This is a genomic window from Flavobacterium geliluteum, assembly GCF_017948595.1.
Taxonomy (GTDB): domain Bacteria; phylum Bacteroidota; class Bacteroidia; order Flavobacteriales; family Flavobacteriaceae; genus Flavobacterium; species Flavobacterium flavipigmentatum.
In genome coordinates, this window is the sequence record NZ_JAGFBV010000006.1 from 1 (window position 1) to 57,671 (window position 57,671).

The 57,671-nt window shown below is 34.3% G+C and carries 42 protein-coding genes and 1 pseudogene; 22 read left to right on the forward strand and 21 right to left on the reverse strand.

What is annotated here, in order from left to right; translation table 11 throughout:
- The 21 genes and pseudogenes from J3495_RS19425 to J3495_RS19430 all read left to right on the forward strand — a co-directional run.
- A pseudogene (locus J3495_RS19425) lies at window positions 1-115 on the forward strand (IS982 family transposase); the annotation flags it as partial.
- A 110-nt stretch (window positions 116-225) separates the two neighbouring features.
- Window positions 226-660: a hypothetical protein gene (locus J3495_RS05030; protein ID WP_236025394.1), complete on the forward strand. Its 435-nt coding sequence runs from the start codon at window positions 226-228 to the stop codon at window positions 658-660.
- Window positions 661-757: 97 nt separating this feature from the next.
- A complete protein-coding gene (locus tag J3495_RS05035) occupies window positions 758-2,824 on the forward strand; it encodes a fibronectin type III domain-containing protein (RefSeq protein WP_210665482.1) in 2,067 nt (688 codons plus the stop codon).
- A gap of 4 nt (window positions 2,825-2,828) precedes the next feature.
- Window positions 2,829-7,988, forward strand: a complete 5,160-nt coding sequence (locus J3495_RS05040; RefSeq protein ID WP_210665483.1) for a T9SS type A sorting domain-containing protein — start codon at window positions 2,829-2,831, stop codon at window positions 7,986-7,988.
- 3 nt (window positions 7,989-7,991) lie between these two features.
- Window positions 7,992-13,172: a fibronectin type III domain-containing protein gene (locus tag J3495_RS05045; protein ID WP_210665484.1), complete on the forward strand. Its 5,181-nt coding sequence runs from the start codon at window positions 7,992-7,994 to the stop codon at window positions 13,170-13,172.
- Window positions 13,169-13,690 carry a hypothetical protein gene (locus J3495_RS05050; RefSeq protein WP_210665485.1) on the forward strand — a complete coding sequence of 174 codons (522 nt, stop codon included), beginning with the start codon at window positions 13,169-13,171 and terminating at the stop codon, window positions 13,688-13,690. Before J3495_RS05045 ends, J3495_RS05050 begins: the two co-directional genes overlap by 4 nt.
- 4 nt (window positions 13,691-13,694) lie before the next feature.
- Window positions 13,695-14,393, forward strand: a complete 699-nt coding sequence (locus tag J3495_RS05055) for a hypothetical protein (protein ID WP_210665486.1) — start codon at window positions 13,695-13,697, stop codon at window positions 14,391-14,393.
- Window positions 14,393-14,980, forward strand: a complete 588-nt coding sequence (locus J3495_RS05060; protein ID WP_210665487.1) for a hypothetical protein — start codon at window positions 14,393-14,395, stop codon at window positions 14,978-14,980. The genes J3495_RS05055 and J3495_RS05060 overlap by 1 nt, the downstream gene beginning before the upstream one ends.
- 168 nt (window positions 14,981-15,148) lie before the next feature.
- Window positions 15,149-15,343 carry a transposase gene (locus J3495_RS19175; protein WP_236025395.1) on the forward strand — a complete coding sequence of 65 codons (195 nt, stop codon included), beginning with the start codon at window positions 15,149-15,151 and terminating at the stop codon, window positions 15,341-15,343.
- Between the two features lie 39 nt (window positions 15,344-15,382).
- Window positions 15,383-15,640: a hypothetical protein gene (locus tag J3495_RS19180; RefSeq protein WP_236025396.1), complete on the forward strand. Its 258-nt coding sequence runs from the start codon at window positions 15,383-15,385 to the stop codon at window positions 15,638-15,640.
- Between the two features lie 6 nt (window positions 15,641-15,646).
- A complete protein-coding gene (locus J3495_RS05070; protein ID WP_210665488.1) occupies window positions 15,647-15,958 on the forward strand; it encodes a hypothetical protein in 312 nt (103 codons plus the stop codon).
- The gene (locus J3495_RS05075; RefSeq protein ID WP_210665489.1) at window positions 15,955-16,416 is read left to right on the forward strand and encodes a hypothetical protein; all 462 of its coding nucleotides are present in this window, start codon (window positions 15,955-15,957) and stop codon (window positions 16,414-16,416) included. Before J3495_RS05070 ends, J3495_RS05075 begins: the two co-directional genes overlap by 4 nt.
- A gap of 214 nt (window positions 16,417-16,630) precedes the next feature.
- The gene (locus J3495_RS05080; protein WP_210665490.1) at window positions 16,631-16,987 is read left to right on the forward strand and encodes a hypothetical protein; all 357 of its coding nucleotides are present in this window, start codon (window positions 16,631-16,633) and stop codon (window positions 16,985-16,987) included.
- Window positions 16,988-16,991: 4 nt separating this feature from the next.
- Window positions 16,992-17,546: an HD domain-containing protein gene (locus J3495_RS05085; protein WP_210665491.1), complete on the forward strand. Its 555-nt coding sequence runs from the start codon at window positions 16,992-16,994 to the stop codon at window positions 17,544-17,546.
- 858 nt (window positions 17,547-18,404) lie between these two features.
- On the forward strand, window positions 18,405-19,253 hold the full coding sequence (locus tag J3495_RS05090) for a hypothetical protein (protein WP_210665492.1): 849 nt from the start codon (window positions 18,405-18,407) through the stop codon (window positions 19,251-19,253).
- 31 nt (window positions 19,254-19,284) lie between these two features.
- The gene (locus J3495_RS05095; RefSeq protein ID WP_210665493.1) at window positions 19,285-20,622 is read left to right on the forward strand and encodes an IPT/TIG domain-containing protein; all 1,338 of its coding nucleotides are present in this window, start codon (window positions 19,285-19,287) and stop codon (window positions 20,620-20,622) included.
- A 79-nt stretch (window positions 20,623-20,701) separates the two neighbouring features.
- Window positions 20,702-22,045: a PKD domain-containing protein gene (locus J3495_RS05100; RefSeq protein ID WP_210665494.1), complete on the forward strand. Its 1,344-nt coding sequence runs from the start codon at window positions 20,702-20,704 to the stop codon at window positions 22,043-22,045.
- A 7-nt stretch (window positions 22,046-22,052) separates the two neighbouring features.
- Window positions 22,053-24,290: a porin family protein gene (locus tag J3495_RS05105; RefSeq protein ID WP_210665495.1), complete on the forward strand. Its 2,238-nt coding sequence runs from the start codon at window positions 22,053-22,055 to the stop codon at window positions 24,288-24,290.
- Window positions 24,291-24,299: 9 nt separating this feature from the next.
- Complete coding sequence (locus tag J3495_RS05110; RefSeq protein ID WP_210665496.1) at window positions 24,300-24,518, forward strand: hypothetical protein; 219 nt, start codon at window positions 24,300-24,302, stop codon at window positions 24,516-24,518.
- A gap of 122 nt (window positions 24,519-24,640) precedes the next feature.
- Window positions 24,641-29,311: a hypothetical protein gene (locus J3495_RS05115; RefSeq protein ID WP_210665497.1), complete on the forward strand. Its 4,671-nt coding sequence runs from the start codon at window positions 24,641-24,643 to the stop codon at window positions 29,309-29,311.
- A 309-nt stretch (window positions 29,312-29,620) separates the two neighbouring features.
- Entirely contained in the window at window positions 29,621-29,713 is a 93-nt protein-coding gene (locus tag J3495_RS19430) for a DDE-type integrase/transposase/recombinase (RefSeq protein ID WP_210665498.1), read from the forward strand.
- A 447-nt stretch (window positions 29,714-30,160) separates the two neighbouring features.
- Here the strand turns inward: J3495_RS19430 and J3495_RS05125 are convergent, their stop codons facing one another.
- The 20 genes from J3495_RS05125 to J3495_RS05220 form a co-directional block, all read right to left on the reverse strand.
- Entirely contained in the window at window positions 30,161-30,556 is a 396-nt protein-coding gene (locus J3495_RS05125; RefSeq protein WP_210665499.1) for an acyl-CoA thioesterase, read from the reverse strand.
- Between the two features lie 3 nt (window positions 30,557-30,559).
- Entirely contained in the window at window positions 30,560-31,693 is a 1,134-nt protein-coding gene (gene ribB, locus J3495_RS05130; RefSeq protein ID WP_210665500.1) for a 3,4-dihydroxy-2-butanone-4-phosphate synthase, read from the reverse strand.
- A 6-nt stretch (window positions 31,694-31,699) separates the two neighbouring features.
- Window positions 31,700-33,151: an LptF/LptG family permease gene (locus tag J3495_RS05135; RefSeq protein ID WP_210665501.1), complete on the reverse strand. Its 1,452-nt coding sequence runs from the start codon at window positions 33,149-33,151 to the stop codon at window positions 31,700-31,702.
- An 8-nt stretch (window positions 33,152-33,159) separates the two neighbouring features.
- Window positions 33,160-33,852 (reverse strand): LolA family protein, encoded by a 693-nt coding sequence (locus J3495_RS05140; protein ID WP_236025397.1) that lies wholly within the window; start codon window positions 33,850-33,852, stop codon window positions 33,160-33,162.
- A gap of 7 nt (window positions 33,853-33,859) precedes the next feature.
- The gene (locus J3495_RS05145; protein ID WP_210665502.1) at window positions 33,860-36,304 is read right to left on the reverse strand and encodes a DNA translocase FtsK; all 2,445 of its coding nucleotides are present in this window, start codon (window positions 36,302-36,304) and stop codon (window positions 33,860-33,862) included.
- Between the two features lie 18 nt (window positions 36,305-36,322).
- On the reverse strand, window positions 36,323-36,697 hold the full coding sequence (locus tag J3495_RS05150) for a diacylglycerol kinase family protein (protein WP_210665503.1): 375 nt from the start codon (window positions 36,695-36,697) through the stop codon (window positions 36,323-36,325).
- Window positions 36,698-36,707: 10 nt separating this feature from the next.
- On the reverse strand, window positions 36,708-37,205 hold the full coding sequence (gene tpx / locus J3495_RS05155) for a thiol peroxidase (protein WP_210665504.1): 498 nt from the start codon (window positions 37,203-37,205) through the stop codon (window positions 36,708-36,710).
- Between the two features lie 495 nt (window positions 37,206-37,700).
- Complete coding sequence (locus tag J3495_RS05160; protein ID WP_210665505.1) at window positions 37,701-37,958, reverse strand: DUF6952 family protein; 258 nt, start codon at window positions 37,956-37,958, stop codon at window positions 37,701-37,703.
- Window positions 37,959-37,970: 12 nt separating this feature from the next.
- Entirely contained in the window at window positions 37,971-38,279 is a 309-nt protein-coding gene (locus J3495_RS05165) for a thioredoxin family protein (protein ID WP_072964537.1), read from the reverse strand.
- Between the two features lie 161 nt (window positions 38,280-38,440).
- On the reverse strand, window positions 38,441-39,079 hold the full coding sequence (locus tag J3495_RS05170; RefSeq protein WP_210665506.1) for a peroxiredoxin: 639 nt from the start codon (window positions 39,077-39,079) through the stop codon (window positions 38,441-38,443).
- Between the two features lie 134 nt (window positions 39,080-39,213).
- Entirely contained in the window at window positions 39,214-40,821 is a 1,608-nt protein-coding gene (locus J3495_RS05175) for a glycoside hydrolase family 3 protein (RefSeq protein WP_210665507.1), read from the reverse strand.
- 22 nt (window positions 40,822-40,843) lie between these two features.
- Window positions 40,844-41,185: a hypothetical protein gene (locus tag J3495_RS05180; protein ID WP_210665508.1), complete on the reverse strand. Its 342-nt coding sequence runs from the start codon at window positions 41,183-41,185 to the stop codon at window positions 40,844-40,846.
- A gap of 23 nt (window positions 41,186-41,208) precedes the next feature.
- Window positions 41,209-42,531, reverse strand: coding sequence for an MFS transporter (locus J3495_RS05185; RefSeq protein ID WP_210665509.1), 1,323 nt, complete (start codon window positions 42,529-42,531; stop codon window positions 41,209-41,211).
- The gene (locus J3495_RS05190; protein WP_210665510.1) at window positions 42,518-44,092 is read right to left on the reverse strand and encodes a glycoside hydrolase family 10 protein; all 1,575 of its coding nucleotides are present in this window, start codon (window positions 44,090-44,092) and stop codon (window positions 42,518-42,520) included. The genes J3495_RS05185 and J3495_RS05190 overlap by 14 nt, the downstream gene beginning before the upstream one ends.
- 97 nt (window positions 44,093-44,189) lie before the next feature.
- On the reverse strand, window positions 44,190-45,458 hold the full coding sequence (locus J3495_RS05195; RefSeq protein WP_210665511.1) for an acyltransferase family protein: 1,269 nt from the start codon (window positions 45,456-45,458) through the stop codon (window positions 44,190-44,192).
- A 45-nt stretch (window positions 45,459-45,503) separates the two neighbouring features.
- A complete protein-coding gene (locus J3495_RS05200; protein WP_210665512.1) occupies window positions 45,504-46,712 on the reverse strand; it encodes an anhydro-N-acetylmuramic acid kinase in 1,209 nt (402 codons plus the stop codon).
- An 80-nt stretch (window positions 46,713-46,792) separates the two neighbouring features.
- The gene (locus J3495_RS05205) at window positions 46,793-48,298 is read right to left on the reverse strand and encodes a sodium:solute symporter (protein WP_210665513.1); all 1,506 of its coding nucleotides are present in this window, start codon (window positions 48,296-48,298) and stop codon (window positions 46,793-46,795) included.
- Window positions 48,299-48,323: 25 nt separating this feature from the next.
- Window positions 48,324-49,145: an N-acetylmuramic acid 6-phosphate etherase gene (murQ, locus tag J3495_RS05210; protein ID WP_210665514.1), complete on the reverse strand. Its 822-nt coding sequence runs from the start codon at window positions 49,143-49,145 to the stop codon at window positions 48,324-48,326.
- A 69-nt stretch (window positions 49,146-49,214) separates the two neighbouring features.
- The gene (locus tag J3495_RS05215; protein WP_210665515.1) at window positions 49,215-50,492 is read right to left on the reverse strand and encodes a RagB/SusD family nutrient uptake outer membrane protein; all 1,278 of its coding nucleotides are present in this window, start codon (window positions 50,490-50,492) and stop codon (window positions 49,215-49,217) included.
- Between the two features lie 18 nt (window positions 50,493-50,510).
- Entirely contained in the window at window positions 50,511-53,576 is a 3,066-nt protein-coding gene (locus tag J3495_RS05220; protein ID WP_210665516.1) for a SusC/RagA family TonB-linked outer membrane protein, read from the reverse strand.
- 224 nt (window positions 53,577-53,800) lie between these two features.
- Between J3495_RS05220 and J3495_RS05225 the strand changes: the two genes are divergently transcribed.
- Complete coding sequence (locus tag J3495_RS05225; protein ID WP_210665517.1) at window positions 53,801-54,550, forward strand: DeoR/GlpR family DNA-binding transcription regulator; 750 nt, start codon at window positions 53,801-53,803, stop codon at window positions 54,548-54,550.
- Window positions 54,551-54,614: 64 nt separating this feature from the next.
- Here the strand turns inward: J3495_RS05225 and J3495_RS05230 are convergent, their stop codons facing one another.
- Window positions 54,615-57,614, reverse strand: a complete 3,000-nt coding sequence (locus J3495_RS05230) for a glycoside hydrolase family 3 N-terminal domain-containing protein (protein WP_210665518.1) — start codon at window positions 57,612-57,614, stop codon at window positions 54,615-54,617.
- Between the last annotated feature and the right edge of the window lie 57 nt (window positions 57,615-57,671).

Below are 57,671 nucleotides of genomic sequence, written 5' to 3' on the forward strand. Positions count from 1 at the left end.
CAGCGATATTAAAAAATTATTCCCCAGAACAATACATGCTGTTACATTGGAAGGATTTCTAATAAAGCTTACATTGTTTGTATTCGGATTACAATTAAATAAAACAATTAACTAGCAACTTGAATTAATTATGCTAAATCTTACAAAAAACCGCTAACTTCTCTTGGTGGTATTGTAAGTAACGGCACTGACTACTGGATTTTAAGATTAGACCCAGAAGGCGGCGTGATTTGGAGTAAAACTTATGATTTTGGAAAAGTAGATATCTTGACTTCACTGGTAGAAAATAACGATCACACCTATTTGATTGGAGGTTACGCTCGAGGCGAAATGACTTCAAACGCCAAAAGCGTGATGGGTAAAGCGCAAGGCTTGATTGCAAAGGAAAAAGACGGTATTAACGATTATATTGCTCTAAAGATAGATGATAAAGGCGAAGAACTTTGGATTAAAACAGTAGGCAGTGGAGGCGAAGATATCCTGAGAAAGTTAATCGAAACCCGTGATGGTGGTTATTTAATGGCGGGTACTTCAAATGCTACTTCCTCCAAAGACAAAAATTCGAATATAGGAGGCAATGATTTTTGGGTGGTAAAACTAAAAGACAAAGAAAAAGTAGAGAAAAAGAAATCCAATATAGAGGCCATACATAGCACTTAATAATCAAAAGATGTTTATTTATTATTAAATAAATATTTGCTTGTCAGTTAATTATTAAATATTATTTTTGTATTTTTTAACATGGAAAAAATTACTAATGTCCAAAAATAAACTTCTTTTTCTACTCTTATTTTTTATATCACTTTCCTATTCTCAAGTAAAACAACCTACAGTAATGGTCAATGCCAGAGCTCAAAAAGACAAAATTTTGATTCGCTGGGCTGTTAATTCTCCAAGTGAATGGCAAAAAGCAAACAAAAAAGGATTTATAGTTACAAGAACCACAGTTTTAAGAGATGGGAATCTTTTATCTAAACCTGAAAAAATAGTACTTACTCCGAAACCACTTGTTGCAGAACCGTTGGATTCCTGGATGGAACTGGTGCAAAAAGATAATAATGCAGCAATTATTGCGCAATCTATTTATGGCGAAAGTTTTGAGATTACTGCTGCTAAAGAAGGAGATTTATCTAAAATTGTAAGCATGGCAGATGAACTGGATCAGCGGTATACATTTGCTTTGTACGCAGCAGATATGAGTTTTACGGGAGCAGTAAAAGCAGGCTGGGGATTATTAGATACCAATGTAAAAAAAAATGAAGTATATGCCTATCAGGTAAGTGTCTTTGAAAGTCCAAAAGTTAAAGAGTCTTCTTACATGATTGGTTTAAAGGATTATACGGTACTACCGGCACCAACTGATTTTATTGCAATTCCTGATGATAAAAAAGTACTGCTTTCCTGGGATTATGAAACCTTCAAAAGAATTTATACTTCTTTCATGGTCGAGAAATCTTCTGATGGAATCAATTATGCTCCAATAGCAACTACACCTTTAGTAAATTTAAATGATAAAGATGATCATCCATCTAAATCCATGTATTACGTTGATACCCTTAGTGTAAACGATAAAATTTATCAATATAGATTGTATGGTATTACCTCATTTGGAGAAAAAGGACAAATAACCAAACCAATTACAGCAACAGGTGTGGCAGCGATAGTTACAGCAGCTAGACTAGTCGATTATAATATTGTCAACTCAAACGAAGTTAATCTTGAATGGGAATACCCTGCAGCATCAGAAGGTTTCATTCAGGGCTATGAAATTAATTTGGCAGATAATGATAAAGGACCTTATAAAGTTGTTTCTAAAATTCTTCCTCCATCGGAGAGAAAACTCAATTACAAAGAAAATTTATTTCCGTCTAATTATTTTACCATATCAGTCGTGGGTAAAAACAATCAGCGTTTAACCTCTCAGAGTATGCTGGTTCAGCCTGTAGATTCGATACCGCCGGCAAAACCAATCGGACTTGAAGGTGTAATTGATAGTCTTGGAGTAGTTCGATTAAAATGGAAACCTAATCTGGAAAAAGATTTACGAGGCTATCGAATTTTAAAAGCCAATACTGAAGGTGAAGAATTTGTAGATATTTACCATCAATCTTATCTGGGTAACGATTATAAGGATAGCGTGAGTTTAAAAATGACCAATAGTAAGGTGTTTTATAGAATTGCTGCAGAAGACATGCGTTTTAATATTTCAGATCCATCTGAAATATTAGTTTTAGATAAACCGGATAAAATTCCGCCAGCAGCACCTATTTTTAAAGATTATGATAATAAAGATGGTAAAGTACATCTAAAATGGATACGAAGTTATAGCGAAGATATAGTAGGATATAGCCTTAGAAGGAGAGAAAAAGGACAGGAAAAGTGGCTGGAGATTAAGCAAATAAATGATACAATTCAGGAATTTACAGATGATAGGGTAGAGAATAGAAAAACCTATCAGTACGCTATTCTGGCTAAGGATAAAAGTAATAATTGGTCTTCATTAGACCATTCTACGATAACCGTGAATGTCTTGAATTTTACACCAATCAAGGTAATTACATTTTTGCAGGGAGTGGCAGACAGAGAAAATAAAAAAATAGTACTCACCTGGGATTATGCAAAAAACAAAGGTAAAATCTTGGGAGTAAGTATTTATAAAAATGCAAAAGGAACTCCCCCCACTTTATGGAAGGAATTAAACAGCAATGTTTTCACTTTAGAAGATAAAAATTTAAAAATCAATCAGGAACTCGAATATCATTTCGTTCCTAATTTAGAAAGCGATAGTCCTGCAAAAGCAGAAACGGTAACAGTTATATATTAAGCCTATGAAGAAGTTTTACTTATTGATAATTTTATTGGTTACAGGATTTGGTTTTGGGCAGGTTAATTTAACAGGGACTTCGAATTATGTTTTAAGGTGTAGTTATTCTTTAGGAGATGCAAGGGATGGTTGTGGATTTGGAGGTTTGCAATGGCTGCAATTAATTCATAAAGAAGGTCAAACACCTTATTTAAAACCAGATGATGGTAACACATGGCATAATACATCAGGAACTTTTAGTGATTTCACTTTTACCGAATCAAATCCAGTTATTAATTTTAAAATACGTTCTACTAAAAGAAAACAAAATAGAGTTGGGGCATGCAGTACAGAGCATGAACGTTTGGCTGAGCTATCTATTCAAAGGCAGGAAACAAAAAGTTACGTAGACATGGTAGAATATGGTGGAGCTTTAGCTTTTTCTGGAACTATAACAATGACTACATATCCGGTAATTAATTTAATTAATCCAGATACTAATAACAATATAATAGGTACAGAAAGTAAAATTGTTATCAATCCTATTGATGGTGTTTCAGAAGAATATTTTAATTGGATGTATCATATCGAAGGAGAACGAGAACGAGTAAGAGTTGGCTTTACATGGGTTTATAGAGATACATGGAGAAGTTTACCAGCAGTATATCAAAATAAGAATTCGCTAAATATAGACTGTAAAAACTTTTTACCTGTTGAGGCGGTTGGAAAAAAAATTACTTTAAGAGCAAATGTTAATGGTAGTAGAGTCGAATTACTTTATGCTAAATCGGCACCACACATAGATGCAATAGATCCTATTCAAACAAAATGTTTTGACTCTAATGATGGAAGAGTGATAGTAAAATTTAGCTCCAAATTAATACCTGGCGAATTAGTGACATATACTATTATGGAAATTGATGAAGCAACTGGCCAGGATATGAGTGAAGAGCATTCTACACAAGATGGTGAAACGGTTATAATAGGAGATGATTTAACTTATGAAATTCCACATGATTTTCGAAAAGGGAAATATCGTATACAATTAGCGGGTTGGTATAAAGAACCAGGTAAACTTGGAGCAAATACTTATGTAATGGACCCTCAACATAAAATGGAGTTTAAAATAACATCTCCAAACCCTGTTGATTTTTCTATTACAAAGAAGAATGATATAAATTGTTATGGAGGTGCTGATGGTGCAATTGATGTAGTAGCGTCAGGAGGTAGTGATAATGGTATATATCAATATTCAACAAATGGAGGAACTAATTGGATCACTTTTTCAAATGTTGATAAAACGACTATAACGCAACTCCCTTTAGGTACTTATTATTTAAAGGTAAGAAAATTAAAAAATTTAAGTGATACCGTTGGTTGTGTGGCAAAAAAAGCAGATGGTACTGAAAAAGTATTATCTGAAAACATAGGCCAACCAATTGGCCCTCTTGTGCTTTCTAGTAATATTATTGCTACCCATCCTACTTTTTATAAAGCTGAAAATGGTAGTATAATAGCTTCAATTAAAGGAGGTACTCTAATCGATGGGAATCATTATTTATATGAATGGAGGAATGATAAAAATTTACCAATTGATGAAACCAAATCCAGTACCGTATTCTTTAATGGCATTTTTACAATTACATTACATGATGTTCCTGAAGGTACTTATACTTTATCAGTTAAAGATCAAAGAAATTGTGTTTTAGATTCTTCGGTAGCACCTTCTTTAGTAGTTATTTTAGATGGTCCAGAAGCAATTTTAATTACATTAGAAACTGTTCAGGGTATTTCTTGTAATACAACAAATTTAGATCCTGTTAAAAATCAAGATAAAGCATCAGACGGGATTTTAAAAGCGACAGTTACGGGTGGTGTTCCTTTTCTAGCACCTGAAAATAATGGATTGCCTTATATCTTTACATGGTCAAAATACAATACTGAAACCAATTTGTGGGAGAAATTGACAGATTATAAAACAGATACTGCTGCTAATCTTTCAGAAGGAAACTATTCGCTAAACATTATCGATGCTAACGGAATAGTTCAGGGGACTTATAATACTTTCACTTTAGAAACAGCAATTCCAACAACAAAAGAAATAGTAGAACCGGCAGAACTTGTATTGTCATTTACTTCCGGAAATGTTTCCTGCCATGGAGGTAATAATGGTTGGGCGACAGCCGCAGTAACAGGAGGAACAGGCCCTTATACATATACATGGTACAATATAGGTAACGGAACTATTGACCAGAATAAAATAGCTCAGCTAACAGCTGGAGAATATTTTGTTGAAGTAAGAGATGATCTTAAAGGTTGCTTTATAAAAGGCAGTGTCGTCATTCATGAGCCAAGTGAAGAAGTAAAAATTGAGTATGAAGAAATTTTTATACCTACTTTTTCAGGAGCCACAAATGGAAGGATGATTGCAAAAATAACAGGAGGAACACCAAATGATGATCAATCCTATAATTATGAGTGGAAAAATGGAGCAGGAGTTCTACAATCTACAACAGCTGAAATAAAAAACGGAATTTATACCATTACCCTAAATGGTGTTCCTGCTGATGATTATTTTTTAACGATTAAGGATAAAAATTATAACGAAGTAACAAACCAGATCACGAATTGTTCAGTATTAGAATCAAAAGTCACATTGAATGAACCTGATCCTTTAAAAGTTGTTTTTGAAATCGTTCGTACTATTTCCTGTAATACAAGCAACGAATTTGGTAATGATAAAGACACAACGCCACAAGACGGTCAAAGAGATGAGTCGCAAGATGGTATTTTAGTTGCTCATGTTTCGGGTGGAACTCCGCTAGCATCTTCTGTAAATAATGGATTACCGTATTATTTTTATTGGAAAAAGCAACAAACTGATAACACTTGGGCACCTTTAGTAGCTATTAAAGGCGAAACAGCTTCAAATCTATCACACGGTAATTATGCATTAAATATAAAAGATAGAAACGGAATCATGTTAGGTACTTATGTAAATAATGTGCTTACACAGGAAATTGACGTAACGCAATTGATGCAGGAACCTCCAACATTATCGGTTATCATAACCAAAGGTGACGTTTTTTGTAACGAAGGAAATGACGGTTGGGCTACAGCAAATGTTGTGGGCGGAACCCCTCCGTATGACTACAAATGGTCTAATGAGGTAGAAATGGATCAAAACACTATTTTAAAAGCAGGGGAGTACTGGGTATTTGTTACGGATGCCAAAGGATGTACCACACAAGAAAGTGTTACTATTTTGCAACCTCCAACGCCACTTGCCATTAAATACACAGAAGTTCTAAATCCAAGTTTTTATAAAGCCACTAACGGAAAAATTGTTGTCGAAGTTACCGGTGGTACTATCTTTTCAGACAACTCGTATTGGTTTGAATGGAAAAATAGTAAAGGAATAATACAAACAACAACGGCAACTAATTTTAGCAATGGTATTTATACTATATCCTTAAGCGGGCTTCCGGAGGAAATGTATAGCTTAACAGTTCGTGATGCTAATTATAATCCTGCCACAAATAAAACAAGTTGTACCGTAGCAAATTCTGTTACAACTCTAGATGATCCAGATCCTCTAGAAGTTACTTTTGAAGTAGTTCGTACTATTTCTTGTAATGTGAGTAATGAATTTGGAAATGAGACCGATGCCAATCCTTTAGACAACCAAAGAGATGAGTCGCAGGACGGAATTTTAAAAGCGCATGTTAAAGGAGGAATTCAGTTAGGGGTTGGTAAGAATAACGGCTTGCCTTATTTCTACACTTGGAAAAAACAACAAAAAGATGGCTCATGGGTACTTTGGAATGATCATGATGAAACGGCCGAAAATATCTCAGACGGGAATTATGCATTAAATATAGAAGATGCCAACGGTATAAAACTAGGAACCTATCTAAACAATCAATTGACAAAAGAAATTGATGTGACAAAGTCGATGCCTCAGCCTGCAAAACTTGGTTTAACCTTTACTAAGTTTGATGTTGGCTGTACAACGGGAGATGACGGTTGGGCAGAAGCACATGTAACTGGCGGAACTCCTCCGTTCACCTATGAGTGGACAAATGGGGAAACAACATCAAAAATAGAAAACATTACCACCAACAATTATTTTGTTATCGCAACAGATGCCAAAGGTTGTAGGGTACAGGGAAGCATTTTTGTGGGTGATCCAAACGGAATATTTACGACCGAAACCGTCAAAAACCCTACTTGTTTTAAAGGAAATGATGCCTCTATACAACTTAGTGTTACAGGAGGTAATTTGCCTTACAGCTATTTATGGAACACAGGAGCTACAACCAAAGATTTAAATAATCTTCCAGCAGGAATTTATGAAGTTGCTATTAGTTGTCCGGATTGTTGTGTGTATAAAAAGAAGTTTGTTTTAAAAGATCCACAACCTGTTATGGTTAATATTGGTCCAGACAGAACATTATGTAGCGATCAGAATCTTGATTTAGATGCTACACTAGCTGATCCAAAAGCACAATACAGCTGGACATCTACAAACGGATTTACCTCAGATGAAGCAAAGGTAAGGTTATCAAAAGCTGGAACTTATCATGTAAAAGTAACTTCAGGTTTGGGTTGTGTTGGTGAAGATGAAATCGTAATAAAAACAAGTCAGGCCGCCATTAGTTCTGAGTTTCTATTGAGCTCGCAAGCTTATTTAGACGAAGAAGTAATTCTGATCAATACGAGTAATCCTTTTGGTGAGGGCACAAACTGGATCATCCCAAAAGGAGTAAAAGTAGTAGAGCAAAAAGAAAAATACATAACATTAAAGTTTGAGGCTACAGGAGTTTATTCAATTGGTTTACAGCAAACACAAGGAGAATGTTATGCAACATACAGTAAAAACATTACGGTAGAACAACGAGGTACACTACCTAACACAGATACAGCATCGCAATTTATTGTAGACTTTATCGTAACTCCAAATCCGAGTAATGGTAATTTTAAAGCACTTATAACTTTAGAAAATAATAATGCGGTAAACTTAAGACTATTCTCAACGACAGGTCAAAACACGATGATTCAGAAAAATGAATCAGGAAAGAAGCACTATGAAATAGATTTTGAGACCACATTAGGATCCGGAATGTATGTTTTAGTATTAGAAACAGGGCAGCAAACATTGGTTAAAAAAATTATCATCTATTAAAAAATGAAGAACTTTTTCAGAACGATACTATTATTTACTCTTTTTTGCTTCCCTTTTGGGGGTTGGGGAGCTTACGCTCAGTTATATCCAGTTCAGATTACTACTGTTTTTAATAGTCCGTATAGTGTCAAAATATCCGATTATGCCACCAGCATGGATACCAAAATGCAATTGCTAATCAATCCTACCGATATTGCAATCTCGCAAAGACAAGTACGTTTAAAACTCTACATACAAGGCAACGGACTAAACGTACAAAGTAGCGATTATATCCAAGGACAGCGACCAATTTTTATAAATGGTGGAGAATTACAAACGCTTACCAATACAGATATTTCCGCCCTTTTTAGGCTTGAAAATCTGCAAGGAATCTCTGCAGCACAATATGCCAATGGCTTGCCAGATGGAATGTACAGTTTTTGTTTTGAAATGTATGATTTTGCGACCAACCAGAAAATCTCACAAAAAAGCTGTGCCAGTTTATATTTAATATTAAATGATCCACCCTTATTAAACACACCACAAAAAAACGAACAAATTGCCTCGACAGAGTTTCCTAATATTTTATTTACCTGGACACCACGTCAGATCAATGCCACCAATATATCGTATAAGTTCGAGCTAAAACAGCTTATCGATCCTACATTAGACCCACAAATTGGTTTTCAAATGTCTCCTATTTTATATGAGGAAACACTTTTTTCGACCGCTTTGTTGTATAATTTAAGCATGCCTATTCTTACTCCGGGAATGCGATATGCGTGGAGAGTGAGAGCGATTTCTACAACAGGACTTTCAGAAAACGCGGTCTTTAAAAATGATGGTTATAGCGAAATATACTCCTTCAAATATACCAGTTCTTGTACTGCACCCACCTTTTTATTAAGCGAATCCCAGAGTTCAAAAAGTGTCAAAATCACTTGGGAAGGAGTGCCAGAACATACGCGTTATCAGGTGCAATACAAAAAACAAGATGTTCCTAATGCACAATGGTTTTCGACCAATAGTTTAAACACACAAAGTTTAATCACCAACTTAGAGCCAGGTGTTACGTATCAATTTAGGGTAGGTTCAAGTTGCGATCCTGCAGCAGATGGAGTTCAGTCGTTTACCTATTCCGGAATCAGCAACTTTACAATACCTACAGAAACTAGTGGCGTCGCTGCATATAATTGTGGTATCATTCCTCAAATTAATATTGAGAATCAAAAACCACTTACCAATTTAATACAAAGCGAAACCTTTAAAGCTGGAGATTTTCCAGTAACAATTTTAGAACTTCAAGGAGAAAACAGTCCCTATTCTGGTAAAGGATATATTATTGTGCCTTATTTAGCAGATACCAAAATCGCTGTTGAATTTAATAACATTGTAATCAACACAGATTATCAATTGATTAGTGGTATTGTAGAGACTAGCTACAATCCCGAGTGGAAAAATGTTGGTGATGTAGAAGATTTTACCGGCGAAGGTCAAGGCGGACAGATTGAAGAAACGGTTCCGTTTATCATAAAAGATATTGTTATTAATGCCAATGGTGATATTGTTGTCAATGGTATTGATGGACAACAAGTAACCATTCCCGGAGGAAAAGATACTGTAATTACAGATAGTGGTGTTATAGATGCTGACGGAAAAGTTATTGTCCCTCCAAAAGTTTATACAGTTGACAGTGCAGGAAACGGAAGTAATCAAGGTGTTGTAGTTGCCGAAGGAGGAAAACCAACTCCTGAAAATACAGATGGTGTCGATAAAAGTGGTCAGGCCACAGCATTTACTGCTAAGGGAATTTCGATTGCTTTTAGTGGTAACGGTAGTAAATATGCTTTTGATGTAATGCCAGAAAAAGCAACTGCTGCTTTACAGAAGTTATATAAAAAAGTAGGTGATGTTGCGCTGCCTTACAAAGCAGTTATAAATGGTGATACAGATACTGTATTGGCTACAGTAAATATCACGGATGCCAGTGTCAAAGCGGATAGTATCGTTTTTAAAACCCAAAACGGAGCCAAAATCAACTTTACAAGAAATGATAAAGTCTTTGTATTAAATGTAAAAGGAAGTTTTAGTTATGCCGAAGAGCAAATATTAGCCACTATAAAACAAGGTAAGAAATGGAAAGTTATTGGTGCTTTTATGTTGGTGCATATTTCTCGAAAAGAGGTAAATGTTGCCTTAGTACCTACAGATGATACCTCAAGAAATAAACTCGATAAGATCATTGCCAACACTCAGGCAATTTATGATAAAGTAGGGGTCAAAATTAATTTTAAGAAAGAAGAAGTACTCAATATAGACAGTGCATCGGGAGATACAATTAAGACAGAGAAAAATACTCTAACTTCTACTTACAGTGCAGAGCAACAAAACATAAATGCATTATATCATGGTACAGATAATAGTTATGTACTTTTTATAACTAATAAACCTTCAAGCACAGGACAGGATGGTTATATGCGTTTAAACGGGCAGTTTGGGTATGTATTTCCTTCTAACAATGAAACTTTTGGGCTTAAAACTCCTGCACACGAATTAGGTCACGGAATTTTTAAATTAGAACATCCTTTTGAAACGTATAAAACTTCAGAATCAAGCACGAATTTATTGATGGATTATAGCGAAGGAACTGTTTTAAATCATCAGGATTGGAAACAGATTAATGATCCTGCATTTAAATTGTATGCGTTTCAGAGTCAGGCTAGTGGGGAACAGAATAAATATGCGCATTTAGCATTGACACCAAGTGGAATTGTAATTGACGAGTTTTACTTGAACAGTGAAAGAATTGCAATTGTGTTTGTGGTTACTAAAAATTACACTATTAATACCATTAAATATAATGACAAAAATTATGAATGGAGCAGCACTGCTAAAGCCTTCATTAATGGTTCAGAAAAAATTATACCTAAAAAAGTATCGAAAACGATTAATAATAAAGTTAATTTATTCAGATCTAGAGGTGATGGATGTACGTATGATTATGTATTAATTGAATGGAATACAGAAGATGAAAAGGTTAAAGATATTAATGCCAGAGTACAGGAAAAATTAAAAAGCTTTGCAGATTATGACTGGAAGCTCTCTCCTCTTGACATCAAAGATGCTTCTTGCTCTAATAATTTTGCGCAAGAGCTATTGGAAAGAGATCAAAAAGCTTGCTCATCTTCTGAAATACAAGATGGAGTTGCTGAATTAAAAGAAGCGATGAAATTAACAGATGGAGAGAAAGTTGCAACATCTGTAAACAATGCCTGTATGTCAGCTATTAGAAATTTGACATATACTGAAATAGAAAGCCTTATTAAAATAATTGCAACACAGACCGATATAAAAGAGCGTTCTGAACTGGCGATTTTACGTTTAATGAGTGCCATTAAAACAGACAATTATGCCAACTACTATACCTTTTTAGAGAAAGACACTAATAAAGTATTAAAAAAACTTATAGATGAAATTGATGATGTTTCAGTCTATTTCCTGACGGATAAGAAAAACTACACCAATTTTATAGGTGCATTAGTAACGATGTTTAATCAGGCTCCAAAATCTATAGAAAGTAGATGGCCGAAAGAAACAGATAATTTTGCAAAAATAGTAATTAATCTTGAAGGAATAGATTATAGTAGCGATACATCATCAATTTTTAGTCCAGTATTTACCTCTAAGTGTAATGATGGTGAATATAATAAAAGTACTGGAAATATAACGGTGAATGACATTTATACTACTTATATCTATAATACATTTGATTTTAAAGGTAGTGGAGTTAAAAAAATCGAACATATTGAAGTTATAGAAGAAGTATCCCCTTTAACTCCAATAATAATTGTTCCAAAACAAGGAAAACTACCTTTAGTTGCGACGGCTTTAGGAGATAATAATTTAGGAGATAATAGTTATATTGTTCCTGCAATTTTCCTAAAGTACCAAAAAGATAAGATTAGAAATGATTATATAGAAAAAGGTATTATTACTGCATTGGATATAGCTACTATTTATCTTAGTGGAGGTACAGCTCTAGCTGCTAAAGTAACTTGGATACGTCGTGCCTGGGCTATGGCAGAAGTAGCAGGTGCTGTGGGGAATATTGCAGTAAACACTGAAACAATAGATCCAAAAAGCAATTTAGGTAAAGCTATTAATGCCTATAATATTGGTATGGGTGTCATTGGATTGAAAAATGTAGCTGTAGGTGGATATAAATTTGTATCTAGTTTACCTGCAACAACTAAAGCTCTACTTAGAGAAAATAAAGGTATTAGGAGCTTATTAATTGCACACTACACAGAATGGAGAAGCCTTACGACGAATATAGACAAGTTGTCATCTGCCGAGAGAAAATTAATAACAGAACAAGAAGAGGTATGGAAAGTTCTTGGATTTGTTGACAAGCTAGGTGACATGGTTTATAAAAATGTGAAATTTGAGGATTTCACAAGTACTGTTAGTGATTTTGCTAAAGGAGCTAAATCAGAAATAGCTCAAGAAGCTTACAAATTATGGGGAGAAAATAAATGGGACGAACTATACGATTTATTCAAGAATAATAAGCTAAATGACTGGGGAGGCATTAACTGGCCTCCATTTAGTGGATTTGCTAAAATAAACGAAATTATTTCGGCAAAAAATTACAAATTTAGGATTGATAGATTTCAAAAAGAATCCAGTTTAGGGGGAGGATTTGGCAGTCCTATCTTGAAAAATTCTGAAGGAGTTGACGATTTAGTGTATACTTATGACTCCAGAATGTTGAGTGATAAAATCAGCGAAGGAATGTACTATTTCGTTTTTCAAATGTCTGATAAAGCTGTAGATGTAGAGCTAAAAATAGGCGATGTAGCACCTTGGTTTAAAAAGCAAATGAATCTGGCAGGAGAACAAATAGAGTTTTCAAAAAAACTACATGTAATGGATGCCACTTATTTTAAAAATTTAGAAGCCAAAGTTTTTGTTAATGGTAAATGGAGAAACTGCGTTATAGAAGGGAAAGGAGTAATAACCGAATTGCAAGTAGCGTTTAATAAGTTACCAATTGATGTTTCTGATGATTTGGTTGATTATATAAATTCTTCATCCAAAGTTCTTTCAGACTTCAAAGAAGCTCAAAAAGCTGGAAAATTAGATGAGATGGTAACATCATTTGAGATTTTTAGAAAAAATAATATTAAGAAACCGTGTTTATGAAATTAGATAGTCAACACTCTTATAAAGCTCTAAAAAGTAATACCGAAATTCTTGCTACAGAATTAGAGGAACTTAATTATGGCAGAATGTTTTGGAAATTCGATTTTCTTATTGATAACAAAAAAATTAATAATTCATTATTACAATCTGAATTCGAAGGACTTTTTGTAAATCTGGACCATTTTAAAATGGAATCGGAAAACGGAAAATATATTTACATCCCAAAATATAATCCTGTAATATACAATACAGACTCTAAAGAATTTAAGGAATATAAATCGCCTATTGAGCCACAAAACAATGATTTTGTGAGAAATTATTTCTTTGATGATAATTTGATTATTCTTCATGAAAGAAGTGTCTATAAAATCAATTTAAAAATAGGAGCTATAACAAATGCTTCTTTTGAGTTTGGAAGTCTTGTACTGAATGATATTCATTTATCAGATAAAAAATTCCTACTGGCATTTAAAAATCTAAAAAATTATGAAGATGAAGAACAAGAAATTAAACTGTAGCATCATGAAAAAAATAACAACTCTATTTCTTGTATTTTATTCGTTCCTTTCTTTTGCACAATGCCCGCTAAATTTATTGGCTGATGACTTGTCAAAAACCAATAAAGAATTTAAAGAGTTCGTTAATGAGAGTTCTGGCTTTAGGGCTTGGCAAATATTAGAAAAAGAAGGTCCAACACTTCGCACAGACATTACTGAGCTAAGCTTGGTTTCTAAAAATCTGGACGCTATTGAAAAAGTAGGAGGATATACAAAATGGAAAGGTTTACAAAAGGTAAGGGATTGGAAATCAATTCAGAAAATCCCAACTAAATATCCTAATGAGCCATTACCAAGCGATGGAGAACTTTGGGGGATTGCAGAAATAGAAAATGGTTTAATTAAGACTATAACTAATAAAGGAAATACCTTTATTGATGTTGATTTTGTGGTAACAACAAAAGGAGAATTAAAAATTGGTAAAAGACATCAGTTTTTAGGAAATGCAGGAGATGTTGAAGCTGCGGGTACAATAAAGGTTACTAACGGAAAGCTCAAAAAAATATCTAATGCATCTGGTCATTATTTTCCTTCTATTGATGAATCTTCGAAATTTCCTGAAATATTTAAAGAGTTGGGAATAGATACTAAAGGAGCATCTTTAGAAATAATTTATTTAGATGATTTAGGAACTAAGAAAACTATCACAAAATTTATTGATTAATGGAAAAGATTATTTTAGTAGCTAATAATCTCTACGAATCTCAACCATTATTGAGAAATCGTAAGATCAATTTTTGCATTGAACTTTATACAATTTCAAAACAAGAAAAAATAGATCTTCTGGTGTATTGTTTTAAAAGATATGACATAGGGTTTAATAAATCGCTAGTTTTATATTGTACACATTTATGGAAAGATTTTATTAAAGATGACTGGATTAATTTAATAACGAAAATGTTTCCTCGAGAAAATTTTGATGAACACTCATTCAAAGAAATCAATTCGGGCTGGTATTGCGATGTTCTTTTGCTAAATGGAATTATAGGTGTTAACCCCTTTGATCTTATTTTTTATGATATAGAATTATCCACTGAAGAAAAAAAACAGTTTTTTGGATATTTAAAATATAGAGGAGAATACAGCCTTTACATAAACGAGAGAGAGCTTATTGAAGATATAGTTAATTTTTATGCCCCAGATGTATTTGAGAAAATTGTTACGATGAAAGAAAAATTAATTCAAGAAGGTTTTTTCCCTAGTATAAAATATCAGGAGGTAATTAATAAATATTCATTTATGGAATTATGATATACTGTTTTACTAAAAATTCCCCGCTCCCGCACGAATCCTTTCGTGTGGTTTGTGATTAAAGAACCTCATTTGATAACTTAAATGAATATTTATGAGTAGAAATTACAAATTCCATAATCCTGAAGGATTGTGTTTTATAAGTTTGCAGTGGTAGGTTGGTTAGATATGTTTACTAGGAATGATTATAAAGATTTGTTTTTAGAAAGTTTAGTTTTTTGTCAAAAAAACAAAGGACTAGAAATTCATGCTTGGTGCATAATGAGTAATCATGTGCATTTAGTTTTTAGAAGTATCAAAGGACAAAATCCCGAGTTACTGATAGGAGATTTAAAGCGATTTACTAGTCAATCTATTGTTTAAAGTATTCAAGGAAATTCTAGGGAAAGTAGAAGAGAGTTCTTGTTAGATTTTTTTAAAAAAGAAGCAGAAAAGAGTTCAAATGTAAGGCATTATCAATTTTGGAGACATGACAATAAACCTATTGAACTGTGGAGCAATAAAGTTATTCAACAAAAAATTGATTATGTACATAATAATCCTGTAGAAGAAGGTTTAGTTTATAAAGCAGAAGATTATGTATATAGTAGTGCAATCGATTATTCAGGACAAAAAGGATTAGTTGATGATGTAGTAGTTTTTAGAATGTTTGGTGTTTAATTAGGAATGTACCACACGAAAGGATTCGTGCGGCAGCGGGGGTCTTTAGTTTTTGAAGATGCAATTAAATATTATGATATAAAGAACCCAAATTATAATGGTATTAGAGGGAATTGGCAAGGAAATAATTCCAATTATATTGATGGGGCATCTGATAACTTTAAAGCATTTAAGAATACAAAATTAACAACTAAAACGATAGAAGAGGCTGCTTTTGAAACATGGACAGGTAAACAAGCATACAAACAAGGATTTACCAAAGCAACTGTAATAACTGATAATGATAATTTAGTACTTATAGAATTTACAAAACAATGAAAACTGTAGAAATAATAAATCAACTTCTTATTCCAAATAAAGAATCGGAAGAAAAAATAGAAAACCTTTTAAAAGATGCATATATAGGTATCCAAGAGCTTCGAAGAATGTCATTGAATAGAAATCTTACATTAGAATATATAGAAAAGGTAGAGAGGTTGTTTGAAGAGAATCAATTCAATACTGAAGAGCTGTATCTTCCGAGATATCTACAAAAATATGCACAATGTTTAAGTTCATTTTGGGATAGTTATTCTTACAACAATGGATGGCAACAAAGTAAAGGGAAATTCCATTTGTTTAAATCGTTAAAAGAAAATGATTTAGTTTTGAATATTCATCATTCAGAAAGTGATTGTGCAAATATCCTTCGTAAGATGGAAGACCATTGGATGGCAGCAAATCAAGTTTATACTAAATATCAAATAGATTTAATAAATAAAAATTATATAAGATAAGAAAATAATTTAACTCCAGCTGTAGTATTAGAGTTGATCAAAGAAGGATATGGTATTTAGATACAAGAATTTCAAGAGCCGTTTCAAATGAATTACTAGAAACGTTACCTTTTTCAAGTTTAGAAAAATCATTCGAATTTTATCAAAAGGGTTGAAATAAATCTGAGAAATGATAGGTTGAATATTTTGATAAATTCATTAAATTAATTGAAATATGACAGAAAGAGAATGTATTTTATATTTATTGAATGAAATTAAATATAAATTGACAGAATTAGAAACGCACGATTTTATTGAAATCGATTCAGAAATTTTAGACTCTTTTCATAAGTATGAAAAAATGAAAATGAAAATAATTATCATTGATAAAGAAGATTTAAGATTTTTAAAAATTGAGATAACACAAAAACGCTTTATAGAAAATTACAATAATAATAATAAAAATGGTGCTTCATGGATACTATGGGGTGGTAATAAAAAAGATATTGAAAAAGGAATTAACGAAGCTGAATCCAGCATTGATTATATAATGGAAGTGTACAAAGATGTATATAAATTTGATTTAAGATAGCTTTATGAAGAATTGGTCAATAGATAACTTGCAAAAAACATGGTATTTAGTTTCTAAATTACATCAAGGACAAAAATATGGAGGAGACGAAGAAGGACTAGAAATTGAATATATTAATCATATAGGAAGTGTGGTGTTTGAAATAATACAATCGTTGAATTATGATCAAACAATGAATCCCGATTTTTCTATAACCTGTGCAATGTTACATGATACTTTAGAAGATACTAATTTTTCATTTGAAAAAATTAACGATCTATTTGGTGAACAAGTTGCAAATGCAGTTGCGGCTTTATCTAAAGATATTGCTATAAAAGACAAACTTGTTCAAATGAAACAGAGTCTGTTAGAAATAAAGCAGCAGCCTAAAGAAGTTTGGTCAGTTAAAATGGCAGATAGAATATGTAATTTATATGCTCCTCCGTATTACTGGACACTAGAAAGAAAAATAGAATATTATAAAGAATCTTTACTTATTTATGATGCCTTAAAAGAAGGAAATATTTATCTAGCAAATAGGTTAAAAGAAAAAATAGATAATTATAAACTATTTCTATAAATAATAATTCTAACCCTAAGAGATCCACGAAAGAACTATAAAATTATAGAAGAGATAGAGATATTAAATAGAGAATTGATAAATATTGATAAAGATATTTTAGTGAAAGATATATCAGAGGAAGTTTATGATTTAGTTCCCCCTGCTGGCGCGAGCATCTTGCTCGTGAACGCAAAGAGAGTTATTTCATGGCAAATGAAAAGATAAGATACGTTCATTGAAATTTCGTTTTTTGAAAGTGGGGAGCAAATGCTAAACTAAATTCATAGTAATCAATCGAAAAAAAGTTGTTACCAATCTGGTAAACTAGAAACACAGTTTAGCAATACATTGAGGAAACGATGAACAGGTTATGTAAAGGTATCAGATATAAATTGATTTAGATTGTGTGCACGAGCAAGATGCTCGCGCTAGCAAGGAAAAAGTAGGCAAAATAAAAAAATAAAAAAACATATTGTATCAGGCACGAAGTCGGAAGACTTCGCACAGCGGTAAATTGTTTCTAACACAAAGCGCTGTATTATAAAGAATAGTCAATGAAATTAAGCTACTGAAACAACTGACAATGTGACAGAAAAAGAGCAAAAACACTAAAACATCGAAACAAACTTCAGACGGAGGAGTGACGGAAGAGTGAAGGAGAAATGACCTAAAAAAGCAGAATGTCAAACTGGCAGGGTAAACAAAAAAGTAAATGAATAATGAGTTTAAATGTAGTAAAAAAATAGCGAATTGGGAGGACTTTGTAGCACACAAACAATTTCTAATGCTATGATATTTTTTTTAAACGTTAATGCCCCAGAAGTAAGCTAATAAAAGTAATAGAAATAAAATCAAAATAATAAATTAATAAAAAAAATGAAAAAATCTTTTTGTACAGTAGTAGCATTTTTGCTTACAGTTGGTGTGTATGCACAAAAAATTAAGATCGATAAAGGAGAAATAAAACTAGATGAAAAAACAATTGGTTATATCGAAGGTAAAAAACCGGTTTTTAAGATTTATAATTTAGATAAAAGTTCTTCTGTTATAGCAGAATTAAAGAGTGCTCCTAATTCTGATTCGATGACGCTTCCATGGATAGAAATTAAAAATGAAGCAACAGGAAAAACAAACGAATTAGAGTTTAAGAATAAAAGCAGAAAATTCAGTGCCTTTAATTATGACAGAAGTATTATCTATGAATTAATGGATCGAGGTTATATGACCGCTGATGGCTTAAATGCCGAGTCAATAGAAAACTTTCTAAATGGAGAATCAGCAGGTATAGCAGCAAAACATTTGGGAATTCAAGGTGATATAGATAATGCTAATCGTCTTGCAGACGCCTATCAGTTAACAATTGACGATACAGGTGTTATTTATAGTGTAAAGGCAAAAAATCAGGATCCCAATGATAAAAAAATAGGTTACATTAAGATGACATCTCCAGCAAGTAATGGAGAGTTGATGTATGAAATCATGGATTTAGACAATTATAAAATTGCCACTTGGTATGCAAAAGGAGCTATGGTTTCAGGCTATAATAAATTTTTAAACCAAGAATTGATTACCTATGACAATAAAGTTTTTAAAGCCGCTTTTGACAATAGAGGTAATCCAATAGGGTATAAAATGAGTAAAGATATAACCCCTATGAATATTGTAAGAGTATTAGTTGGCAATGGGTATACTTTAGGAAATCAATATTCAGAGAATAGAAAATAAATAAGTTAATTAGGATTTATAAAATAAAAAAATGAAAAAAAGAATTTTATTAGTGGCAGTATTGCAGCTTGTTTTAATAATCAGTGGTTGTAGTTCAGATTCAGGAGATAATTCAACGCCAACACCTGAACCACCGGTTGTCATCATAAAGACAGCAAAAGTAACATCATATTCTAAAAACGCAGGAGAAACCGGAGAAACAATTAGCATTTACGGGGAGAATTTTTCAGATAAAATGAGCGATATCAAAATAACTTTTGATGGCGTTGCAGCAACAATTGTTTCGACTACAGCTGCCGAAATTAAATTTACCTTGCCTCAAAGCGAAACAACATTGCCTAAAGTTATTTTGACAATCGCTGGTAAGCAGATTTTAAATGAGGTAAAAAATGATTACAACGGAAATATCGGAATTTTACCAAAATCGGTTGTAAATACTTGGTTTACTATTCCAAATACAAACAAAACCGCGGGTGACATTGGACGTATTCAATTTTTAAATAATAAAATTATATATTATGCTGTTACTAGTAATGGTGGAGATGTAGTTTACAGGACTCTTGATGGAGGAATAAGCTGGAGCCAATGGTCAACTATTTCTAGTTCTAACTCTGGTTTTCATGCTCTGTCTAATGGTTCTGGCTGGATACAAGGTTATATAGGAAGTACGGGATCTGGAGTTTATAAGTTACCTGATACAGGAGGAATCGCTTATGGAACTCGTTTATGGACTGAAATTAACTCAGCAAACCCTGGGATTTATAGCGCGTATGTTGATGATAATTTGCAAAAAGGAACTATCGTTTCTCAACGAGGGGATGTTTACACAACCTCTAATGGAACTGACTTTATACAAGTCTATGATGCTCATTTAAACGACGAAGGCTATAAGGGAGGATTTGTTATCAGATCTGTTGAAATTGATAATGATCATATCTGGACGGCTGGTCAAAAAACAGTAGATGCAATCAAATATCCTTTTATTTTATTTAAAAATAATGAAACAGATGGGTGGAAAGAGCATTATTTAGTAAATGAACCGGATTCTTATATTCATGAAATATTTTTTGCAGATGCTGTAAATGGTTTTGTTTTAATCAGGGGAGTAAATGATAGCAAATTTTATAAAACAACAAATAGCGGTGATACTTGGGCAAAAGTTTATACTGGAGAGAAGTTTACAAAATTCGCCTTTAAAGATGCAAATACAGGTTGGGCAGTTTTAGAAAATAAAATATACAAAACGGTTGACGGAGCTACAACATGGACGCTTGATTATACGCACGATCAGCCTATCAAGACCATTGCGTATAAAAACAATCTTGTTTGGGCTATTGCTACAGATAAAATTATTAAACGCATTTTGTAATTTTTGACAGCAGAATTTCTATAGAATATAAAAAAAACATTACAGCCCTTAAAAGCTGTAATGTTTTAAAATAAACTGAATGAAAAAAACTTTACTCTTACTCTTATTTATTGTTATTACTTCTTGTTATCAGGAAACCGCTATAGTCGTAGAGGGCGATTTTACGACTTCGTATGCCAACGAAGACGAATCGATACCTGTTATTATTAAAATAGATAATAAAATTGCTGGCGCAGATACGTACGAATGGACATTTGAGGGTGGTAGTCCTAGTACATCATCAAAAAAAGATCCAGGTGAAATATTGTATAACAAACAAGGTATTTATACCATTAAATTAGTGGCTAAAAATGTAGATGGAGAGCGTAAAGAAATTAGTAAAACAGTCACAATAAAGGAAGGGCTTAATATTGAGTTTACGCACGAAATCGTAAAAAGTAATTATTCTCCAGTTGAGGTAATTTTAAAAAATACTACTATAGGAGAAGGATTAACTTTTACATGGGATTTTCAAGACGGAATGCCATCAACCTTTACAGGAAAAACACCTCCAAATGTTGTGTTTACAACTCCGGGTAATCATACAATAACCGTAACAGTATCTAATGGTTTTGAATCAGAAAAACAAACTAAAACCGTAACTGTTGCTCCTTATTTAGTGAGCTTGTTTTCGTATGAACCTAAGTTTGAAGATGATGATTACGAGGCTCCTGTCACGATTAATTTTACCAATAAATCTGCGAGTGCTACAAACTATAAATGGACTTTTGAAGGTGGAAATCCAGCTATTTCAACAGAAGAAAATCCTACTGTTGTTTTTACAAGTGCAGGTAGTCATGAAGTTACATTAGAAGCTTTTAATGATAAAACAACTCAGGTTTATAAATCGATAATTACAGTGCTGCCAGACACGAATTTACGTATTTTAACCAACATTAAATTGGGAATAAATTCGGCTCATAACAATAATAATGTTGGGGCAATGTTCTCGACAGTTACAAGACAGTCTTACAAAGCAAATGAGATTAACGATCAGAATAGCAGTTTAATAGATATTGTTTTTCAGGGATTAAACAGCAATCTTACCAATAATAGATTTATCTCGCCTGATCAGGCTAATAATTATGGTTTTTTGGCACTAAAAAATGCTCAAAGTACCATTTTTATAAATTCTCAAAATCTGTGTAATTGTGGTTTAAATTTTACCGAAGGACAGTTTGATACTATGATAAATGATACTCCTTTACAATCTTTAACTATCAATTATAGTGCAGCAGGAGCACAAGAGTTTGGTCTTACTTTTCCAAGAATAATTTTGTTTAAAACACAAGACGGAAGAAAGGGAGCTATCAAAATTAAAGATATGGTAAAGAACGGAACAAGTTCTTATATTTTGTGCGATATCAAAGTACAAAAACAATAACCAGTAAATGAAGAGAGAGAATAACACCATCTTATTTTGGTTATGCATTGTTTTTGCCTGCAGTTTTTGCAGGAAAGGATATGCTCAAGATGTAGACTTAGAAAATTTTTATAAACCAAATTTTAAAGTTACAGGTAATGTGAATGCAAACATGATGTATTACACTTCTAATATGCCCAATTCTCGTGAGCCTTTTACCTATTTGCTTTCAGGAAATTTGAATATTAGTGCTTTTAATTTTAGTGTTCCGTTATTTTACAGCATTACCAATCAGGGAAATAATTTAGGCTATACCGCTCCATTTGATTTTAACAGATTAAGCATTATGCCTAAATATAAGTGGGTAAAAGCCTATATTGGCAATGTGAGTATGACATTTTCGCCTTATACATTAAGCGGTTTTCCGTTTAAGGGAGTTGGTTTAGAACTTACTCCAAAAAGTCCGTTTAAAATAACTTTAATGGGAGGGCAATTGCTCAAGGCAGTATCAGAGGAAAATGCATCGGGAGGAACTCCGGTATATCAACGTTTTGGGTATGGAGCAAAAATAGGTTTTGATCAACCACAATATAAAATAGGCTGGATTGGTTTTTATGCCAAAGACGATGTTAATTCATTAACTTTAATAGATGATAAGGGAGTAACGCCAAAACAAAACTTTGTAAACAGTTTGATTTTTAGTACCTCTTTAATCAAAAATTTAAATTTAAATGTAGAATATGCTTTGTCTGTCCTAACCGATGATACTAGGGTTAAGAAACTTCCAGGAGGAAATTTCAGAGATAAATTATTTTCGAGTAAAGAAAGTACCAGTTTCATGAATGCCTTAAATGTTAATTTTGATTATAACATTCAAAAGAGTATTGTGGGAGTAACCTACGAGCGTATTGACCCTAATTATAATACACTAGGAGCATTATATTTTAATAACGATTTAGAGAATATTGCATTGCGTTTTGCGCGTCCTTTTTATCAGGATAAAATCATGATATCTACAAGTTTAGGCTATCAGAGAGATGATTTGGCAAAAGCTAAAAAGCAAGATACAAAACGGGTTGTAGGGTCAATAAATTTAAATTACAGAGTGACGGATCAACTTAATATTACCGGTAGCTACTCTAATTTCTCTACTTATACCAATAAAAAATTAGATCAGTTTGAGCTTATTAATAATCCAAATGTAGTCCAGTCTGATACATTAGATTACAGACAATTGTCTCAAAATGCCAATGTGAATATGTCGTATTCTTTCGGAAAAAAAAGGAATCAAAATCTAAATTTCAATTACAGTATTGCTGGTCAGGCCAATGAGCAAGGTGGTGTGATACGCAGAGGTCAGGCAAGCACAGTTCAGAATTATAATTTGGCACATTCGGTAAATTTTATTGCAACGAAAATAGCTTTAAATAGTTCACTTAATTATACCAGTAATGAGGTAGCACAAAACAATAATTCGTCGGTCGGAGCTTCAGTTGGAGCCTCAAAAAAGTTATTCAAAGACAAGCTGAATACTAATTTTGGTGTTCTTTACAACAATTCGCAGGGAAACAATAATTCGAGTTCTGTGTTTGGACTTAAATTTAACAATAGTTATATGCTGCTGGAAAAGCATAATTTTAATATGAGTATTATTTCAATGTTTAGAAGCAGTTCTAATGCTCAGAAATTTAATGATTTAACAGCAACATTAAATTATTCTTATTCAATTGATAAAATAAAATTACCAGCGAAAAAAGAACCTAAAAAAGAAACGAAAATTGTTTCAGATCCTGTTCTTAAAATAAAACATAAAGACAAGATTTATGAAGGAACGCGAAATGAAATCATAAAGCAATTGGAAGACCTTCAGCTTGCATTACGACCAATACCAAAGGAAGATTTTGATGAAATGCAACATCTATTAACGCTCACTACTCTAACTCCTGATGATAAAAGTTTTGAGGAAAAAGCTCTCAATTATTTAAAGGCTTACGATCAAAACTATGATATTTTAGACAGGTACAACAAATACATTTTGGAGACAGTAAAAAGTCTAAAAGAAGAAATGATCAATAAAGATGAAGGATTTGAAAGAGATTATGTTATGGCTCTTGGAAGAGTAAATAAACATAAGTTGCATGAAGCGAGTCAAGAAGATAAAATAGATATAACCAACAAAGCAAGTTATAACTCTTATTTGAAATTGGTGGAACGAAAAAATAAAAAGCTACAACCATTATTAATTCATCGATGGATGCTTAATTAGATTTCGATATTGGCAAATACACCAGCAGATGAAATTCATAAAAATGAAAATCTTTCGAATTTTAATAATCAAGAGTTGAATCACTTTTTTAAGATGATGAAAGATAAAAAATCAGATATTGAAATAATTGAAGAATTGAAAATAAAATTAATTCCGTTTTATCACGAATTAGCCATTAAAAATGTTAAAGATGATGAAGTTGAATTCAAATATTTAAAGAATAATTAGGGATTAAAAAGGATATGATTCTTTAAAATAAGATCAGAAAAATTCCTTCAAAAAAGAAATTTGGCTAAAATATTAAAAAAGTTACGATGCTTTATTTTACAAAAAAACAGGATTATTTGCTTATGAAAAACTTTTACAAAATACATTTATCGGTATTATTTATCATCTTTTCGGTTGTTTTTTCTTATGGGCAGGATATCGCTCCTCCAAAAGAATTAGGTGCAGCTTCCAGCGCTATCAAAAAGATCGAAGCCTCTGAGCGTTGGGTAGATAAATTTTCAAATCAGGATTTGGTAGAATTACCTATCGGAATTCGTAACACGGTAAATAATGTTCAATACTCGATCGGAATTACAAAAGCCGTTTTTTCACCAGAGTACACCACTTTAACAGTTTTTTGTAGAGTCGATATACCGCAAAAGGATAAAAATGGGCAACCCATGCAATTGTTTTTTGGTGCAGATAACGTAAAATTATCACATCAGGGAGGTATCATGGGAGAAGCAAAACTGGTGTTGTTGGGCAATGTAGACATTCCTTTTAGTGATAATAAGTGGCAGGTTTCGTTGTATGGTGGTTTTGAAATGGCTACCGGAAATGTCAATGATTTAACCTACGTAACAATTGATTGCGATGGTTTTAAAGAGATGAAAATTTCTGGTGCAATTGAGTTTTCAAGAAATTTGATATTGCCAATTGATCCAATAACAAAAACTGTCGACGAGAAAAAATTAACAGTTCCTAAAACCTACTATAACGGAAAAACCGTGCAAATTCCTAATAGAGTTAGAGGCGAGTTTAGCTTTATGGCAAGTAGTTGGAATGATATTTTGGTCAATGTAAGTTTGCAGCCATTTACTTTAAAAGACAAACGAAATGGGAAAGATTTTGATGGTAATTTTCAGTTTTTAGTCAGTAATGCAGTATTGGATTTAAGTGATTTAAAAAATGATCCCACGGTAGTCTTTCCAGAATATTATGCAAAAAACGCTCTTTTGGTACCGACTCCTCAGGCTTGGAAAGGAGTATTCATTCAAACTTTTGATGTAGGTCTTCCGAAAGAATTTCAAACCACAGATACTGCATCAAGTAAAGAACGACTTCACGTAGGCGCCCAAAATCTGATTATAGATAAATACGGTGTTTCAGGAACTTTTTATGCAGATAATGTTTTTCCATTGGATCGGGGAATTACCAGTCAGGAAAAATCATGGGCTTATTCCTTAGATCATATCGATGTAACCATTGCCGCCAATACCTTTGTAAAAGCAAATTTAAACGGTCAGATTCTTTTACCGATAAGTAAAGCTTCATCAGAAAAAAAGGAAACTACAACTACAGCAAGTCCAGCAAGTGCAGCAACAACTCAACCCAAACCAGCTCAGACCAATAGAGCAGGTTTGGCTTATAATGGATTTATATCCATGGAAGAGCAGCAATTGGTTGTTATAACAAAAGATTCTATAGCTTTTGATATCTGGAAGGCAAGAGCTTTATTGCTACCCAATAGCTCTGTTGAATTAAAATTAGTAAATGGAAGATTTTTACCTAAGGCGAATTTAAACGGAACTGTTTCTTTTGGTACCAACAAAGGAGCGTCTGATGATAAAGAGGTCGAGGGAAAAAAGACAGTTGATTTTAAAGGAATCTCTTTTGAAAATTTACAATTACAAACCGTTTCGCCTATTATCTCTGTTCGAAATATGGGTTATAAAGGTACAGTTGCTTTTGGTAACTTTCCTGTTTCGATTGGTAATATTAATGTTGCTATTAATGGAGATGATTCCCGAATTGACTTTGATTTAGGGATTAATTTGATGGAAAGCATTGGTGCGGGAGCCACGGCACGAATAGGGATAAAAGGGAAAATGTATGATGATGGCTATAGGCAACGAAGCCGATATGATGGTTTAGACTTATCCGCTATTAGTATTGATTGTAAATTCAGCGGATTAACCATTAAGGGAAGTCTTATCTTAATGGAAAAAGATCCTGTATATGGAAATGGATTTAATGCTGATCTGGAAGTTGATGTAGCTGAAATTGTAAATGTAAAGGCAAAAGCTATTTTTGGGCGTTCTACTTTTAGATATTGGTATTTTGATGCTGCAGTAAAATTTCCCCCAACACCCGGTGTTCCGTTTATGATTACTGGTTTTGGTGGCGGAGCCTATTATAAAATGCATCGAAATCAGGATGTCGCCATTGGTGATTTCTCTCCATCTGGACTCAGTTACACACCAGATGAAAAAATAAGCCTAGGAGTAAAAGCTTTGATTTATTTTCATATTGGTTCTGAATCAATTTGTGATGGTGAGGCAGGTTTCGAAATCGCTTTTAATTCAAAAGGCGGAGTAAATAGATTGGCCATTTTTGGGAAAGCAAATGTTATGGCCTCAATACCTGGTCTTAAAAATGTTACCGATTTAATGGGAAAAGTAGCTTCGAATGTTACTTCAAAGAAGAGTTTTCTGGGAGTAACAGATAATGATCTTAAAGGCTCTTTTGCAAGTAAATACATTCCTGAGGCAAAAGCAGCGATTCCGGGAGATTTATCCGCTCAAGTTGGTATAAGAATGGCTGCGGCTATTGAATTTGATTTTCAGAATAATTCGATGCATGCCACAACAGATGTCTATATTAATACACCAGGGAATTTCCTTTCTGGGATAGGAGAGGGAGGAAGAGCCGTTTGGGGTGTATTCCATAAAGATCCAAATGATTGGTACATGTACATGGGTACTCCAGATGACAGATGTGGTGTAAAGATTGGAGTTGCCGGAATGTTCTTAAAAACAACAAGTTATTTTATGGCAGGAACGGTGCTTCCCGGAAGTCCGCCACCGCCGCCTGTTGTTGCGCAAATTTTGGGTGTCGATGCCAAAGAACTTGATTACATGCGTGATGAAAATGCATTGGCCAATGGAGGAGGTTTGGCCTTTGGTGCCAGCTTGGAATTTGATACTGGAGATTTAAGTTTCTTACTTTTTTATGCTCGTTTTCAGGCCGGAATGGGGTTTGATATCATGCTAAAAGATTACCAAGAGGCCAGATGTTCTAATACTGGAGATCGAGTAGGTATAAATGGCTGGTATGCAAATGGGCAATCGTATGCTTACCTGCAGGGAGAACTAGGAATTAGAATCAAATTATCTTTCTTAAGATTAAAGGTTCCAATTATTTCAGGAGGAGCCGCTGTTTTATTGCAGGCAAAATTGCCAAATCCAGTCTGGATGAGAGGTTATGTAGGAGGTAATATGAATATTTTGGGAGGATTGATAAAAGGTAAATTTCGATTTAAATTTGAAATCGGAGAAGAATGTCAATTTGAAAATGGATCACCATTGGGAGGATTAAAATTAATAACAGATGTAACGCCAAAACAAAGTGCAACTGATGTGGATGTTTTTGCAGTTCCGCAAGCTGCATTTTCGATGAAAGTAAATGAAGCTTTTGTAATTCCGGAAGATGCTGGCGATGTCACTTATAAGGTAATATTAGAAAAGTTCAAAGTTTTTGATGGAATAAAAGAAATCCCTGGAATTTTAGAATGGAGTTCCATGAAAGATAAAGCTAATTTTGTCTCAACAGATATTTTACCTCCAAACAAAGAGCTTAAAGTTCAGGTTGAAGTTAGTTTTCAAAAGATGATAAATGGTGTTTTTCAGCCTATAAAAGTAGATGGAAAAGTGGCGACAGAGTATGAAGAAAGACTCTTTACAACGGGAGGAGCCCCAAATCACATTCCGCTTACCAACATACAATATTCGTATCCTGTGGTCGATCAAAAGTATTTCCTTGAAGAAGAATATCCAAAAGGGTATATTCAGCTAAAACGTGGTCAGGATTATTTGTTTGAAGATACAAGTTGGGAAACAAGTATTAGAGTAGATCAGGAGGGCACTTCTAATTCAAAGGCTACTGCTTTTAATTATAGTACCAGTTCAAACGAAGTTTATTATGATTTGCCTAATATCGATCAGGACAAGAAATATAATTTTTCGATAGTGAGCAATTTGAAACAAACTCCTTCGAGAAATGCAACAGCCTCTACAAGAACAAACACAATTAATAATGATGGTAATGACATACAAGTAAGAGAAAACCAAGCTGATGCATTATCTAAAGCAGAAGGAAGTATCGAGAGATTGTCTTACTCATTTAACACCAGTAAATACAAGACATTTATTTCTAAAATGAGTGCAATAAACACTCAAAGTTATAATTTTGGTGTCTTATATTCAGATGTTATTTATCTGACCAATACTATTTCAAGTCAGGAAGCATTTGATAAAGTTGAACTAAGTGGAGTAACGTATAGCGACAATAAGGCCATGATTACAGCAGAATCTAAATTAAATGATGAATATTATAAAACTGATGTGTTTCCGTATTTGTATAAAGACTATCCTTTAAATGGTAATTACTCTATCAGCAATAGAGATACAAATGAGTTAGGCATTATTCCTGCTAAAGCAATACCGCTTAATGCGTATTATATGACAAGTATAGAAAATGACGTAAATCAGTCATGGACAAAGGGTAATTTTCCGTTTAAGTATAATATGCCATTACTTTACAAACAAGATTGGGTAGATTTAAATAATCAAATTATAAATGCTTATGTGAATGGTGACACAAGTACTGATTTACTTGCAAAACGTTTTATAAACTCTAATTTTCAATTTATGAGATACGGGAATTATGAGATCGTAATGAAATACAATTTACCTGGAGGTAAGCAAGTAAAAGAGTTTATTTATAAATACAAAAACAATAATAATTTTAGGTAAACTATTTATTAAAAAAATGTGTATTGAAGCGCTTGAAGTTTATGTCGCATCTAGAGTTAAGTTTTATATTTTCCTTTTTAACTCTCAAATTAATGATTGCAAAAGGTTATAGTTATCCAAAATCCTTTATTCTTCGGGGCGTATATTTCAAGCTTAAGTTGACTTTAAGTTATCGTGATGAAGGGATAATGAAAATGCGTTGAGTTCAGATTGGCCATGCAACGATTCAACGCTGGATATATAAATTTTTAGCCCATTTATTGAAGCACAAATGAACAAACGTTAACTAAGAGTTGAAGTAGTTGGAGGATGTATGAAACTTATGTTAAGATTAAAGAACAGTGGTGTTATTTGTATCGAGCAGTTGATAAATTTGGTAATACACGGTTGATTTTCTATTGAATAAAATGAGAAATAGGATGTGTGCTCAGTCATTTTTAATCAAAGCGTTTAACAACAACTTTAACCCCGGTTAATAAATATTGACAAGAGTGGCTCAAATATTAACGCTCTTAAAGTTTATAATGATTGTTAATTTTCTAGAATAGTGATCAGGTAATGTAAATACCTTAATGGAATAGCTGAACAAGACCATCATTTTATTAAATGGAGAATTTTAAATGGATTAAGATTTGAAACTTTGAATCTGTAAAGAGAACTCCTGGTAGAGTTGAGGTTGTACACATGCTGAGAAAACAACAAATAAATAATCCTACTATAACTATGTTTAAATCATTCTGTTCGTTAACAACATAAATATACAATGTTACTAACTCATGATGTTTTAATAAAAACAAAAGCGATAGAAACCTTAAATTCTAATATTTAGTTTTTATAGATGCTACGTAACTATAATTCGTCTAAGATAGGTACTGGTTTTTTATTTTCATCGACTGCAACAAAAGAAAAAGTTCCCGAAACTACTGTTTCGCGCAACTCTGAGTACATTTGTTCCATAAAAATATCAACGTGAATTTTACAGCTTGTTCTACCTACACTCACTACTTTTGCCACTAATTCGATTAATGTTCCAGCCGGAATTGCTTTTTTAAAATCAATTTGACCGGTTGATATCGTTACTACTTTTTTTCGGCTGAATCGTGTTGCACAAATAAAAGCAACTTCATCCATAAGATGGAGTGCAGTGCCTCCAAATAAAGTATCATAATGATTGGTAGTACTCGGGAAAACAGCTTTAAAAATATGTGTCTCCGATTTTATAATTCTTTCTTCTAAAGTCCCCATATCTTAATAGTTAACGTATTCTGTAATTTCTAAACCATAGCCAATCATTCCGACACGTTTGGTTTGTTCTGTATTGGATACTAATCTGATTTTCGAAATATCGATATCGTGCAAAATTTGTGCTCCAATACCGTAATCTTTAGTGTCGATAACTACTTTTGGAGCTTGCATAGTGCCACTAGCCTGAAGTGTTTTTAGTTCTGCAATTCTATTCAGTAAATTAACGGCCTGCATGTCCTGATTGATGAATATTACTGCACCTTTACCATTTTCATTAATCACCTTAAACATATCGTCAAGTTGTTGCTCAGCATTATTGGTCAAAGTACCCAATAAATCATTATTTACCTGAGAAGAGTGAATTCTCGTTAAGATAGCCTCTCCGTTATTCCAAGTGCCTTTTGTCAGGGCAATATGTATTTGTTTATTAGTCGTTTGTTCGTAAGCTCTTAGTCTAAAAATTCCAAATCGCGTTTCGATATCAAAATCTTCTTTTTTGACAATCAAACTGTCGTGTTGCATGCGATAAGCCACTAAATCTTCAATAGAAACTAATTTTAAATCAAATTTCTTAGCTACTTTTATAAGTTGTGGCAAACGAGCCATTGTTCCGTCTTCATTTAGAATTTCACAAATAACACCAGCAGATTTAAAACCGGCAAGTCTTGCGAAGTCAATTGCAGCTTCTGTATGACCTGTTCTTCTTAACACACCGCCTTGTTTAGCTACCAAAGGAAAAATATGTCCAGGGCGCGCTAAATCATGTGGTTTCGTATTTTCATCCGTCAAAGCCAAAACTGTTTTGTATCTGTCTGATGCAGAGATTCCGGTAGTAACGCCATTTCCTTTCAAATCTACAGAAACAGTAAAGGCAGTCTCCATGTGATCGGTATTATTGGTTACCATTGGTCGCAAATCAAGTTCTTTACAACGGCTTTCTGTTAGTGGTGTACAAATTAAACCTCTTCCGTGTGTTGCCATAAAATTGATCATCTCTGGGGTTACTTTTTCGGCTGCAGCCAAAAAATCACCTTCGTTTTCGCGGTCTTCATCATCGACTACGATGATTACTTTCCCTTGACGAATATCTTCTATAGCTTCTTCAATGGTGTTAAGTTGTATTTTATTTGTTGACATAATTATTTATGGATTTTGAGAAGGGAAAAACCTTTTGGAAATTTTTTGAAATAAATTGTGAATAGGAGTCGTCAACGCATCAAAATTAATCAATCCGTTATCGTTGGTGGCACGATACGTTAGTAAAATGGCCAATGGAGACAAAATAATTGAAGACATCCAGGCTCCCATAAAAGGGCTCATACCGCCTTCTTGCGAAAGTCTTTTTCCAAATGTATTGATAAAGTGAAATGTAATAAAAATCAGTACAGCAAATACAATCGGTAAACCAAGTCCGCCTTTTCTAATGATAGCACCCAACGGAGCACCAATAAAAAACATTAAAAAACAAGCAAATGCAATTACAAATTTCTCGTACAAGGCCGTGAGGTGTTTATTTATATCGCGTTGTTTATCTTTTAAATCTTTCTGAGTCGATTCTATAGAGTAGACGGTACTGGTAATATTACTGGAAGCCATTTTTATGATTTCCAATTTTTCTCTATTACTGTAAAGTGACAAAAGATTGTTTGGTAGTGATTTTTTCTTCTTCTCTTTTGCAAAATAGCGTGTGGTTTTTGAAATTCCAACACGTTGATTGATGTTTTCTGAAAAGGAAAGCACTTCATTCTTGAAACTTTTATTTAATGAATCTAAAGTATACCCTAATTCGTTAACATTAAGCATGGCACTTGTTCCATTAATGTTTTCTTTGCTTTCGTCTACTTTATTCAATTCAGACAAATCAATATTGATAATATGTTTTTTAAAGGCACCTTTTATAAAAGGAAGTTTTGCACGGTCTTCGTACTTTTTTGGAGTAACATCTTGGTAATAATAACCATTGTTGAGTTCTAGTTTTAAGATGCTGGACTTTTCACTACTTACTAGTTTGCCATCTTTTGCTTTAATAACGGTTTTGTTCTCACCGTTGTTATTGGCTTTTTCGTGTATTGTAACGCCTGTTAAAATATTGCCGTTTTCACCTGATTTTTTGTTTACTTTAATGTTATAGAAGCCAACATCATTAAATTGTCCCTCGGCGATCGCCATAGCTGGCTTTGCCTGAGCAATATTTTTTCTAAAATTGGTAAATTTATATTCGGCGTACGGAATCACATTATTTGAAAACCAAAAAGCGACAATGCTTAAAATAAATATAAAAGCAATTAACACTCGCATGGCTCTCTGAAGTGATATTCCAGAAGATTTCATTGCTGCAAATTCATAATTTTCAGATAAATCACCAAAAGTCATGATAGAAGCCAATAATACCGAAAGCGGTAATACCAGCGGAATAATTCGAGGCATGGAGAACAGCAGGAATTTTACCACTAGTATTAGGTCTAGGTCTTTACCCGCAAGTTCTGAGATAAAGAGCCAAACGGTCTGTAGTATGAATATAAAAAAAAGGATTACAAATACCGTAGTAAATGTAATCAGAAATGTTTTTAGTAAGTATTTGTCTAAAATTTTCAACCTTGTAATTAATCTAATTTATTGATGTAGTACTTTGGATATTTACTCGCTACAAAGGTAAATTGATTTTTTGATAAAGGTTGATTGGTTTTAAAAGAATTAACGGTTAAAGTGGTTTTTGTACCATTTTTTCCGGTTTCAATCAAATTATAGATGTGTTTGGTTTGCACATCAATTCCCAAAAGGATTTCTTTTCTTTGATCTTTGGTGCTTGTAGGAGTTAATTTTATGTATTGAATTTTTCTTCCTTTAACATTTTGTACAATATCCATATTGAATTTGTAACCAGAATTAAAAAAAGTTAGCATTTTTGATGGTGTAATGGCATTATCATCTTTTTCGTTTACTTTAGAAATGGTAACTTCTTCATCCTCAGGAACGATTGTGTATGTTTTTTGTCCGTCAAATATTTTGGTTACACCCATAAAATTCAATAAATATTGATTGCCTTTCATGGTAACATTTCCTTTGCTATCCTGATTGATGTTTTCTTTGGCATTGTTCAAGGTATATTTAAAATCGATAACAATGTTATTGTAGCTTTTTATTTTAGTAGTTACTTGGTCCAATAAATCTTTAGCTTTTTTATCTTGAGCCTGAATCGTGCCAAAGCTTAAAAGAAGCAAAATTGCCATTTGAAAACATTTTTTGGTCATGTTTGCGATAGAATTGTTTTTGATTTCTTGAATTTTTAATTTCATGATGGTGTTAATTTTGTTCATTGTTAAAAAATTGATCAAGAGCATTCATGTCTAGAATGTTTACACTACGAGCCTTGCTACCCTCAAAAGGGCCTACAATTCCTGCAGCTTCAAGCTGGTCAATCAATCGACCGGCTCTGTTGTAGCCCAATTTTAACTTTCTTTGCAGTAGCGATGCCGATCCTTGTTGTGCATTTACAATAATTTCGGCTGCTTCTCTAAACAGAGTATCTCTTTCAGAAATATCTATATCAAGATTGATGCCATTTTCTTCCCCAACGAACTCAGGAAGCAAATAAGCGGTTGCATACGCTTTTTGTGAACCAATAAAATCAGTAATTTTTTCTACCTCCGGAGTATCAATAAAAGCGCACTGTACACGCACTACATCATTACCGTTAGTATATAATAAATCTCCTCGGCCTATCAATTGATCAGCACCTTGCGTGTCTAAAATAGTTCTCGAGTCAATTTTTGAGGTTACTCTAAAAGCAATTCTCGCAGGGAAATTGGCTTTAATCAAACCCGTAATTACATTTACAGATGGTCTTTGTGTTGCAATAATTAGGTGAATACCAATTGCACGTGCCAACTGAGCTAAACGAGCAATAGGAACTTCGACTTCTTTACCGGCAGTCATAATCAAATCGGCAAACTCATCGACTACCAAAATAATGTAAGGTAAAAATCGGTGGCCGGCCTCAGGGTTTAATTTTCTTGATTTGAATTTGTCGTTGTATTCCTTAATGTTACGTACCATCGCATCTTTCAATAACGAATAACGATTGTCCATTTCAACACAAAGCGAATTCAAAGTATTGACAACTTTTGCATTGTCGGTAATAATAGCGTCTTCTGTATCAGGAAGTTTGGCTAGATAATGTCTTTCAATTTTATTAAAAAGTGTTAGCTCTACTTTTTTCGGATCGACCAAAACAAATTTTACTTCGGCAGGATGTTTTTTGTATAAAAGAGAGGTCAAAACAGCATTCAAACCAACAGATTTTCCTTGTCCTGTAGCTCCAGCCATCAGTAAGTGCGGCATTTTGGCCAAATCGACAACAAAAGTTTCGTTCGAAATTGTTTTTCCTAAAGCAATTGGTAACTCCATTTCGGCTTCCTGAAATTTTGCCGAACCAATAACGCTTTTCATCGAAACCATTGTAGGATTCTTGTTCGGAACCTCAATACCAATCGTACCTTTTCCTGGAATTGGTGCAATAATACGAATTCCTAATGCAGAAAGTGATAACGCAATATCGTCTTCTAGACTTTTTATTTTTGAAATTCTAATTCCAGCTTCTGGAACAATTTCATACAATGTAACCGAAGGCCCAACCGTGGCTTTGATTTGTGCAATCTCAATTTTATAATTACGAAGCGTATCTACAATTCTGTTTTTATTCTCTTCTAATTCTTCTTGATTGATGGTAATTCCTCCAGTAGAATATTCTTTTAATAAATCTAATGTTGGAAATTTATAGTTGGATAAATCCAAAGTTGGATCAAATAATCCAAAATCAGCAACCAAACGTGAAGCAAGATTTTCTTCGATAATATCTTCTTCTTCATTTTTCTCAATAACAAATTCTTCCGTGTGTACGGGAGTTTCTGTTACAGGATTGATGCTCATTTGAAGCGGTTTTAAAACAGGATTTAAATCAATTTCTGACGAATTTGAAATGGTCGGTTTTAAAGCTTCTTTATTGATTTCGAATTGTGTGTCCTCAGTTTTTAGGTGGATGTTGTCCAGTTCTTCATCCTGATCTTCGACTGCAAATTCTTCTAAATTATAGGCGCTATCTGCTTGCGAAGGTTTGTTCAAGGTACTCAATTCTGACTTTAATTCTTTTTTGGTGGAATCAAAATAAGACTGAATTTTCTCAGGAGATAATTTAATTTTAAAGATCAAATAGACAATCAAACCAAAAAGCAGCATCAATAAAGTGCCCGTTTTTCCGATGTAGTCCTGCGAGAATAAATTGAGTTCATAACCAATGGTTCCGCCTAGTTCTGGGGCAGATGTGGCGAAAAATCCAAATAATATAGAAACAACAATGATGGCAAATAAATCCCAGAACCAAATATTTTTTAATTTTTTGGTCGAAAGTTCCAGTGCTAAAAACATTCCCGTAAGGAAAAATAGTCGCACCAAAATAAAGGAAGCAATTCCGAAGCCTTTGTATACGATACCATCCGCAAGAAAAGCTCCAAATTTTCCGAGCCAATTTTGCACGGTTTGAGAACGATCTCCAAGTTCGTTTACAACGCTTTGATCAGATTGCCCGTTGATATAAAAGGAAATAAATGCAACTAATAATGCTACTGAAAAAAGTACCAAAAGACAACCTACAACAAATTTGTGCTGTTTGGTTAGCTTCCAAGATCTTTGACCTTCAGCTTTTGGTTCGTTTTTTTTATTGTTAGTTTCTTTTTTGGTTGTTTTAGCCATTCTTGCGTTTACTTTTGCCTATACAAATTTTGGGATATATATTATCAAACCTATTGCTATCGCTGTCATTGCGGCAAAAAATACTGCTCCTGCAGCAATATCTTTAATAAATCCAATTCTTTCATGGTAATTAGGATGTATAAAATCGGCAATTTTTTCTACCGCTGTATTCAATCCTTCAATGCTCATTACTAAGCCGATAGCCAATGTTTGACACAGCCATTCAGTTTGAGAAATATGAAAATAGAACCCAGCAATGGTCATGAAAATTCCCAGTGAGAATTGTACCATGATGCTGTGTTCTGTTCGTATCAATTTTACAGCCCCATTAAACGCATATGTCATGCTTTTTAATCGTCCTGTAACAAATGTATTGTCTTTTTTAAACTCCATTTATTGGGTTTTAGAGCACAGCCAAAGCTGCTTCGTAATTAGGCTCATTTGCAATTTCTGCAACTTGTTCGGCATGAAGTATTTTTCCATCACCATCAACAACAATTACAACTCTTGAATGCAATCCGGCCAAAGGACCGTCTAGAATTTCTAAACCATTGGTTTTACCGAAAGATCCTTCTTTAAAATCAGATAGGTTTACTACATTTTCTAGTCCTTCTGCACCACAAAAACGTTTTTGAGCAAAAGGTAAATCTCTAGAAATACACAGAACAGTTGTATTTTCTAACTTACTTGCACTTTCGTTGAATTTTCTAACAGAAGCGGCACAAGTTCCTGTATCAACGCTTGGAAATATATTTAAAACTAATTTTTTGCCTGCAAAAGTGCTCAAAGAAGCTGTTGATAAGTCGTTTTGTACCAATTTAAAATCAGCAAGTTGAGAACCTACAGTTGGTAATTCGCCAGAAGTATGAATAGGATTTCCTCCTAAAGTTATTGAAGCCATTTTGTTTGTTTTTTTATGAGGTTCAAAAGTAAGGATTAATATTTGAATCTAAAAGTATTTATTAGCGGTTGTGCGCAGAATTAGTAGAGTTTTAAGATTAGTCTTGATACAGGTTCTGGGCACATTAATTTCATGAATTTAAACGGATTTATTTCCTTTAAATTGTGTAGGTTTTGTTCTAATTTAATAATTAAAATCTATTGAAATTTTGTCGTCCTAAAGTTTCGGGTTATTTTTGAGGTGAAAGAGAAAATGTATTATTACAGTTTTTGTTGCAAAGTTTTTACTTCTCGCTTTTGACCGCGAGAGGGATGGACGCTGGCTACCGAAGTAGCGCAAACAGCCCGACAGCATTAGGGAAAGGGGCGAATGAAGACAAAGTAGATTGGCCCCTTTTTCTAATGGTGGCTCGCCCAAAGTATGATTTTAAGATATAAAAAAAAAGCGTTTCTAGATGAAGAAACGCTTTATAAGGTCATGTTTTGTAGTGCTCAATTATTTATCGATAGCGCCTAAAACACGTTTCATAAACGCATTTAGAGCTTCTTTTTTGTCTGTACCCTGAACGACCATCTTGTGTACTTCAAGCGCACCGTACATGTTCGAGATCAATTCGCCGATAACGTCTAATTCTTCGTCTTTTAGAGACGGAATCTCTGTCATTGCTTCAAGAACTTCGATGGTTTCTATGATGTAATCCTGATCGTTTTCTTCGATAAATTGAGTCAATTGCTTTATTACTGGTAATTTCATATTGAATATTTATTAAGCAATTGCGTTTACCAAGTCGATTAAAACTTCTTGTTTGTTGGTTTGCGTTTCGCCAACTAATTTTCCATTCACAAAAGTCGCAAAAGTAGGCAAGTTGCTTACATTGGCTAATTTTCTGGATTCAGGAGCGTTTTCAGCATCAACCAAAACAAAAGTTATCGCTTCATTTTCTGTCGCTAATTTTTTGAATTTTGGTTTCATAATACGACAATTTCCGCACCATGAAGCTGAATATTGTACTACTACTTTTTCGTTTTTAGCAACTAAATCTGCTAACGTATCTTCGTTTAAGTCGATTAACATTTGTTTGTTTTTTGGAGGTTCTAAGTCGCTAAGGTTCTAAGTTTTTGATCTTAGAACCTTGTGACTTTTATTTAGAGATGTAATTTATTAAGGAGCTAATTGAGTTCGAGTATTAAATCTTAGAGACTTAGCAACTAAGAACCTTAGAACCTTAAAAAAGACTAGTTTGCACTCAAATACTCAGCAGTACTAATTCTATCAGCGCTCATTGCTTCTTTACCAGCTTCCCAGTTTGCAGGACAAACTTCACCTTTTACCTGGATGTGTGTGTAAGCATCCACCATACGCAAGTATTCGTTTACGTTACGACCTAGTGGCATATCGTTTACACTTTCGTGGAAGATTTTTCCAGTTTCGTCAATAAGGTAAGTTGCTCTGTAAGTTACATTTGAACCTTCGATGATTACAGAATCAGTTTCTTCGCTATAGCTGGTAGCCTCAATGTCAAGAATACCTAAAATGTTAGCTAAGTTACGGTTGGTATCGGCCAAAATTGGGTAGGTTACACCTTCGATTCCACCATTGTTTTTTGGAGTGTTTAACCAAGCAAAATGTACTTCGTTGGTATCACATGAAGCTCCGATTACGATTGTATTTCTTTTTTCAAATTCAGGTAATGCAGCTTGAAAGGCGTGTAATTCAGTTGGACATACAAAAGTAAAATCTTTTGGATACCAGAACAATAGGACTTTTTTGTTGTTGTTTACTGCTTCTTCAAAAATATTGATTTTTAAGTTGTCACCCATTTCTGAGATAGCATCTACTGCAATACTTGGGAATTTTTTTCCTACTAAAGACATATTTTTCGTTTTAAGTTAAAATTTAATATGGTGCAAAAGTAGTTCACAAGAAGGCTTACTTCTAATAGTGTGTGATTATTAATACTTATTCAATGATAGTTTGTATCTATATTTAAGAAGATTGACTTCGTAACTTATTGAATTTTAATTATTACGGGTAATTTTCCGAAACAGTTTTTATTTTCTAAAAGTTGTATTGCCGCATTTTTTTGAAATTCTTCAAAATCCTGATAAACTTCTATCAGTCCGGAAGCTTTTTCTAGATTTGGAATAATAGGCAAAACATACGGATTACCAAACACGTAGACAATGCATTTTTTGGTTTGTAATAATTTGGAAAGCAGCGTTAGAATGTCATCATCAATTTCGAAATTATTCATCGGTTTTGCTTTTGGAACAAACAAAGAAATAATAATAGTTTCGAAGTTTTCTAAATTCTTTTCGATACTGGAAACAGTAGTTTTCTCAAGGTCTTCGAAGGCAAATTCCGGTGATTTTAAGTTGGAGTTTAAAGTATTAAAAAACGTATTTTCGATGTTTTTGTACAAACTTAGTTTGGCTAACTGATTGTTTTTCTGTGCCTCAAAAACAACATCATGATTTGCGTTATCAATTATTTTTGTAATTGAATTTGCTGCAATTTCTAGGTTTAAAGCAGAAGCATTATCAAAATTTAATTCTCCCGAAGCTCTAAAAGTACCGTTTATTAGACCAACTTTTTCTTTACATTTTAAGATTCTGTTGAAGCTTTCTTCGATGCGTTCCACAGTTGCATTTTTAAGGATTTCTTCGATTCCTTCGGCGACATTTTCAGCAAAGCATAAAACATCGTTTCCGGCATTAAAAGCTTCCCATTCTAATTGTCCTTTGGTCGGGTATAACGTCGAAACGCTGTGCATATTCAGAGCATCAGAAATCACTAATCCGTCATAGCCTAATTGCTCGCGCAAAAGATGCTGGATAACATTTTGTGATAAAGTTGCCGATGTGTTTTTGCCGTCATTCAAACTCGGAACAGCCAGATGACCGATCATAATAGAGTCGACATTGTTTTCTATTCCTTTGATGAAAGGATACAATTCGTTGTGCATTAATTCATCCAAAGTTTCATTCAAAACAGGTAATCCCAGGTGAGAATCGACATTGGTGTTTCCGTGTCCGGGAAAGTGTTTCAAACATCCCAAAATACCAGCATCCGACATTCCACGTAAATATTCAACAGCAAAATTGGCTACTTTTTCTTTATTTTCGCCAAACGAGCGATAACCAATTACAGGATTGTTGGGGTTGTTGTTTATGTCTGCCAAAGGTGATAAATTGTAGTGAATCCCGGCCGCTTTTAGGTCCAGACCAATTTGTTTTCCTACCTCATAAACCAAGTTTGATTTGTTCTCGGGTAAAGCACCCAACGTGATTGCGTAAGGATATTGAGGCGTTTTTTCGATACGCATCGCCAGTCCCCATTCTGCATCAATGCTGATCAAAAGCGGAGTAGGAGCACACTTTTGATAGCGAACAATCAGTTCTTTTATTTTTTGATAACTATCGTCATTAAAAACTATTTTTTTCTTGCTTTCGTAATTTGTAGCGGCACTTGCACGACTATGAAAAAAAGTTAGCCCACCAATATTGTGCGTTGCAATTAAACGTTCAGTTTCCTGAATATGCTCTTCGGTATCGTTTATAAAAACAGCCGGAAAAAAAAATTGTCCAACTTTTTGGGCTACTGTTTGATTGGTCATGATGAGGTATGCTAACGGTCTTTTATTTGAGTTTACTTTTCTTTTGTTTCAATAGTAAACTTCTAGTGTGTATTGCTTTTTCTAATCTGTTTTTGAATCGAAAGAGTTTTGGCAGTCCTTCGATCCTGTCTTCGATGGTAATTTCTTCGTAGACAATAATGGCTTTTTCTAAGATTCGTATTTCGTTATCGATATCGTTTTGGTTTTTATAAAGTGTTGCCAATCGATCATAAGGATGATTTCCTTTAAAGCCTTCCCTGACATTTTCCTCATATAATTCAATTGCTTTTTCAAAATTTCCTGTTTTTTCGAACTCGGTTCCTTTTAGGTTTCGTTCGGCCTGCAAATTTTCATTGATTTCCATAATATGAGATGTTTGATTTGGGGTTAAACTTCTTCAGATTTTTTTCCGTAATCTTTCGGAAAAATTAAAAAACGTGATAAGATAATACCCGGAATTGTGGCTAGAAATACCCAGATAAAGAAATTTCCGTATCCTAAATATTGCTGTATGTAACCACTTAACATTCCCGGAAGCATCATTCCTAATGCCATAAAACCTGTTGCTATTGAATAATGTGATGTTTTTGATTCTCCTTCTGCTACATAAATTAAGAACATCATAAAAGAGGCAAAGCCAAAACCGTAACCAAATTGTTCTAAAATAACTACTAAAGAAGTGTAAGCGTTAAATGATGAGTCAAATATAAAATATTTTAGATCAAAATGTATGTGTATCATTGTTTCAGGTTGAAAATAAGCTAAGAAGACAAATCCCATAATCGGTAAATGCATCGTCAGGATCATCGGTAGAAAACATTTTGTAAGACCATATTTAGAAATAGCGATCCCGCCTAAAACGCCGCCTGCCAATAAGGCTATTAAGCCAAAAGTACCGTAAATTACTCCAACATCTTCGGTGTCTAAACCCATTCCGCCGGCACTTTTTGGATCGACTAAAAACGGAGTTAACATTTTAAGCAATTGGGATTCTCCCAATCTAAAAACAAGTATAAACGCCAAAACCAAACCAATTTGTTTCTTTTTGAAGAAACTCGCAAATACCGAAATAAAGTTTTTTTGTTCGTCTGCACTCTTTGTCGCTAGTGTGTTTTCTTCAATTTTTGGTGTCGAAAAGAAATTGTATACGGTCAGGAAAATCATTACGATACTCACCACAATCATCGTGTACGACCATGCTTTTGTATTGTCACCATATTTATGCTCCAGATATCCGGCCAAAAGCACAATAAGTCCTTGGCCTGTAAGCATCGCCAATCGGTAGCAGGTATTTCTAATGCCGAGAAAAAGGGATTGTTGTTCTTTTTTTAAAGCTAATAAATAAAAACCATCCGTTGCAACATCATTAGAGGCAGAAGCAAAAGCAGCAACCGAAAAAATCGCTAAAGTCAAGAAAAAAAAGTAGTTGAGCGGAATGGTGATGCCAACTACTAAAAAGGCGATGGAAATAAACAACTGCATTGACAAAAACCATTTTCTTTTGGTTCCGTGTAAGTCGATAAAAGGACTCCACAGCGGTTTGATCACCCACGGAAGATACAATAAACTGGTGTAAGCGCCAATATCTTCATTATTGATGCCTAATTTTTTGTACATCAATACCGATACCGATGTTATGATGATATAAGGAAATCCAGAGGCAAAATTGAGCAACGGAATCCAAAACCACGGTTGATTATCTGTTTTCATCAGTTTGTACAGGTAGGTTTATTTTAAAAGGTGTGTTCAAATCAATAACAGTTGGGCTACTTTCGTTTGCAAAATAATCAATAAATGTGACAGCACAAACTTTATAGAGATTCATTTTTTCTTTTGGTAGAGAAAACGAAATAGTCCCCGTGTTTTCATAAACTAATATTTTGGAAACAATTTGCGATGCATCATTTACATCAAGTTTTGAAGCATCTTCGGCTCCATAAACGACCATATAACGCACTTTTGTGTTAAAAGGATATTTGATGTTGAAAGTATAATAAGTGCTGTCTTTGACAAATTCATTTACTAATGGAGTATCAATAATAACCTGTTTTAAGTTGGGTACAGCAGCCGGCAATGCAGGATATTTATATTGATTTTCTTCTAAATGACGTACCACATCAAAATTTCTGTTGATAAAAGACTTCGCACTAAAAAAAGCATTTCCTTGTACGTTTGGATACGTTCTGGTCAAATCAATTTGGTTAGGGATTTCGGTTAAAAAGTTCCAGCTTTTATCGCTGTCAGCCCTCACTTTATAAGAACTATTTCCGATGTAAATCGCAGCGTTGTTTGAGTTTTCAGACCACCATTTCAGCAATTTTGCATACGAAACTTTTGGATGTGCAATGCTCCAGTACAACTGTGGCACAATGTAGTCAATCCACTTTTGGTCCATCCATAAAAGAGGATCGGCGTACAAATCATCATAATTTGTCTGACCCGATTGTGTGTCTGACCCTTTAGGATCCATCGTTTTATTGCGCCAAACACCAAACGGGCTGATGCCAAATTGTACCCAAGGTTTTGATGCTTTTATCGTTGTCGCAATTGTGTGTACAAAGTTGCTCACATTCGCTCGACGAAAATCCCCAATAGTCATTCCGTTTCCGTATTTTTTGAATGAGGCGCTGTCGTTAAATTGTTTTCCAGGTACGGTATAAGGATAAAAATAATCGTCAAAATGAATTGCATCCACATCATATTTGTCGACTACTTCCTTAACAATTTTGGTTAAATGTTCCTGAACTTCGGGCAAAGCGGGATCGTAATAAATTTTTCCGGCGTATTCAATCATCCATTCGGGATGTTTATTGGCGTCATGATTCGCGCTTAAAAGTTGTTTATTTAAGTCGAAAGTAGCACGATACGGATTCATCCAGGCATGAAACTCAAAACCTCTCACGTGAGCCTGCTCAATCATCCAGGCCAGTGTGTCATAATTTGGGTTAGGCGCCTGTCCTTCTTTTCCCGTAAGGAAACGCGACCACGGAGCAAGGTCAGATGCGTAAAAAGCATCACCAACGCTTCTAATTTGTACAATTACAGCGTTATAATTGAGTTTTTTATACGTTTCTAGAATTTCCAGATAGTCGGCTTTTTCTTTTTCAACACCATCAGCATTGGTTTTTGGCCAGTCAATATTCACGACAGTGGCAATCCAGACTCCTCTAAATTCGTTTTTAGGATGCCTGTTTTTATCTTGCGAATTGACGTTCCATCCAAAGGATAATAAAAGTAGAATTAGAGGTATTAGGTATTGATTTTTATGCATTGTAATCTTTATTTAAACTGAAATCAAAAATAGTTTTTTTAGCGGACTATAAGAAATTATAATTTTGAAATATTTTTCTTCTTTTTTTTGTCAATAATTATACTTTAAAAATGAGTTTGTTTTTATAGAAAACCCATAAGATTCCGAACCAAATCAGCACGTACACTAGCGCTCCCGCCAGAGATGCCATCATTGGATTGGTAAAAAAAGGTACTATCCAATATTGATAAAGATAGCTCTGAAGATTGATGGTAGCGTCAATTTCCTTTGGATTTTCGAAGGTAATCATCGAGAGCATGCGCGGAATGATTCCGGAACCAAAGAAAACAATCATAGGATTAACACCCCAAATTACAAAAAGCTGGGTTCCTTTTTGCCTGTTTTTAATATCAATTAGATAATAAAAAAAAGTTAGAAACAGAGTTGTAAGTCCAGCAGAAAATAAAACATACGAACTTGTCCAGATGGATTTGTTTATTGGGAAAACCATTGACCATAGTAATCCTAAAACCACTAAAATGAGGCTTATAATCGCCATTTTTTTTGCTTTTTCTGTTGGCGATGCACTGCTGTTAAATGTTTGACCTATGATTACACCCAGTAAACCCGTTCCAATGGCTGGAATGGTGCTTAACAGCCCTTCCGGATCCCAGGTTTTAGTTTCGATATACATGTGATTCTTAAGAATTAGGTTGTCTAACCAAGCCGATAAATTGGTTCCAGGGTCAAGATTGGCATACCCAATATTAGGCACAGGAATAAGGGTCATGAGTGCCCAATAGCCCAAAAGTAATCCCGCAACAATAATAAATTGCATTCTTATAGAAGTTTGCAGATAAATGATAGCAGAGAAAAAATAAACGATTCCGATACGTTGTAAAACACCGGGAAGCCTAACGTCTTGGTAGGCTTCGATACCGCTGTAAGCCAATATTATAAAGCCGGAAAAAATTATAGTAACTAGCAATATTTTTATTTTTTGTGGAAAACTACCCATCAAGGCATAGCCGACTGCAAAAGTCAAAACTAATTTGGCTAGTAATAAAGGAGTTCCTGAGAGTTCAAAAATATCAATTCGATTAAAGAAATTCAGATAAAGACCTAAGCAAATAATTCGTAATGATCGTACCAGTATTTTTCCAAAAACTTCGGCATCAAATTTTTTATACGGAATAGCCAATGGAATCGCGGCTCCCATGATGAAAACGAAAAAAGGAAATACGAGGTCGGTAGGTGTGCAGCCATTCCATTCGGCATGAAGCAACGGCGGAAAAACATGCGACCAACTGCCGGGATTATTGACAATAGTCATCATAATAACAGTAAGTCCTCTTAAAACATCAATCGAAATAATACGGTCTTTCATTGTGGTTTGGTTTGTGTGGTTAGAAGTAGTTTTTAGTAGTTTTGTTTAATCAGGCAGTGAAATTTTGCCCATTGTGATCGAAGGAATTCCTTTTTTGGTTCCAAAATTAAAAGCTCCTCCGGAAACCGTTTCATTGGCTAAAATTGCAAATAAAACAGCTTCTTTGGCATCGCTGGAAATGCCTAAATCATCACTTTTATAAAAATGACAGGGTAATAATTCTTTGAGCCAACGCACTAATAACGGATTATTAGCTCCTCCGCCTGAGATGTAAATTTTGAAATCTTCTATTCTATACGAAGTGTTTTTTACCGCTAGCTGAATCGCCTCAGCAATGGTTTCGGCACTAAAACGAGTTAAAGTGGCCAATAAATCTTCAACAGAAATCGTATTTTGACTGCTTTTTAGCATTGCATTTTGCACATATTCGTAGCCAAAAAGTTCTGGACCAATAGTTTTTGGAAAACTTTGTCTAAAAAAATCATGGTCTTTTAAGTGATAAAGAAGAATTTGGTTTACTTTACCATTTTTAGCAATTTCGGCATCTTTATCGTAGCTTTTTTCGGGGAAATTATGTTTTACAAAAAGATCAATCAAAGTATTTCCAGTTCCGGTATCAGTAACAAAAGTTTCCTCGGGATTTAATGATGCTGGCAAATAGGTAAAATTGGCGATTCCGCCCATGTTGAGCATGATGCGATTTTCTCCTTTTTTGCCAAAAATAAAATAATCTCCGTAAACCGCTAATGGAGCGCCTTCGCCACCTGCCGCAATGTGTTTTTGCCTAAAGTCAGAGAGTGTGATGATACCTGTTTTTACAGCAATATGGTCACCATCGCCAATTTGGAGTGTAGCATTTGGAAATTTTTCCAGTTGATGCAAAAATTTTGGAGCATGCAATACCGTTTGACCGTGTGAAGCAATTAAATCGACTTCGCATGCAGGAATGTTCCATTTTTTCAGAGCATCATTGATCATGTTGGCGTGCAAAATTCCTATCCATTCGTTAAGGACAACCAGCTGCTCAAAATCAATATTTTTTTTAGCAAATACTTTTCGAATTTCGATTTTTATGTCTTCAGAATAAATTATCGTTTCAAATTCGAGGAGTTTTACGGCTGTATTTTGTCCGGATCCTGAAATTTCGCACAAGGCAATATCAAGGCCATCGAGAGATGTTCCCGACATGAGCCCGATAATCTTGCGGGATTCTTTTTGCGCAATTTGATAAAGATGGCTAATATTTTTATTCATGGAAATTAAATTTGATGCAATCGCTTTTTAGGTGAAATTTTGGAAATGCTAAAAATAGATTATTTTAGACGTAAATCGATTTAAAAATATATTTTTTCACTCGAAGTTTTACTGGTCAAAAACAAACTGATATAGGTAAATAATGCATTGATGATTATTAATTCATTATCAAAAATATATCCGAAAAGAGCATTCGAATTTTCACTTAAAAAATAAGTCAGAATAGGCGAAAGAATGCAGATATAAGGAACCAATTTGTCGTTGACCGTTCTTGATTTTTGTATTAAACCAAAAGCATATAAACCTAATAGCGGTCCATACGTGTATGATGCAGCCCTAAAAATCAATGCCACCACCGAGCTATCGTTAAAAGAGTTCAATACAATAATCACCAAAAATAGTAATCCTGAAAAAGCGAGATGTACCCAATGTCTTTTTTTGACATTGTTAGGATTTGAAAGGTTTTCGGATTTGTCCATCCCTAAAAAGTCAACGCAGAAAGAGGTTGTCAGAGCCGTCAAAGCCGAGTCGGTTGTGGCAAAAGTAGCAGCAATAATTCCTAGTAAAAAGACAAAAGCAGGTACAATTGATAAGTGATTTAAAGCGATTTCAGGAAAAAGTAAATCTGTTCGGGGTTTTCCCGATACAAAATCAATCGGTGTCTGGATGCCTTTTTGGTTGGCATAAATGTACAATAACGCTCCTAAGCTCAAGAAAATAATATTGATAATAACAAAAATGGCGGTAAAAGTAAACATGTTTTTTTGTGCTTCTTTGATGTTTTTGCAGCTGATGTTTTTTTGCATTAAATCCTGGTCAAGTCCTACCATTGCTATGGTAACAAAAATTCCGCCTAAAATTTGTTTGACAAAATGGTACCTACTTGTAAAGAAATCATCAAAGAAAAATACTTTAGAATAATTGCTTTCTTTTATGGTCGAAATAGATTCAATTACGCTTAGATTCAAGCTGTCGCAAACAAAATAAATAGTAATAAAAACCGAAGTTACCAGAAAAAATGTCTGTAAGGTATCGGTAATAATAATGGTTTTGAGACCACTTTTGTAGGTGTATAAAAAGATAAGTGCGAGGGCAAAAAACACTGTCATAGGAAATGGAATTCCATAATAATCAAAAACATAACGCTGCAAAACAATAATAACGAGATACAGTCTAAATGCCGAACTAACCGTGCGGCTCACCAGAAAAATAGAAGCGGCAGTTTTATAACTTTTTACACCCATTCTTTTCTCGATATAGCTGTAAATAGAGGTCAGATTCATTCGATAATATAAAGGAAGCAAAACTGTAGCTACCACTATAAAGCCAATTGCATTGCCTAAGACAAATTGAAAGTATTTAAATTGTTCTCCGTTTGGCGATCCCACTTCTCCTGGTACAGAAATAAAAGTCACACCAGAAAGTGCAGTACCAATCATTCCGAAAGCCACTAAGTACCATTTGGAGTTTTTATTTGCTTTAAAAAAAGAATCATTGTCTTGTCCTTTTTTGCTAATTATGTGTGATATAAAAAGCAGAAGTCCGAAGTAAACGACGATAAAAATTAAAATTGTACTTGATGACATTTTTTAGGTGTTGGTGGTTATAAAATTACTGTTTTTTGTTCATTTCCAGCAAAACAGCTCGTACGCTTTTATGTTTTTCAAGCAATTCGGCAGCCAGATTTTGTTCGACATGCAGTTCTTCCATAATCATTTTTATTGCTCTTTTAACTAACTTTTCGTTAGACAATTGCATATCGACCATTTTGTTGCCTTTTACTTTTCCTAACTTGATCATAACCGAAGTAGAAATCATGTTTAGTGCTAGTTTTTGAGCAGTTCCCGCTTTCATGCGCGTACTTCCCGTAAGGAATTCTGGTCCTACAACAAGTTCTATCGAATGATCTGCCACCTGAGCAATCAGCCCTGAACTGTTGCAGGAAATACTGCCTGTTTTGATGTTGTGTTCTTTGGCTTTTTTAAGGCCACCCAATACATAAGGAGTATTTCCAGATGCAGCAATCCCGATAATAAAATCTAAACTAGAAATCTCATGTTTCTCTAAGTCTTTCCAGGCTTGCTCCACATCATCTTCGGCCTTTTCTACAGCCTTTCTAATCGCAGTATCGCCCCCCGCAATAATACCAATAATCATGTCATGCGGAACACCAAAAGTCGGAGGGCATTCTGAAGCATCGAGAATGCCTATTCTGCCAGAAGTTCCGGCTCCTATGTAAAACAATCTTCCTCCAAGCTGCATTTTTTTTACAATTGCTTTTACCAATTTTTCAATCTTCGGAATTTGTTTTTCGATGATTTGTGGTACTTTTTGATCTTCTTTATTAATGTTAGTCAGAAGGTCCAGAACGCTCATTTGATCTAAATCTTTGTACAAAGATTCTTGTTCAGTTTCAGGATGTTGGTTTTTCATGATAGATGAATTGTTATTAATGTAAAAAATCGGGGTGATTAATCGTGTACCACCCCAATTTTATGGGAGTTATACTGATGGATCAGCAGGTGTATTAGTGTTGTTATTTCTCTCAGAATCCGGATAAGGATACCAGTTACGGTTTCTTTCTGCTCCTGTAACTCCTGCGCCAGGACGATTAAATCTTCGGCTGTCTTCGAGTTTTAAACCGGACATGTACATTTCGATACAACGATTTCTATAAATTTGTTCCAAAACTGCCTCTTTTGTAGCTATTCCTGCATAAGGAGGAAGGTTGGCGCCAATGCCGTAAACATCAGCTGCAGCAGTTTTGGTCAATACTTTATTGAGTTCTATTATCGCTTGAGGAACATTGTCTTTTCGGGCATAAGCTTCGGCTTTTATCAACATTATTTCTCCGGGTAAATAGACTGGAATCGACTTGGTATTAGTGTCAAAAAAACCTGTCGCTGTGGTAGGATTAGAACCCGGTTTGATGTAAAAATTCAATCTTCCGTCTGAAGAATCAGGAGTCAGAGCAGTTGGTAATCCTAAAGTCAAATCAATCGGTTGAAAAACATTGTTGGTGGTGATCGACACAAATGCAATTGGGTTTACACCAATTTGATCATAACCAAAAACAGATTTTACATTCAAATCTACTAAATTGGCATATTTTAGGGCATTATCATGATCTCCGGCTATCAAATAGTTTCTTGCCAAAAGTGCATAAACGGTATTTTTGTAATTAAGGCTGTTGGCCAATCCTGTAAAACCTGTTGCTTTATCAAGAGAAGATTCGGTTGCTTTTAGAGTTTCGATTGCAGTATTCAAAACTTCAGCTCTCGTATTAAAAGAGGCATTTTTTGCTGTTTTTAATGGAACACTTTCAAAATACTGGACTAAAGTAGAAAGAGCCAAGGCTTTAAAAATCGAGGAATGAGCAAATACACTTGCTTTTTCGTTTTCTACAGTCAGGATATTGATATTGTCAAGTACTTTTTGAGATTCAGAATTTATAATCAAACATTGTGACCACAAGTTGTTGACTACACCATTTTTGGTAGATAATACTTGGCCTCCCACAGAAAGTTCTCCCTCGTCTACGTTTCCGGCATTAAGTAATCGCAATTCTTTTGTTGTAAATCCGTTTCCTGTAATGGTCGTATAAACGGGGCTAATTCTGTCTACACTCCAAAGTTGTTGCAAACCGTTTGCGGCACCAATAATGCCGTCTCTTGTACCTATAACTAACTCTTGTGATGGTTTTGTTGGGTCTAAATAATCTTCGCTGCAGCCAGCAAAAAGTAACGTAAGACTCAATATAGGGATGAATATCTTTTTCATGATTTTTTTCTTTTTAAATTAAAATTGAAATTTCAATGCTACAGAATACGAACTCGGAATTGGCACAGTACCAAAGTTATATTTGGCTACCGAAGATTGTCCGCCAGAGTTCGTTTCTGGATCAAAACTGGTAAAATTATCCCAGGAAATTAAGTTTCTACCACTAGCTGTAACTGTCAAATCATCAAAAAAGCTATTTAATTTTCCGAAAGAATAATTAAGTGAAATTTCTCTTAATTTAAGATAACTTCCGTCAACAACTCTAAATTCTTCTACGTTATAAACAGACCAAATATAACCGCGAGGCAACTCGCCGTTCAGCTCTTGTGCTACAATCGTTCCCGATCCAACACCTTGTCTGGTTCTATAATCTGCATCAAAAACATCTACGCCTTGCACGCCATCAAAAAGAACCGATAACCCGAATTTTTTATAATTAAAATTTGCTCCAAACGAAATGATATAATCCGGGTTTGGGTTTCCGATTTCTTTGTTCAGAATCGTTCCTGTTGGCTGTCCTGAAGCATCTCTTTGCGGTGTTCCTGTATTTACATCACCTTTTTCGGTTTGAGGATATCCGGTTGGAGTTAAAAGCAGGCTGCCATCAGAATTTCGGGCAAAATAAGTTCCGTAAAAAATACCAATTGGTCGGTCTCTCTCAACAAATACAGGTGCTCCCGCAAGATTGCTGTCAAGTTTGAAACGTTGTTGAGGTAATCCTGTGACTTTGTTTCTGTTGGAACTATAGTTTACAAAAACATCAAGATTTACTTTTTCTTTTTGAATTAAAGCATATTTCAAATTAAATTCAAATCCTTTGTTATTCATCTGACCAATATTTTGAATGGTATTGGTTGCGCCTTGAGAAGCCGCCAATTGTACTGGTAATAACAAGTCTTCGATATCGGCATTGTAGTAGCTAAAAGATAGATTGAGTCGATCTTTTATAAAACCAAAATCACCACCAATTTCGTACGTTGCGCTTCTTTCTGGTTTTAAGTCTAAGTTTCCTTGTTTAAAGCCTTCTATGGTAAAAGTGGTGTTGCCAAGCAGCGTTCCTGTTGAATAGTTAGTAAAACGGGCATAAGGTTTAATGGCGGTTAAACTACCGGATTTTCCCCATGACCCTCTCAGACGAGCTGTGCTCAATACATTGTCAATGTTTTGCATAAAAGGTTCGTCAGAAAGAACGTAACTCACACTTGCTTTTGGGTAAAACTGCGACCTGTTATCTTTAGAAAAAATAGTAGAAGCATCTTGTCTTCCGGCAATGGTAACATATAATTTTTCTTTAAATCCGATGGTTTCCTGCAAATAATAACCCCATAAATTATACTTAGATTGGCTGGCACTTGGCGAACCCGGAATCAAAGTATTAAAAGCATTAATGGTTTCGACAAAAGGTTTTAGATTTCGGCCTTCAATAGCGGCAAAATTATCTCGGTAGGTCTGGATGTTGTAACCACCAAATGTTGTGGCTTTCCAGTTAGAATTGATGTTCCAAAGGTATCTTAAATTCAAATCATTATTAAACTGAACCACTCTGTTGGTTGCTTCAGAAACATAACCGTCATTGTAATAAGTTGGGTTAACAGGCGCGTACGGGTATCTCGGGATGTAAACGTTTCCTCTCTGATTGTAATTGTCGATACCAAAAATGAGGTCGGCATTGAAGTTTTTAAAAGGAGTATAATTCAATTGTAAATCCGAGATAATGCGGTCTGTATTTTGTTTTATTTTGAATGTTTCAATAATTGACAAAGGATTGATTCTATTAGGATCCACAGCCAACAAATTACCATTAGCGTCTTTTGCACTGATATTATAGGTATTATTGGTAATATTGATAGCGTTTATTGGGCTCCAAAAAACGTTTCCGTCTGGTTTTTCGTTAGAACTGGAATTTACATAATTCAGTCCCATCGTAGCCGAGAGTTTGTCATTAAAATCATGTTTTAGTCTAATTTTTGCTCCGGCTCTTTTGAAGTCGGTATTTTTTACAATTCCTTCGTTTACCAAATAACCCAGCGAAGCAAAATATTTGGTTTTTTCATCACCGCCTTGTGCAGAGAAATAAGTATCTGTACCAATTCCGGTAGTAAAAATAGCATCCTGATAATCGTAACGTTGTACGTCTATCGTTCGCGTTTCAAGATCTCTTCCTAGGACATTTACAGTAGTTGGACTTGCAGGATTTCCCTGAATAGGGAATAGGGCAGGAGAAGTGCTTGCAAATTGTTTATTAGACCGGTTTACATCGACTTTTTTGCGAATGCTATTAGATGTCATACTCGTCGAAAAAGTATATTTTGTCTCGCCGGCAACTCCTTTTTTGGTCGTAATCAAAACGACACCATTGGCCGCTCTTGATCCGTAAATGGCTGCTGCGGCTCCTCCGTTTAAAACTTCAATGCTTTGAATATCGTTTGGATTGATATCTGCTGATCTATTTTGACCAATTTGCATATTCGAGTTCCCAGTAGATACATTTAGGTTGGTAACATTTGTAGTAGCATTGTTCAAAACAACACCATCAATAACATACAAAGGGTCGGATGAGCCTAAGATAGAAGATGTTCCTCTAAGTTTTATGCTAAAACCTCCAGCGGGATCTCCCGAGTTTTGAGAAACTTGTGCACCGGCAATTTTTCCCTGCAAAGCGGTTGATAAACCTCCAGGTTGCGCTTTTACCAAATCTTCTGCTTTGATACTGGTTACGGCGTTTCCTAGCTCTTTTCGGGTAGCTCTTACCGTAGAACCCAGAACGACAACTTCAGAAAGCGTGTTAAGTTCTTCTTTCATTTGAATGTTCAGCAAACCTGTATTTTGTGTAACTTTAATTTTTTTTGAAGCAAACCCGATAAAACTAAAAATCAGGTTGTCGTTTTCGTTTGCTGCAATGCTAAAGTTTCCGTCTAAATCTGTTACCGTACTCTTTGAAGTTCCTTCAATAAGAACCGAAACTCCTGGCAAAGGGAGATTGTCTGTCGTACTTATAATCGTTCCGGTTATCGTTTTTGTCTGTGCAAAAATGGGCTGCGCAAACAAAATAATTCCAAATAAAATAAATAATAGTTTTTTCATATTAAAAAATATTTGATTGGTTAGAGAATGGAAATATATAAACTTTATTGCTAATTTGCAAATTTATGCATAAAATTATAAATAATAATATAAAAATGCATAAAAATGCATTAATGTTGCTCGATTTTTAGTACTTTTGGCGAAGCTAATTTACGCCAAAATAGCTTTCTTAAAAAGTGCAGAATAACGCATTAAGTTTTATATTTGAAAAAAAATTATAATAAATGTTGAAACGCGAGAGACATCAGTACATCATGAATAAATTTCAAGAAGTTGAAAAAATCAACACTATTGATCTTGCTCTGGAGTTAGAAATTTCTGAAGACACAATCCGAAGAGATTTCAACGAATTAAACAATAAAGGACTGATAAACAAAGTGTATGGGGGTGCTTTTTTAGTAAAAGATAAATCCAAAAATGTTTTTGATATTAATATAATTAACGAAGATAAAAAGATTATTGTGGGTCAAAAAGCGCTTTCTTTTTTAAGTGATGGCCAGGTAATTATTATGAGTGGTGGAACAACCAATTTATCTTTCTGTAAATTGATTCCGATTGATTTTTCGGCTACAATCTATACATACAGTTTGCCAATTGCGATGCAGTTATCCCAACATCCCAATATTGAACTCATTTTTATTGGTGGAAAACTGCAAAAAAAAGCAATGGTAACCATTGGTATCGATGTGGTTCAGGTTTTATCAAAAATCAAAGCCGATATTTGCTTTTTGGGAGTAAGTAGTATTGATGAAAATCAAGGGCTTACAGAGATGGGCTATGAAGTTTCTGTGGTAAAAAAGGAAATGATCAAAGCTTCCGGAAAAGTAATTGCGATGGCAACATCGGATAAAATAAACGGAAAAATGATGCATAAAGTCTGCGGATTAGAGCAGTTGCATGCCGTAATTACAGACTTGAATCCTAAAAGTCCTAAAGTTAAGAATTTTGTGGATGCGGGTTTAAACGTTTTATAAAACAAGTTCGCCATTCATCAGTTTAAAAAGATAAATGGCGACTTGTTTTAGACTATATTTTAGATTATTTCAGAATAGCGTCCTGAATAATTTGTTGTATATCTTCTCTGATTTTTTCTTTGGCCAATGTGTTTCCAGCGGCGGAAACTTCGGGATACGTCCTGTTTGATAAAAACACATATACTATTTCTGTTTCCGGGTCAACCCAAACCATATTACCTGTAAAACCAGTATGGCCAAAACTTGACTTAGAAACGCATTGACAAGTTGGGCCGTCTTTTCCTATTCTTTTATCAAAACCTAAACCTCTTTCGACTCCTTCAGAACAAAAATGGCAGGTGTTGAAAACATCAAAAGTTTCGGGCGAAAAATAGTTAATTCCACCGTAATTTCCTTTTTGCAAAAACAATTGCATCATTTTGGCAACATCCATCGCATTCGAAAAAACTCCTGCATGTCCTGCAATTCCGCCTTCCATAGCGGCTGCCATATCGTGCACATAGCCCTGAACCGTTTGGTGTCTGTAATAGTTGTCTATTTCGCTTGGCGCAATTACCTTTTTGTCAAACTTTTCTAACAGATTGTAGGTGGTATAGTTCATTCCGAGAGTATTGTAAAAATGTTCCTGAGTCAACGATTGCAGGCTTTTTTTAGTTTGATGCTCTAAATATTCTTTTAAAATAATAAAGGTAAAATCACTATATCGGTACTCTTTTTTTAGTGATAAAGGCGTGTCTTTGATGATTTTCATAATCGTATCATGATAATCATTTCGAATAAAAAGACTATCGGCTACTTTTGTAGAAAATGCAGCAGTGGCTGCTTTGCTGTAATATTTCGCCAGCGGATTATTATTTTTATCCAAAGTAGCTTTGTAAAACGGAATCCAGGCCTGAAGACCGGCGTAGTGCGAAAGTAGGTTTTTAAAAGGAATATTTTCTTTGTTACTACCTGAAAAATAAGGTAACATCGTTTTGAGCGGTGTATCCAGTTGTACTTTTTTCTGATCATAAAGTTGCATTACATTCGGAAGTGTGGCAATAATTTTTGAGATGGATGCCAGATCATACAAATCGGTATCGGTTACTTTAGGCGAGTTATCATACGTTTGATTTCCGTATGATTTCTGAAAAATTACTTTTCCTCTTCTAGCGACAAGCACTTGCATTCCGGGTGCCATTTTACCTTGTATCGCTTTTGATGCAATCGCATCAATTTTGGACAAAGTAGCAGAACTCATGTCTTGATTTTCGGGAGATGCAAAGCCCAATCGATTTATTTTTTTGGTCGTTATGCCATCATTCACATCAAAAAAATTATGGATAGAAACGGGCAGTTTTCCTTTTGCACTAACGGCTCCAAAAATCAATTCTGCCGAAACAATTTGACTAATATTTGAGTTTTGGTACGAAACTACCACCCCTTCTATATCATCAAAATTCGGAATCGACAATAAAGAATACGGTTTGGTAAAAACATCTAAAATAACATCGTTTTGTTCAGCGATTTTTTTCAACCAAAACAATTCAATTTCACTAAAATCGTGTTTTTCCCATGCTTTGTCCAATTTGTGAAAACCGACAATTACGGTTTTGTATTTTTTTAATTCGAGGTTTAAAGAATCTACATTGGTATTCGAGACTTCAGTGACATTTGTATATTTTTTTAGCGTTGAGACAAAAGCACTATTGGTATCATCACCTAATTTTACGTAAGCAATTTTTTGATTTAGATTTTGTATCGGAAGTATTTCAGATTTATTTTTTAAAACCGTTATGGCATTTTCGAATAATTTATATTGCAAAGCATCATTTTCAGGAGCGTTTAGGTCAGCATATAAAGTTTTGGTTTCGATGGGTTTAAAATGATTTAACCCAATTTTATATTTATAATGTAATATTTTTTTAACCGAGTGAGCCAAACGGTCTTCTGTAACAATTCCGTCATGATAGGCCGTCTTTATCTTTTGTACCGCCAATGGCACATCTTCGGGGCAAAGCAGGATGTCATTACCTGCAAGAAAAGCAGCAAGATCAAGATCTCCCGGCCCTTTGAAGTTCGCAGCACCTTTCATGCCCAAACCATCAGTAATGATTAAGCCATCAAAACCTAATTGCTTTTGTAGTAAGGTGGTCACGACATTATACGAAACTGAAGTAGGCATGTTTTCAGTGGTTTCTAAACTCGGAATATTGAGATGTCCGACCATTACAGAAGCCATTTCTTCATCAAACAGACGCTTAAAAGGATATAATTCGACCAGATCAATTCGCTCTTTTGTAAAAGCGACAGTTGGTAAGGTTTTATGCGAATCTGTTGAGGTGTCTCCATGTCCCGGAAAATGTTTTCCTGTAGAAAATACACCATGAGTTTGAGCACCTTTCATCAATGCAATGGCTTTGTTGGCGACATTGCTTTTTGTTTCTCCAAAAGAGCGATTGCCAATAATAGGATTTTCAGGATTGGTATTAATATCCAGAACTGGGGCAAAATTAAAGTGTACACCCAGGCGTTTGCTTTCGCTGCCCATGTGCTGGCCAACTTCTTCTAATAATTTTAGATCCTGAATGGCTCCCAAAGTCATATTCCAGGGATATCGGTAGGTAGAATCAAGGCGCATACTCAGTCCCCATTCTGCATCAATGCCTATAAATAAAGGGATTTTTGACTTGGATTGGTATCTGTTGGTCAAATTTGCCTGACGAACCGGCCCGCCTTGAAAGAAAATCAGAGCTCCGATTTTGAAATCTTCAATAAGTTTATCGATTTTCTGACTATGAAGGCTGTCTTTGTTTGAATATGCCGAAACCATGAACAACTGACCCACTTTCTCATCCAGTGTCATTTGTTGATAAATACTGTCTGCCCACTTTTTTTCTGGTTCTGAATCTTTAAAAAAAGTAACTTTTTCGGCCTTTGTTTTTTGGGTATAAATTTCCTGATTTCTTGATAAAATCTGTTTCTCAAGATCAGCATCTGAAATGGTTTTTTGGATACTTTTACAATTAATCACTAAAGAAAGTACCAGTAATGACAAGACAATTTTTATAAAATAATTTTTCATTATGATTGGAGTTTGTCAGCTTTTCTGGTATTTTTTCACCAAAAAAGAAAATGATTT

What these genes read in the sequence shown, in the direction of transcription:
- J3495_RS05035 (WP_210665482.1), top strand. Translation starts at nt 758, where the DNA reads ATGTCCAAAAATAAACTTCTTTTTCTACTCTTATTTTTTATATCACTT.
- J3495_RS05040 (WP_210665483.1), top strand. Translation starts at nt 2,829, where the DNA reads ATGAAGAAGTTTTACTTATTGATAATTTTATTGGTTACAGGATTTGGT.
- J3495_RS05045 (WP_210665484.1), top strand. Translation starts at nt 7,992, where the DNA reads ATGAAGAACTTTTTCAGAACGATACTATTATTTACTCTTTTTTGCTTC.
- J3495_RS05050 (WP_210665485.1), top strand. Translation starts at nt 13,169, where the DNA reads ATGAAATTAGATAGTCAACACTCTTATAAAGCTCTAAAAAGTAATACC.
- J3495_RS05055 (WP_210665486.1), top strand. Translation starts at nt 13,695, where the DNA reads ATGAAAAAAATAACAACTCTATTTCTTGTATTTTATTCGTTCCTTTCT.
- J3495_RS05060 (WP_210665487.1), top strand. Translation starts at nt 14,393, where the DNA reads ATGGAAAAGATTATTTTAGTAGCTAATAATCTCTACGAATCTCAACCA.
- J3495_RS19175 (WP_236025395.1), top strand. Translation starts at nt 15,149, where the DNA reads ATGTTTACTAGGAATGATTATAAAGATTTGTTTTTAGAAAGTTTAGTT.
- J3495_RS05070 (WP_210665488.1), top strand. Translation starts at nt 15,647, where the DNA reads ATGTACCACACGAAAGGATTCGTGCGGCAGCGGGGGTCTTTAGTTTTT.
- J3495_RS05075 (WP_210665489.1), top strand. Translation starts at nt 15,955, where the DNA reads ATGAAAACTGTAGAAATAATAAATCAACTTCTTATTCCAAATAAAGAA.
- J3495_RS05080 (WP_210665490.1), top strand. Translation starts at nt 16,631, where the DNA reads ATGACAGAAAGAGAATGTATTTTATATTTATTGAATGAAATTAAATAT.
- J3495_RS05085 (WP_210665491.1), top strand. Translation starts at nt 16,992, where the DNA reads ATGAAGAATTGGTCAATAGATAACTTGCAAAAAACATGGTATTTAGTT.
- J3495_RS05090 (WP_210665492.1), top strand. Translation starts at nt 18,405, where the DNA reads ATGAAAAAATCTTTTTGTACAGTAGTAGCATTTTTGCTTACAGTTGGT.
- J3495_RS05095 (WP_210665493.1), top strand. Translation starts at nt 19,285, where the DNA reads ATGAAAAAAAGAATTTTATTAGTGGCAGTATTGCAGCTTGTTTTAATA.
- J3495_RS05100 (WP_210665494.1), top strand. Translation starts at nt 20,702, where the DNA reads ATGAAAAAAACTTTACTCTTACTCTTATTTATTGTTATTACTTCTTGT.
- J3495_RS05105 (WP_210665495.1), top strand. Translation starts at nt 22,053, where the DNA reads ATGAAGAGAGAGAATAACACCATCTTATTTTGGTTATGCATTGTTTTT.
- J3495_RS05115 (WP_210665497.1), top strand. Translation starts at nt 24,641, where the DNA reads ATGAAAAACTTTTACAAAATACATTTATCGGTATTATTTATCATCTTT.
- J3495_RS19430 (WP_210665498.1), top strand. Translation starts at nt 29,621, where the DNA reads ATGTATGAAACTTATGTTAAGATTAAAGAACAGTGGTGTTATTTGTAT.
- J3495_RS05125 (WP_210665499.1), bottom strand. Translation starts at nt 30,556, where the DNA reads ATGGGGACTTTAGAAGAAAGAATTATAAAATCGGAGACACATATTTTT.
- ribB (WP_210665500.1), bottom strand. Translation starts at nt 31,693, where the DNA reads ATGTCAACAAATAAAATACAACTTAACACCATTGAAGAAGCTATAGAA.
- J3495_RS05140 (WP_236025397.1), bottom strand. Translation starts at nt 33,852, where the DNA reads ATGAAATTAAAAATTCAAGAAATCAAAAACAATTCTATCGCAAACATG.
- J3495_RS05145 (WP_210665502.1), bottom strand. Translation starts at nt 36,304, where the DNA reads ATGGCTAAAACAACCAAAAAAGAAACTAACAATAAAAAAAACGAACCA.
- J3495_RS05150 (WP_210665503.1), bottom strand. Translation starts at nt 36,697, where the DNA reads ATGGAGTTTAAAAAAGACAATACATTTGTTACAGGACGATTAAAAAGC.
- tpx (WP_210665504.1), bottom strand. Translation starts at nt 37,205, where the DNA reads ATGGCTTCAATAACTTTAGGAGGAAATCCTATTCATACTTCTGGCGAA.
- J3495_RS05160 (WP_210665505.1), bottom strand. Translation starts at nt 37,958, where the DNA reads ATGAAATTACCAGTAATAAAGCAATTGACTCAATTTATCGAAGAAAAC.
- J3495_RS05165 (WP_072964537.1), bottom strand. Translation starts at nt 38,279, where the DNA reads ATGTTAATCGACTTAAACGAAGATACGTTAGCAGATTTAGTTGCTAAA.
- J3495_RS05170 (WP_210665506.1), bottom strand. Translation starts at nt 39,079, where the DNA reads ATGTCTTTAGTAGGAAAAAAATTCCCAAGTATTGCAGTAGATGCTATC.
- J3495_RS05175 (WP_210665507.1), bottom strand. Translation starts at nt 40,821, where the DNA reads ATGACCAATCAAACAGTAGCCCAAAAAGTTGGACAATTTTTTTTTCCG.
- J3495_RS05180 (WP_210665508.1), bottom strand. Translation starts at nt 41,185, where the DNA reads ATGGAAATCAATGAAAATTTGCAGGCCGAACGAAACCTAAAAGGAACC.
- J3495_RS05185 (WP_210665509.1), bottom strand. Translation starts at nt 42,531, where the DNA reads ATGAAAACAGATAATCAACCGTGGTTTTGGATTCCGTTGCTCAATTTT.
- J3495_RS05190 (WP_210665510.1), bottom strand. Translation starts at nt 44,092, where the DNA reads ATGCATAAAAATCAATACCTAATACCTCTAATTCTACTTTTATTATCC.
- J3495_RS05195 (WP_210665511.1), bottom strand. Translation starts at nt 45,458, where the DNA reads ATGAAAGACCGTATTATTTCGATTGATGTTTTAAGAGGACTTACTGTT.
- J3495_RS05200 (WP_210665512.1), bottom strand. Translation starts at nt 46,712, where the DNA reads ATGAATAAAAATATTAGCCATCTTTATCAAATTGCGCAAAAAGAATCC.
- J3495_RS05205 (WP_210665513.1), bottom strand. Translation starts at nt 48,298, where the DNA reads ATGTCATCAAGTACAATTTTAATTTTTATCGTCGTTTACTTCGGACTT.
- murQ (WP_210665514.1), bottom strand. Translation starts at nt 49,145, where the DNA reads ATGAAAAACCAACATCCTGAAACTGAACAAGAATCTTTGTACAAAGAT.
- J3495_RS05215 (WP_210665515.1), bottom strand. Translation starts at nt 50,492, where the DNA reads ATGAAAAAGATATTCATCCCTATATTGAGTCTTACGTTACTTTTTGCT.
- J3495_RS05220 (WP_210665516.1), bottom strand. Translation starts at nt 53,576, where the DNA reads ATGAAAAAACTATTATTTATTTTATTTGGAATTATTTTGTTTGCGCAG.
- J3495_RS05225 (WP_210665517.1), top strand. Translation starts at nt 53,801, where the DNA reads ATGTTGAAACGCGAGAGACATCAGTACATCATGAATAAATTTCAAGAA.
- J3495_RS05230 (WP_210665518.1), bottom strand. Translation starts at nt 57,614, where the DNA reads ATGAAAAATTATTTTATAAAAATTGTCTTGTCATTACTGGTACTTTCT.